Below are 57671 nucleotides of genomic sequence, written 5' to 3'. Positions count from 1 at the left end.
CGGAATTACACGTCTGAATGTATATGCAGGACTTGCAGGATTTTATTTACTGAGAGATCCTAAAAATCCAATAGAACCTCTTCTTCCTAGTGGTCCGTATGAAATTCCTATCGTGATTCAAGATCGTTCATTTAATGAAGATGGTTCATTGTTGTTCCCAACAAATGGTGTGAACCCAGATATTCATCCATATTGGATTCCTGAGTTTGTTGGCGATGTTATTATGGTAAATGGAGTAGTATGGCCAAATTTAAATGTAGAACGTAGACAATACAGGTTCAGGTTGCTTAATGGATCTAATGCACGTTTTTATAACTTGAAACTATCAAATGATCAGTCTTTCATACAGATTGGTTCTGATGGAGGTTTCTTACCATTCCCTGTGACGTTAACTGAACTTTTAATTGGACCGGGAGAGCGTGCTGATATAGTGATTGATTTCTCAATAGTAGACCCTGGAACGACTATTATTCTTCGTAACGATGCAAATATTCCTTTCCCAGATGGAGATCCAGTAGATCCAGACACGGTTGGACAAATCATGCAGTTTACAGTACTCGATACAAATGTAATTCCACCAAATAACCTTCCTGCAGAACTGAATGATATACCTGTATTTATACCAGACAAACACAGGGTATTAACCCTAATTGAAGTAATGGGACCTGGAGGGCCAATTGAAGTGTTGCTGGATGGACAGAAGTGGGGAGCTCCTATCTCTGAATTACCTATGGTAGGATCAACAGAAGAATGGGAGATTGTTAACCTTACAGAAGATTCACATCCTATTCATTTGCACTTAGTACAGTTCCTTCTTGATAATCGTCAAAATTTAGATGCTGAAAGATATGAGGAAGACTGGATTCTGCTGAATGGAGAACCACCTCTTAGTCATCCAACGATACCATTACCTCTAGAACCATATCTACAAGGTAATCCAATTGACCCAAATTTGAATGAACGTGGGTGGAAGGATACTGTAATAATGAATCCAGGTCAAGTTACTCGAATAAAAGTACGTTTTGCACCTCAGAATGTGAATCCTAAAAAAGTAAAACCTGGTGTAAATCTATATCCATTTGATCCTACCTTTGGTCCTGGTTATGTATGGCATTGCCATATTCTAGATCATGAAGACAATGAAATGATGAGACCTTTCAAGGTTATAGGGTTACCTATTATGTTACCAAACCCTCAAACTTGTTGTCAGGTTGTTGTTGAAGGAGGAACGCAGTTAGTTCCACCTGCATTAAAGAATGCTCCTATTGTTCATAAAAATAAAGTATTTGCAGATATTGAAGTGGTATGTCCTGAAAAAGTTGTTATCAACGGTTTTATTAGAAGGACAATAACTTATACTGCTGTTATGGATAACGGAGATAAAGAACCAAATACAATAATTGATGATATTCCGTTTCAGTGTATAATTGACCGAGAAGACGCAAATAAAGGAGATTCTTTCGTTATTACAGGCAAGTCCTTGTTATGTGAGGTTTTCGCTCGTGCGCAAAGTTTTGGAACAAATTGTGTTACAAATGAGGAAGTAGCTTATAAGTTTGTAACAAAAGATATTATCAAAATATGTATAAGAAAAAAATGTTAGCAAGTACTTCATTCTATGATTGAGTGAATCTAAGTATTTAACTCACCTAACAGCAATACTAGTTGAAAGGTGAGTTTTTTCTTATTCAAAATGGTAAAGACTAGATTCTTATTTAATTTTTTTAAAACTTATAAACTTACCATTGTTTTTTACGGGGACAAGTTTATTGTCTATTATGTTTTCTCTACGACATACTTATTTGCTTCAGTTACTTTTACCAATTGATTCATGGTAAACCTTTTTATCTCATTTAACGCATATAATATTTCTTTTTATTTTGTCTGACCATTAGGTGAAATTTTCCTACTATAACCATATAATTTTCTTAAATAATTTTTTGTAATTGTTTATCCATCACCTTGTCCCTTCGTCTTTAATAGATTGTGGCTATATATCTAAAATTATATAGCCACAAATATTGTGATTTGTATTTAATTAACCCTGATTATACATATAACTCCCCATAATATGCTATAAATTTCTGAATTAGAAGATTTCATTGAATTCGAAGGCATACCCAGTTGGTATGTCGAAAATTTAATGGATATCATCTAAACATAAGCAGAGAACTAAAATTTGTGATTTTATGTGAATCGCTTACTCATCGTAGAATGAGCTTTATTAAAAAAAGTATTTAATTTATTATGAATAATCTGGCTAAATGTCATGTGATAAGTCGTATTTCTAAAAATCTTTAATATTTTCTTCATTATCTTCTTTTTTCTTTGATATTAGTTTTTTCATTATTTTAATCTTAATTGGTACTATAACAACCACAGCAATACCGATAATTAACCAACCCCACCAAGGCAAATCTTTCACCTCCTATCTAAATTTTAATTTCTTTTTCATCATATGGGTCAAAATAAGTAACACAAGGACACTGTAAATAAAGGCAATACCACAAGAAGTGGCAAAGCTAATATTTAGCGGTTCACTACTAAATATATTCATATAGGATTGAAATCCCCAATAATGTGGGAATATATAAAATACCCAATGAAGATTTTGTGGTACAAAGAGAGATCCAAATGCAACTCCGATAAAAGTAAATAATAAAACTTTAATTACTGCAATTGAGGATATTAGATTATCAGCTAGTAAGCCAATTAAATATCCTAAGATAACTCCTATTCCTGTTGTAGCAAGCGATGCAATAATGATCTGTCCATAATTTACATTAGTCCCCATTAGAATAAAAACGGAAAGAACTGATAGGACAATACTAGTTATAGAACATATAATTGTATGTGATACAACAAAGTCAAACATCTTGATTGGAGATACGGCTAAGGCTCTGATAGATTTACTTTCTTTTTCTTCAACAATACTTAACCCTATCATAAAACCACCAATTAAGATTGAAGTTAATAGTAACAAACTTGCTGTAATTTCCTTATTTTTCGAACTGGTTTTTTGTAGGCTTATATGTTCAAATTGAGCCTTAGGTTTTTCAGAAAGAATCATATTCATAAGCGAACTAGCAATCTCTTTAGCTTCTCCAGCTTCATTTCCTTCAAGAATAACTACATATTGATTATCTTTTTTAGTTATTCCACATATATCATCCGGTTTTTCAATTCTTTTTTGAAGATCATTATAGTTATCGAACTGTTCTACATTTCCAAAGTTTCTTAGTTCATTAATAAAATTTGTATCTATACTTGAATCTACTGCTACACTTAATTTCATACTTTCCATACTAGGGAGAAACATTCTCATTACAAAAGCAAGTAGTATTGGAAATAAAATAGCATAGATTACCATGTTGTTTCTAAAAAGACTAGTCTTTTCCTTACTAATTAAATTAAATATCCTTTTTATCATACTACTTTCCCTCCTTCATGAGCTTTTTGTGAGTAGTTAGGTAGCTTATCACAAGAAATACTGCGCATTCAGCCAACAATATTAAGTTTAAGGATGTTACAAAATCACTTTTCCCTGAAGGAAAAAGAACTTCTCTAAGTCCAAAAAGCACTGGATATGCAGGAAGCCAAGTAATAAATGATGGAGCAAAGGATGGGCTTAGGTAGGAAGTCAAAGGAAAACCTGCTACTGCGATAATAAATACTCCTACAAATAAGAATTCTTGTAGGTTTTTAAAGAAAACACTTACTGATAAACCTACTAATGTCATTAAGAAACTAGACAAAATGACAATTAAGAATATGGACAAATAGTTAACGCTAAAACCCATTGTAAAAAGTATTACTAACCCTGAATATATTACCGCTAATATAACATTCACTACAGCCTTAGAAAGAACATATTCTAACGTTCCTCCAGGACTTACACGATATGCTTTTACACTACCTTCTTCTTTTTCTTGAAATACCATAACTGAAATCAGGAAAAATCCTAGCATAACTGCTTCCGTTACTATAATAACAGGAATCATATTTTTATTGAATGGTATAGGTTCAGTTTTTGAACGTAGGTAATCAACTCTAAAATTGTTTGTTTCTACAGAATTCCTTATTTTATCCAAAGTAGATTCTATGGTTGAATCTAATACATTTAGAATTTCTGGAGATTCTGAGCCTTGATGTATAATAATAAATTGTGCATTATCTAAAGCTCCTTCCATAATGATACCAATTGAGTTGTTGTTTTTTTCTACTTCTTTTTCTAATTCCTCGCGACTCTGGAAAATTCGAGTCTCATCTATACCTTGCTTAATTAAATAATTCTCAAGAACTTTACCCTCTGAATTATCAAAAAATACTTCATTAGGAGTTAATTTAACATTTTTAGGTATTACAAAGTTTATGAGAATAATCATTAATGTAGCTAAAAATAAGATTACAAAATGAAAGTAGTTGCGAATGGTCACTTTTATATCTTGTTTTAGCAAATTGATAAATCTACTAAACATTATTCAAGCCCCCTACCAGTTAATTTAATGAAAATCTGTTCAAGAGTAGCTTCCTGAGAATGTATTGTTTGGATATTTTGACTTTCCACTAAGTCATGGAATGTCTTTTTATCGTTTTCGTTTTCTAGGAAAAGAATTTCATTAAATACTTTGCTATCCTTCACATATTCTAATTTAACTGATTTCTGACCGTACTGAAGCTTAAGGTTTCTAGGTGAATCCAGTGAAACGATTTTTCCATCGTTAATAAATGCTACTCTGTCACATAATTCATCTGCAACAAACATATTATGAGTAGTCAGAAATATAGTACAACCGTCTTTTTTCTTTTTAATGATTAAATCTTTTATTTTACTGGCTGTACTTGGATCAAGCCCAGATAATGGTTCGTCAAGAAATAGTATTTCTGGATTGTTTACGAGAGATCTTGCAAAGACTAATCTCTGTTTCATGCCTTTAGAATAAGCAGATGATTTCTTGTTTGAAGCATGCTTAAGACCAACCATATCTAGTAATTTCATAGGGTCTTGTGTTGGCACTTGAAATAAACCAGCAAAATATTTTAAATTTTCATATCCCGTTAATTTAGTATATAGATTAGGATGTTCGAAGGATACGCCTATCTTGTTAAAGAATTTCGATTTAATATTTTTAACAGATTGATTGTCATACAAAATTTCACCTTTTTGTAGTTCTAAAAGACCTGTCATTATGTTTTGAACAGTACTTTTACCAGCTCCACTAGGTCCTAAGAAACCAAAAATCTCTCCCTTTTCAATTTCGAATGAAACATTCTTAACTGAATAATCGCCTTTACCTACATAATCATGATATAATTTTTTTACTTCGATCATATCGATCCCCCTCTTACAATTAACACATATTTAAGAAAATATTATAGATATTATCATAATATGTGTATATATTTTTTATTAATTTATTGAGTTAACCTAAGTTGATTTTAAACCACTTCTTAATAACTCTATAAATTGATAAACATATTTACCCCATTCATCATCAGACTTAAAGCGCTCTTTATTTATTAAAAAGGTACCAAAATTTTTTAATAAACCATGTACCATAAAACTAGCTAGATCTATACTAAGATCATTTCTAACTTCTTTATTTTCTAGAGCTTTTATAAGTAATTGTTTATTATATTTATGACCTAATTCGTTTATTTTTTCATTAATTTCAATATTAATATCCTCAAGTATTTCATTATGGATAGTTTGATAAATTTGATATAGGTCAGGGTAGTCTGTATAATAATTAAAACTAGTTAATAGCATCTTTTCCATTAGCTCAAAGTAAGAAAGACTTTGATTTTCTTTTATTAATGTAGACATATAATCAATCTTAATTTGAATTGCTAAATCAATTATATATAGATAGAGCTCATTTTTGCTTTCAAAGTATTGATACATACTACCTTTTGCAACTGATGAATTATTAGCTATAGATTGTATTGAACTTTTTTTATAGCCCTTAGCTGCAAATTCTTTAATTGCAATACCTATGATTCTTTCCCTTTTTTCCTTATCTAAGTTAAAAAAAGTATTCTTAGGCATCCTTTTAGTTCCTTTCATAAATTATTGAAAAATAGATTAAAATTGAATTTAGTAACATTTAGTATTTGTGCTTAATAGATTTAAGACTCATGAGTCATGTGACTAATAGGTCATACGACTTGTTAGTCACATACTAACATATTCTATTATAGCTGTCAATAGATTATGCTAAAAAATATGACTCAATAGTCATAAAAAAATCAAAGTGAGGTATACTATAAAAAAAGATTAATTTAGATAGATGAATTGATTGAATATATATACTTGGGTGAATAAATCTTATCTATTGACAGTAGGTGTTATAAGTACTATAATTACGACTATATAGTCATATTAGGAGTGATTGAATTGCCAAAAGATACTTTTTTTAATTTGAATGAAGATAAAAGAAAAAGAATTATAGATAATGCTTTGGAAGAATTTGCAAAGTACGACTATAAAACTGCATCAGTAAGTAGGATTGTTGAAAAGGCTGGTATATCAAAAGGTAGTATGTATCAATACTTCGAAAATAAGAAAGACCTTTATTTATATTTGCTTGACCTAGTTTCCGAAGAAAAGTTGAACCATATTAGTAAGTCAATTGACCCAGAGGAAAAAGATTTTTTTGAAATGTATAAGCAGCTCAATCTTATTGGTACTCAATTTGATTTAAGTCATATTAAATATAGTAGATTATTATATAATGCTATTCATGAAACGAATAATGATGAGCTTGGCGATATTCCTTCACAAATTATGAAAAAATCAGATGACTTCGTTAAAAATTTTATTTATCAAGCACAATTAGACGGTCAGATAAGAAAGGATGTTGATCTTGAATTACTTGCTTTTCTTGTAAGTCGAATAACTATTGAGATGGCTGATTATATAAGTCATAAGTTTGATTTTTCTTATAGTAAAATAGTTTTAGAAGGAACGGGCAGTCTTCCAATTGACGAAGAGGATATTAAAAAAGTACTTGATGATTTAATAAAGTTTTATAAAACGGGATTAAAGGCTTAAAAAAACAAGGGAATGACCCATGTTTCTTCACATAATTCTATATTGTTATAATAAAGATAGAGATATTAATTTATAAGAAAAAATTCATCAAACCTTCAGGATAACAACCCCTTATAGGGATAGAGTAAACCACCCGTTTTACGGGTGGCGATGATTTTTATTTATAAAACAGTAATTATATTTTGGCTTTTTAATTTTTCTAAATATGCATACAACTGAATATTGAACAAAGCGATATTTCTTTGGGCAGTAGATGTTTGCTGTTTGTGTGTAGCCATATAAACAACTCTTGGTGGTGCAGGATTTTCAAGTTCAACAATCCTGTATCCATATTGCTTCTGATGTGATACTGCTATTGCTTTAGGTAATAATGCCCAGCAATTTCCTCCATCCAAAAAATATTTAAGAAATGACACACTTGTTGTTGTTAATAATGCTGTTGTATTTTGATCGAAATATTTTCCATGCCACATTTTAAATTCAGGTCCCCAGCCACGATATAATTCATTATTTTTACCTATTTTTAGTTCCAGTTCAGAGTCTAATTCATTTGTATGAATTTTAGATTTGGTAATATTGCTATATTTAGATAATACAACAACCATTTCGTCAGTTACTATCGGCTTTACATCTAAATCTTTACTTTTTATCTCATATAATGCAAAGCCTATATCTGCTTTTCTTCTTTCAACAATTGAATATATCATATCAGCAGGGTAACATTGTAAATCTAATTTGAAATTTGGATTATCAAAAATAATATTTTTATATAATGGTGCTAGTCCATCTCCGATCATACTGTCAATAGTAGCAATAGTTACATAAGGATTAAAAGATTTATTATTTAACTTTTCACAGTCATTAAAACTTGCAATAAGGTTATTTGCAATAGGCAAAAATTCTTCACCTTTTGGCGTTAATATAATTTCTCTTTTCCCTTTTTGTCTAAATATTAATTCTACTCCTAATTCTTTTTCAAGCATTTTAAGTCTTGTACCTATAGTCGAAGGCGATAGGTACAGAACACTAGCCGCACGCTGAATATTGCTTTCGTTTACAACGGCTGTAAATATTTCTATGTCTAACTTATCCATAATATTCTCCTAAATAATATATCAATATTAAACTTATTAAAATTATAATTGTTGATTACAAATCTATTATATATAATATACTGTTAAATATCAAGAAAACCCATTTAATATTTTCGTTATTAAATCACAGTGATTTTAACAGGTAATATATCGCTTTTATTTTCGTGTGAAAATGGTATTATATTTGTATACAGATTATGTGCGATTAAAAATTTGTTATTTTATCACCACCTTTCAATAAGCATTGTCTAAAGGGAAAACCTTTCTAAGGGCTACCCGATAGGATTCAACATCTGAGTCATCAGAGTATGATACCTAAGTAAATGATAAAAAATGTATACATTAAGAGATAAGATAAATAAGTGATAGTATTGGCTTTGATAAGTGTATTAAGTAGATAGGTCAATGCAAGTACAAATATGTTGTTCAAATGACAATATTTATAAAGATTTTTTATCATTTACTAATATAAAAAATACAATGTGTTTGACACAAATATAAAAAATATTGTGTATAAACATATTATAGGAGGAGTAAACAAATGAAAAAATATTCAAGTGAGGATATTGCTGAATTATTCAAAGATATTCCAAAAGTTGAAAAAGCATTTTACCCAACACCATTCCACAAATTAGAAAATATTTCAAAAAAATATGGTGTAAATGTATTCATTAAACGTGAAGATATGTCAGGTCCAAGTTCATTTGGTGGCAACAAAGTACGTAAAATAGAATATATTGTCGGTGAAGCAGTAAAAGAAAACGTAGATGCAATAATTACAATGGGTGGTTATCAGTCTAACGCATCTGTTCAGCTTTCACAGTATTGTAATCTATTTGGAATTCATTCTATAGCAGTATTAGGTGACAATCACAATGAAGGTATTCCTAAAGAAAGAAAAGGTAACTTACTTTTGAATTCATTACTTGGTACTGAAATACACCTTATAGTAAGAAAAGAAGCACCTGATGATCCAAACTTAAATCCATTGTGGGAAGAGGTAAAAAATAAAATCAAAAAAATTATGGCAGATTATGAAGCTAAAGGTAAAAAAATAATGTACGTTCCTGTTGGATGTACACATCCTTCAGGTTGGGTTTCATATATTCGTTGTTTCGATGAAATTTATGAACAAATTCAGCCATACGCAAACGATGTTGATTATATTTTCCATGCGAACGGATCAGCTGGTTCACTTCCTGGTTTTATAGTTGGTAAAGCATTAAAAGGTTCTGACTGTAAAATATGTTCTATAAACAACCGCAGATACGGACCTGGAGAACAAGTAAGTGAACAGGATATATTTGACCGCGTTAAATATTTATATGAAAAATTCAATCTTGAATGTCCTACAGACGATGAAATCTGGGCTGAAATAAATATAGACCAGAATTATCTTGGTGAGAAATATGGAGCCCCAACTGATGAAGGCGCTGATGCAATGAGAGAAGCAGCTGAAATGGAAGGATTGTTCCTTGATCCGGTTTACACAGGCAAATCTTTCTCTGGCTTATTAAGCTACATCAAAACAGGAAAAATACCTAAAGGTAGCAATGTAGCATATGTGCATACCGGCGGTACTGGCGGATTATTTAATGGATATCATGTATTCAATCAAAAAACAATTGATTTTATAACAAGAGAACATAAATAAAATTTTAGAAAAATAAAAGGAAAAGGAGAATAATATGAAAGAAAAAATTAATTTCTGGGCGTTAACACCTATTTTGTTATTCTTAGCCTTAACATTTGGCTTTGGGCTTTATTGTGGAAGTTCAAAAATAGTTGATGCAATTGTATTCTTTATGATAGCAACATTTGTCGCAATATTTATGAACACAGACAGACCGGTAATGGACAAAGTTTCAACTTTTGCTAAAGGTGCAGCAAATGAAAACACAGTTATTATGATTTTGATTTTCTTGCTTGCAGGAGGTTTTGCAGGTGTTGCTCGTGCAGGTGGCGCAGTAGATAGTGTTGTAAACTTCTTCCTGTCATTTGTACCTGACTTTATGCTTGTACCTGGATTATTCTTTGTTTCAGCCCTTGTTGCTTTGGCATTAGGTACATCAGTTGGTACAGTTACTGCTATGGCTCCTATTGCAGTTGGCCTTGCAGAAGCTACCGGAATTCCTGTAGCATTAGTTGTTGGTGCAGCTCTTGGTGGTGCAGCATTTGGCGACAATATGTCAGTTATTTCAGATACAACAATAGCAGCTACAAGACTTTGTGGCGTTGAAATGAGAGATAAATTCCGTGTCAATTTCTTTATTGTATTGCCGGCTGCAATATTAACAATGATAATATTTGGTTTTATGACATCTGGACAAGATTATACATTTATTGCAGGTGAATATCAGTTAATACGTATTTTGCCATTTGCAGTTGTACTTATTACTGCACTTGCAGGAGTGAATGTATTCTATGTATTATTAATTGGTATTGGTCTTGCAAGCGGCATTGGTGTAGCTCAAGGCACATTTGTAAGTGAATATGGCCAGATTGTAGGATGCTTGCAGGTATTCCAAAAAGGTATGCTTGGCATGGCTAAAATTTCTATGATTGTTTTGATAGTTGGTGGTATCATCGAAATTATGAAATACAATGGTGGTATTGCATGGATTGTTCAGGCTCTTGACAAACGTGCTCATGGACCAAAAACAGGTGTACTTGCTAATATTGCTTTGACAGTTTTAGTTACAATATTTGTAGCAAATTCAACAGTTGCTATTTCTGCAGTAGCACCAATTGAAATGGAAACAACAAAAAAATACGGTATTGATCCTAGAAAAACAGCAGCTTATGTTGACTTGTTTGCTACATCAACAATGGCTAACGTACCTTGGGGAGGTATGATGCTTGCAGCTGCTTCTACAGCATCAGCTTGTATGACTACAGGTGAATTGACAGCAGTAGAAATTCTTAAATATTCTACATATTCACAGTTAGCTATGATATCAGGTGTTATTATGCTTTTCCTTGGAATACCAAGACTTAAAAATAGAAATGCTAAAAAAGCTTAAAAGAGTTTAGTTATAAATTTTAATAGGCTTAAGCATATAACTTTGAGTGAGCTTAGGCCTAAAATTTACTTCTAGGAGAAGGTATTTATACTTAAAATTCACCTACTGAAGTAAGTTACTAATTTAAGATGCCCCTTATAAAAAGGGCGACTTAAGTTTAAAAAAAATTAGAAGTTAAGGAGTTAAAATGATTACAGCTATTATTATCGCAAATTTTGTTATTGGTATAAGCATAGGAGTTTCAGGTATAGCAGGATTTTTATTACCTATGTTTTATGTAGGTGTACTTACATTACCTGTTGCTGACAGTATGACATTAAGTTTTGCTGCATTTGCCGTATCAGGCATTATAGGAACATTATCATATCACAGAAGCGGTGACATTGATTTTAAATTTATTATGAAATTGATGATAGGAAGTATAATCGGTTCACTTATCGGTGTATGGGCAAATGGTATGGTGGACGTTCGTACCGCTAAAATCGTACTATATATAATGGTATTATGTTCAAGTATATCATTGTTGTTTTCACGCAAAGACGGCGATGAAAATTCAAAATTATATAAACTACGTAATAATAATATTTTTGTTGTTTTAGTAGGCACTTTGATAGCGGCAATATCATCATTCAGCGGTGCCGGAGGACCTATATTATCAGTACCATTGTTATCGTTATTAGGATTTAATATACGTCAAGCAGTAGGTATGAGCTTGTTTAATTCAATATTTATTGCAATACCTGCATTTATTGGCTATTACACTAAAGCAAGTTTATCACAAATATTATTGTTTATGATTTTATGCGCAATTTCACACGGTATAGGTACTTTAATTGGTGCACGTATTTCAAGTAAAATAAATCAACGCATATTAAAACTAGGAATTGCATTTTTCTCCATAATAGTTTCTGTTTATATGCTATGGACAGTTATTTAAAGTAAGGAGAATTTTATGAATTTTCAAATTCAGATTATGTCATGTTTGTTCATATTTACATTTTGTGGGTATACAATACAAACAGTTACAGGCTTTGGAGCTGTGATTTTTGCATTACCACTTTGCATGTTGTTTGTGAATAGGCTAGATGTTTTACCAGTATTTTTAATGATGTCGATATACCAATCTTTAAGTGTCGCATATAAAGATAAAGAATTTATAGATAAAATCGATTTTGCAAAAATGTTTGCATTAGCGATTAGCGGTATGATTGTTGGAATGATGTTAGGAAATATCATTCCAGAACGCCAATTAAATATTTCACTTGGTATATTTATTATTTTAAATTCACTATACAGCCTTTATTTACTTTATACAAATAGACAAAATAAAAAAGTTTTAAAACCTTATCACTATATATATCCAATATTAAGTGGTATGATGCAATCAGCTTATGGAATGGGCGGACCGCTTATTTCTATGTATATGGATAAAGTAACAAACAATAAGAATACATATCGTGGTATGTTATCGCTTTATTGGGGTTTGCTTAATCCATTTATTATAATAGGGTATTTTATACGTGGACAAATAACCATAGATCATTTTTATATGTTTTTATTACTTTTTCCTGCAGTTTTATTAGGACTTTTTATAGGAAATAAAGCTCTTACAAAAATATCAATAATAAGATTTCAAATATTTGTATATATACTGCTTATATGTATAGGCATTACATTATTTATCTAAATATTTATAGAAATTTCTTATAAATATATTAGAAACCATTAAGTTTACAATACAAAAGGCACAGTGTTAACTGTGCCTTTTGTATTAAGAATTATAGTGCAAAAACAAAATGTAGAAAAATACTACGTTCATTTACATATTTCATTTAATTAAAATTAGAGACACTTTAAATGAATTAATTTTTTTGATAGTAATAGAACACAAGATTGAAAACAATAATAAAATAACTGAAAACCTGAGTTATTCAATAGAAGATTTAACTGATAATATAGTATTTAAAGGTTGATCAAAGATTTAAGTTATTTACAGCACTTTCCTTAATTACTTCATATATGAGCATGTTGTAGTTTTTTTAGTTGATATAATAAATATTATTTTGCTATAATGATATTATGCAGGAATTTTATAGTAAATATGCAATTTTTGTTGTCAAAGAATGATATTACTGAGCAAAGGAGTTTTCAATGAAAGCAGAATCAAAATACCAAAACAAATATGATAGTTGTAATTTGACATATGCCTTAAATGTTGTTGGTGGAAAATGGCGGCTCCCTATTCTTTGGGCTCTTTATAAACATGACATTCTAAGATACAACGAATTGAAAAGAGCAATTGAAGGCATCACTAATATGATGTTGACACAGTCTTTAAAAGAATTGGAAAACCACGGCATTGTACATCGCAAGCAATATATGGAGATACCTCCTAGAGTCGAATATTCACTAACAGAAGATGGTAAAGATTTAATCCCAGCTTTGATTGCATTGGCTAAATGGGGAAAACAGATAAAGGAAAAAAATAAGCGCGATTAATCATATATTTATTCGGATTAATGAAAACCTCCTATGAAAATTCCCAGTTTTCAAAGGGGGTTTGTAAATAAATAAGACCTACAAAGGAACATTAAGGTAGCAATTAAAGTAAATAAAAATCATATTCAGTCATGATTCTCATTCAAATTTTTGTTGATTAAAGCGAAAATAACTGATGAATCATAAAGAAATATTATTACATATTCCTCAAAACAGTAATAAAACCGTCTAATATTTTATGAGATTCTTTAAATCCCTTATGCTTGTAGAAGCTAAGTGCATTATCATTACCGTTTGAAACGAAAATAAATAGATCTTTTACATCTAATTGATTTAACCACTTCATGCCTTCATTAAATAATCGTGTACCAATACCAGAGCCTCTATAACCGTCTTTTATAAAAAATTGAGATAAACAACCGACCTGATCTTCAACGGAATTTATATCGAAGAAAGTTGCAAAATCATTATCATAGACTTCTTTAGCTGATAAATTACAGTAAACATAACCAACAACTTCGTCATCATCTTTAGCTATCATAATGAAATTTTTATCCGCCTTTTCTAATGAAGGAAGAAGTCGTGTTTCGAATGACATCGAATCAAACCTTTCAGGTGTAATCTTAGCTTTACTTTTCTGATATACCATCAATTCATTGCATAGTGATTTTACTAAATATGCATCTCTTTCTCTTATAATTTCATATTTCATCATACTACCTCCTTGATATATTGAAATTATTTTAATTTAATTGTAGTACATAGACTAAATTTAACAAGTATGCAGTATTTTATTACTAAGGCAGAAAAAACTGAGTGCAATAGAAATTATGGAAGAAAAGTATAAAATCAATATGAAAGCTGTTAAAACAACATTTGCAAGTTTAGCTGTTTCTGTAATATGTGTATCTTGAATCATTAAGAATTCTAGGGAAGCTAGATCCATTATTTTTTTCTAATATTTCTTTAATTCTATTTTGAACTTTTTAAATGTACTTGTTTTTGGAGCTGTTATAATAAATATTATTTGATGTGAAGATAAAAGAAGTATAAAATAAATTTGTTAGTAATTTATTTTAGTGTATATTAACTAGATTAATCATCTACATATTTTAACAACCAACTAATATACAAGAGGGTGAACTAAGTGGAGTTTAAATTAATAGATATTCAAGAAGCTGTTATTAAATATGCAAACATTATATCTCAAATACTGCAGGTAGAAGTTGAAATAGCAGATAAAAACCTTATAAGAATTGCTGGGACAGGCATATTTAAAAATAGAGTAAACAAAGATATGTGTAATGAAGGTTGTGTTTACAAATTTGCGTTAGAATCGGGTGAAACTCAAATAATTCATAAACCTCGTTATCATGAGCTATGTTTGACATGTCTAAATAGAAATACCTGTGAGGAAAAATTTGAAGTGTGTACTCCGATAAAATTAAAAGGGGTGCCAATAGGAGTTATAGGGCTAATTTGTATAAATGAAGCTCAGAAGAAACATTTATTGTCTAATTTTGATGTACATATGGAATTTTTACAGCAGATTTCAGAATTTATCAGTATTGCTGCATATGAAAAGTGGGAGAAAGTACGAGAACAAAATTATTTGAAATCATTAAATTTTGTTATCGATAAGATAGAAAATGGAGTAATTATTTTAAATAAAGATAAATATATAACTCATATTAATGAAAAGGGTATTAAACAATTAAAGTTATCAGATGATTATAGTAGAAATATAGTAAATATAACGCTTATTGGTGATAGCTTCTTGGAATTTAAAAAATATCAAGTAACAATAAATAAGAGAAGCTATAATTTAATAGGAGAACTTTATAAATTAAAGCTATCAGATGAACAATTCGATGAAATGTTAATTTTTGGTGATGAAAAAAAGATTAAAGATAATATATCGAAATATACAAATATAAATCAAGTTATTACATGTGAAGATATTTTAAGTAATTCAAATAAAATGAGTATTCTAAAAAATAATATAAAGAAAATAAGCTTATCTAATTCAACAGTTTTAATAACTGGAGAAAGTGGTACTGGCAAAGAATTATTTGCAAGAGCTATTCATAATGAAAGTATAAGAAAAACTAAACCTTTTATTGCAGTAAATTGTGGAGCTATTCCAGATGCTTTACTTGAAAGTGAACTTTTTGGTTATGTAAAAGGAGCTTTTACAGGAGCTAATCCAATAGGTAAAATAGGTAAATTTGAGCTTGCTGACAAAGGAACGATTTTTTTGGATGAAATAGGAGACATGCCGATTTATCTTCAAACAAAACTACTAAGAGTATTGCAAGAAAAGAAGATAACAAAAATTGGATCGAACAAAGTTATAGATGTTGATATAAGAGTTATAGCTGCAACTAACAAAGAACTTATTAAAGCTATTGAAGAAAATAAATTTAGGGAAGATTTATACTACAGATTAAATATAATTCCTTTTGAAGTTCCCCCACTAAGAGAAAGAATAACTGATATTAGAATATTAACAAATTATTTTATCAAGAAATATTCAAATTTATTTGGCAAGAAATATTCAAATATAGAAGTAAAAAAAGAAGTATGGGATGTTTTTTTTATGTATTCATGGCCTGGGAATGTACGTGAATTAGAGAATACAATTGAATTTATGATTAATATGGTAGATAACAGTGGGATACTTGATTTGTCAACAATACCAAAGAGTATTATTCAAAATAAAAGAGAAATAAAGAAAAAAAGTGTGGATTTATGCAAATTACATGAACTAGAAAAAAATGCTATCAAAAGAGCTTTAGAAATCTATGGCTCAACAACTGAAGGAAAAAAAGCAGCAGCAAAAAAGCTTGGTATAGGAATCGCTACTTTATATAGAAAGATGAAACATTATAATTTATCAAAATGATAAATAAATAAGACATAAATATTGTAAAAACAAGATACTTAAATATAATTGTGGAGAAGTTATCAAAGTGATAAAAATTATCATTTTAATAACTTTTTTTATTAAGATCAATAGATATGTTTTTAAAGAAGCTTAAAAATAACGCATTTTTAATTAATAAAACAAGATGGCATGTGATTTGCAATATGGATATATGAAAGCTGTATACAGTAAAAAATTAATTTTAGTTTTAAGAGATTTAACAAAAGAATAGAGAAATTATTAATAAAGCTACAAAAACAAGCTTGGATATGTAAAAGCAATAATTATAGAAGCTGATAATAAAATATAGAGTAGGAAAAGGTTTTATTAGATAGCTTAGTTATGGGGTTATTAGAAATAAAAAAATTGTAATTATAAAAATGTTACTTTATCATTATAAAATTTAAAATCAAATTTATTGCTAAATATTAAAAGGAGGAAAAAGTATGAATGAGTGTTTTAAGTTAGTACATTATGATAGAAAAAAAGATAATTTGTTTCCTGTTGATAATTTTGGTTATAAAAATGCTCAAAAGGTGCAAAAATTTCACGCAAGTTTTCCAGAGTATTCAGAAACTCCATTGGTAAAATTAGATAACTTGGCACAAAATTTAGGAATTAAAAAAATCTTTGTTAAAGATGAGAGTTATCGCTTTGGACTAAATGCTTTTAAAGTATTAGGGGGTTCTTATTCTATAGGGAATTATATTGCTAAAGCTTTAGGATTAGATATAAGTGAACTACCATATGAGCGTTTGATTTCTCATGAAATTCGAGATAAATTTGGAGAAAAAACATTTGTTACAGCTACAGATGGTAACCATGGAAGAGGAGTTGCTTGGACTGCTAATCGACTAAAACAAAAGTCAGTAGTGTATATGCCAAAAGGATCTGCTGAGGAAAGACTTAAAAATATTCAAGCACTTGGTTCAGATGCTAGTATAACTGACCTAAATTATGATGATGCAGTACGCCTTGCTAATTCTGGAGCTGAAAAAAATGGGTGGATAATGGTCCAAGATACAGCATGGGAAGGATATGAGGATATTCCATCTTGGATTATGCAAGGATATACTACTATGGCTTATGAAGCAGCACAACAATTAAAAGCATATGAAATCGAGAAGCCTACACATATTTTTCTACAAGCAGGAGTAGGAGCTCTGTCAGGAGGAGTTACTGGCTTTTTTGCAGACTTATATGGCGACGAAGAAAGACCTATAATAACTATCGTAGAACCAAATAAAGCAGATTGCATTTATAGAACAGCAAAGGCTGATGATGGCAAATTACATTTTGTAACAGGTGATATGGATACTATTATGGCAGGTCTAGCATGTGGAGAACCATGTACTATTGGGTGGAAAGTTTTACATGACCATGCTGATAATTTCGTTTCTTGTCCTGATTATGTTGCAGCAAAAGGAATGCGAGTTTTAGGTAATCCTATAAATAATGATGCAAGAGTAATATCAGGTGAGAGTGGTGCTGCAACACTAGGTTTTGTAAGTGAAGTAATGCAAAATAAGAGTTTAGACTGGTTAAGAGAAGAATTACAATTAGATGAAAATTCAACAGTTTTATGTTTTTCTACTGAAGGTGATACAGATAAAGAAAATTATCGACGAATAGTATGGGATGGCTTACATGAAAGTTATTAAATAAGAATAATCCTAAAGAAACTTGGTGTAAAACAAAACCAAAAACGAACTGAAGAGGAGGAATTGTAGTATGTTTGAAATGATTGTTAATGCTACGGATTTTTTATGGGGAACTCCCTTGATGATTTTAATGGTCGGTACAGGATTACTTTTAAGTGTTCGAACAGGTTTTTTTCAGATTAGAGGGTTTGGTACTGTATGTAAAAAGACTTTTGGTGAATTGTTTAATAAAAGCAAATCAAAAACTACTAATGAAGGTAACTTAAGTTCATTTCAAGCTTTAACAACTGTTTTAGCAGGAACAGTTGGAAGTGGAAACATTGCGGGAGTAGCCGCAGCTATTGCTATTGGCGGACCAGGTGCAGTTTTTTGGATGTGGATTATAGCTTTAGTTGGTATGATGACAAAAATGGCTGAAGTAACTTTAGCAGTAAAATATCGTAAAAAAGGTGAAAATGGAGAATTTTATGGTGGACCAATGCATTATATGCGTAAAGGCATGGGAAAAGCTGGTGGTATTTTAGGAGGTATTTATGTAGTTGCTTTATTGGTTGAAGTTATAACTGATGCTTGCTTTGTTCAGACAAATACATTAGCAACATCAGCACAAGATGTATTTGGTATTCCTTTAATTGTAAGTGGAATTGTTTTGGTTGGTTTAAGTATTTTAATAATTATGACAGGTGGTATTAGAAAAATAGGTAACGTTTGTGAAAAGCTGATTCCGCCTATGGTTATAGTTTTTATTGTTGGAGCACTAGTTGTCATTATTTCTAATATTGGGAATGTTCCAGCCGCTTTTGCAATGATATTTAAATATGCTTTTTCACCAGCTCCAGCAGTAGGAGGGTTTGCAGGGTCAACTATTTCTTTGGCAGTAGGACGTGGCGCTTCTCGTGGAATATTCTCAAGTGAAACAGGTATGGGAACTGCTACAACTGTACATGCAACAGCTCAAACAGATCATCCAATTCATCAAGGTATGTATGGTGTTATAGAAGTATTTATTGATACAATTATTGTATGTACATTAACAGCATTATCAATAATCGCAAGTGGAGTTTGGTGTAATGGTCATACAGGTGTAGTACTTACATTTGATGCTTTTAGAAGTGTTTGGGGACAATTTGGAATAATTATTCTTTGTGTTTCTGTTATATTATTTACGTATTCATCCTATTTAGGTTTCTTTATTGAATTCCGTACATGCATAGAATATATTTTTGGAGAAAAAAGTGTAAAATATCTACAGTGGTTTTTCTTTATTCCACCAATTCTAGCGGTAACTATGGAAGTTGAAGCGATATGGTCTTTAGCTGATATTGCTGTAGGATTTATTGTTATACCTAATTTGATTGCTTTGATAGCTATGAATGGCAAATTTGTAGAACTTTTTAAAGAATATACACGAAAAAAGAAAGCTACTTCGTAATTAAATAATAGAGGGTTACTCTAAATCATTTCCTTGCATAGAAGGATAATTAAAAGAAGATGACTATCAGTCATCTTCTTTTTTACACTAATTATTTTTAAATATCTAACCAAATCCTACTTAACCAATCCAGCCTCTTTAATTCTTTCTTTAAATCTATTACCAATACTATCTGTATTTTTAACTTTGTTAAATAAAATCCCATTATCAACAATGGCAAGATTTGCTTTTGAATCAGCAGTTGCAAAGCCATTGTTATATAGTACTCGTGATTCACCAACTGGCCAGAAACCTGTATTACCTTGTTTAGTAATATCAAAATACTCTGGTACATTTCTAGTAATCTTAGTTAGTATATCATTTGGAGTATCATACTCTAGATTTTCACTAAAAGCAGGCGCTACCGGCAAAACGCCCTTATAGGGCATGAACAAACCCCCAGCTAAGCTGGTGGTCATGATTAAGCCGTTATCTACTAAGTGATTGAAGAAGTAAATCTTTTAGTGCATTAATTTTTGCTTTATGACTATAAAGTGATTTTGAATAACACTTATAAAGACTTGAATATTCAAATTAAACAACACACCTACTAAAGTAGGTGGATTTAGGTATAAATGTCTAAGACTGAAAGTCTTGTTTAGGCTTAAGCACAATAAATTTACTATTCTTCAACCTTAAAATCACTTTTAGTAACTGGTATTTATTGGTTTTCTATATAATTTTTCACTATTCCTTCTGTTACATTACCTACTGCCCGCAAAAAATATCCTCTTGCCCACAAATGTTGTCCCCAATACCTTTTTCTTAACTCTGGGTACTGTTCTTGTAATAATCTAGACGATCTTCCTTTCAAGTACTGTACTGTTTTACTTGGTGATAAATTTGGTGGACATGATACTAACATATGAACATGGTCTTTTCCTACACTACCTTTTATCATCTTGATATTTCTTGCTTCACATCCTTGTATTATTAAGTCTCTTAGTCTTATTGAAATTGGTTTTACTAATACTTTATATCTGTATTTTGTAACCCATATTATATGGTACTTAATATTATATATCGCATGACTATTTTTATTATATTCCATACTAATCACCTCTTGATTAGTATGTCTCAAATTATTAAGGCTTAAAGCGTATACCGTCTAAAGACGGTGGATTTAGACCACGCACTTAGAAATTAAATAAATTTTTGAAAAATATCAATGAAAGATTTAAGATCTTTGACCATGAGAATTTGTTTTACAATCTTGCTATCAGAGAAGATTTTAGTAATAAGATCGTAGATTATGTGAAAATGGTAAGAATCTTTATCACTAATAACAATCATGACAATGACTTTTATATACTCATCGTTCCAAAGCATTGGTCGGTCATTGATGATGATTTGTAAAGCGCTTTTTTTTGCATCAAGTTTACAAGAGTGAGGAAGTGCTAATATGTTAAAAAAAGAGGTACTTGACATTTTTTCGCGTTTTAAGACATCAAACACATAGTTTTCATCAACATATTTATTGTTTTCAAGCTTTTTACATAAGTAATGAATAGCATCTTTTGTATTTTTAAAATAATGATTAATTTCAAAAAAATCTTTTGTCAAATATTTGTCTAGATATCGTTTTAGTTCATGGAGATACATTGTACGTTTTAGTGAAAGAATTTTGTTGTTTAGAATACTGAAATCATTTGCGGTCAAAAAAGGAGAAATAGTAACTGCATTCGGTAAATTTTCGATTGGAAGAACAGAAATAATCAGTTTATCCAAATATAAGTCATCCGCTAATTTTTCGATATCCAATGTATCATAAATCTCTGTAATTTCCAAATGAGCACTTGTGTGTACTCTTAGTTCTTTAACGATTGTATTCGTAATGTCAAAGTAGGATGGACATACCAGAACACCAGAGACACGAGATTTAATAGTGGATCTTTCTTTGAGATAGAAACCAAGATGAAATGCCACAAAATCGATTTCATCTTGATGAATAGTATCCTGTGGATTCTCTTGAACTCTATCAATAATGTGGGTTGCAACTTCATATAAAAAGGGGCATTTGTTTCTTATATCGAAAAAAATAGGCGTTGCTGGAAATAGTCTAAAAGATGATCGTATCTGAATTCTTTGGAAATGGTGTGTGAGTTTTAACAAGAATTCATCATAAGTAAAACTACAGTCAAAGTGATGTTCTGCTAATTTCAAGGCAGCTTGAAATTTGGTGTATGTTTTTTGAAATGTAAGTGTTATCATCAGTGGAGAATCGTCAGAGTAATCCGTTGTACTAATGATGGCTATGCAAAGAAAATAGACTTCCCCCTTAGTAAAATGAAAATTAAAGCGTTCTCCTAAATCGTTTGCTATATCGATTGCTGCTTGGTAATCCGGGAATAGTTGTATATTTTCAAAGTAGCAGGCATCATCTTTCATAATGTTACCGTGTTGTATACGGAAAATCTGAATGATAAGCATCATTAATAAATCATAGAACAAAAAACCATTTATGTTCAACCCATTTAAGTCAATATGCTTTTTAACAATTGTAAGAATAGTAGTTACATCAAATTCTTGAAAGGTATGTTTTAAAAAGTTGAAGTTTGAAAGCTTAGCTTCTTCAGTTTGTTTTATACAATAGGCACTGAGTTTCCTTTTATTAATTTCATCGCCTTCAAACTTTAGATTATCCTTTTGACGACGGATCTTAACCTCATAATTTTTTATATAAGAAGAAATGTCAAGTAAATCGACTTCTAAAGTGCGCTCGCTTATAGAAAGTACATCGGTTAATTCATTGATGGAAACGCCATTTTGGTTCAGTAACTTTCGGATGATATAGTAATGGCGTTCATTTGGTGTTTCAGGCAAGGCTACTTCTGTTTTATAGAATTTACCAATAGAAGTAGCCTTAGGATTAATGCGATAACCATTTTTGGATGATAAAATCAGCGGTTGGTTATTGTGCGATTTGTTTATATCTTTTATATAGTTACGAATTGTTCTACTACTAATATGAATATAAGAAGCCAATTCATCCGCGGAGATCCAGCCGTTTACATTTGAAAGATGATTTATTAAAAGTTGATGATTTTTTTTCATAAAAAACCTCCTATTTACAATGGTACATTAGAAAATTCATTGACTACAACACTATTATAACAATATTAAAATAAAAAGTACACGATTAAAGTAGGTGTTTTTCCTGTTATAGGAAAAAAATTGAATTTATCCAAACTTGGACGTTGTATACAATAAAGATGTTCACTCAACAACGTATGGAGGTTTATGATGAATAATAAGAAAATGATTTTATCGAGTATGTTCAGGTTCCACATATCTGCCGAATATAGCAGAGATGCTAATTGAGAGAAAAGAAACAATTAAGGTAGCAGAATGACATTTGATGGATATCGAAGAGTACAGACTGAATTCAACAGGTAAATTTGTACAGAAGATGTTTGAATGGAAACAAAAGCAATCTTAACAATAGATTTGAAAGAAGCCGTCAAGATTGTAACTTCGTCATCTGTACAATCTGTCCGGGAAAATCCGATGCAAGAATATTGGATGAGACCCAGTTTCTCGTATAATGTGTATCTTATAATAATGAAGTTATATCGACAAACCTTCAAGAGGTCAATGTATTTTTGAGGGTTTTTTATCATTAAATGATCGAATTGTAAGGTAAAAAGTAGACCTAAATACAATGAAAAAGCACCTACGCAGACAAAAGATTACGATATCGAATCCACGCTTTAGCCAAACCATTTTTCTCAAGTTATTTAAATTGAACTATCAAAAGATATTTGATTGAGTGAATTATCTCAAGAAGTATAAAATATACAATAGGCAAAAAAGCATATATATTTCCTAGTAATAGGAAAATAGTATGCATTTTAAATGGTTATACAATATAATATAATGCCAATATCAACAAATTTACGCATAAAATAAATATGGTTAGGAGAATTGTGATGAATGACAAGAAGATGATTTTAGCGAACATAGGTTCAGGTTCTACATATCTGCCGGATATAGCAGAGATGCTAATTGAGAGGAAAGAAACCATGAAGGTAGCAGAATGGCGATTGATGGATATCGAAGAGTACAGGCTGAATTCAACAGGTAAATTTGTACAGAAGATGTTTGAAGATGCCGGAATGGAAACAAAAGTAATCTTAACAACAGATTTGAAAGAAGCCGTCACAGATTGTAACTTCGTCATCTGTACAATCCGTCCGGGAAAATCCGATGCAAGAATAATGGATGAGACAATCCCATTTAAATACAATTTAATTGGTCAGGAGACAACCGCACCCGGCGGGATGATCATGGGTTTTAAAACAATTCCGGCAATACTGGAAATTGCAAAGGCAATTGAGGAATATGCGGCGAAGGATTGTTACTTAGTCAACCTGGCTAACCCATCGGGTATGCTTGCGGAAGCTTTGGAACGCCATACAAATATTAAATACGCAGGTCTTTGCAATGGTCCAACCGTTATTCGTACCGCAATGAAGGAGATTTACGGAGCTGGGAATCCGGATGATGTTTTCGTAGAAGTCATCGGATTGAACCATTTGATCTGGTGTAAAGTCTTCTATAAAGGTGAGGACGTAACCAACGACGCATTCTTAAAATTGAATGATTGGGCAGCAGTAAACGTACCGCCGCTTAGAACAGAGTTTGTAGAACCGGATTTGCAGAAGTTCATAGGATGGATTCCTATGGGACCATACTTAAAATTCTACTATGATTATAAGGGATCCTTGGAAGATTTAAGAGATTCGAGCATTTACTGGCCGGCAGTTTTGGAAAAAGTCACCAAGAATGTAGGACCGGTTCTTGAAGGGTTAAAAATTCCGGGACATGCTACAAGAGCAGAAATTGTTCAAGAAGTAGAGAAGAGGACATTTGAACTTTATGACAAGCTTGATCCAAGAGGATATGCCTTAGCTACAAATACCCGTGGAGGAAAAGGATATGGCGAGGCAGGGATTACATTAATCAATGCTATCTGGAACAATACAAATGAAGTATTCAGCCCGGACGTAGCAAGTATGGGAACTATTCAAGGATTAGATTCGGTATGCGTATGCACGACAACCGCTTTAGTAAATGCTTCCGGTATTCATCCAATCGCATTCCCTAAATTACCGGGACATATGATGAGCAAGATTCTTGCGGCAAAAGAATACGAAAAACTTGCGGTAGAAGCTGCAATTACAGGAGATTATCACACCGCATTGGAAGCACTGATTGCCAATCCGTTGATCAGCTCTTATTATGATGCAAAAGGTGCTCTAAATGAACTTTTGGTTGCTGAGAAAGAGTTCCTTCCACAGTTTGCAGATGCAATTGCTGAAATAGAAAAAAAGCAGTTTAGTAGATAAAAAGAAGGATTAGTGTGAAATATATCTTGGGGAATCTGGGCATGACGAATAAGCCATCGTAATTCATTCAAAAATTACAATCGCTAGAATATAGAGATGTGTTGAATCTTTTTAAGTGGGTGGGCTACTTACCAAACTTTTTGAAATGATATACCCTTGAGCTTGGAGAAGAATAATAGCTTTTGATATATATTATTCTTTCTTTTCTTCAGAAATTACTTTAGGCATAGCAGAATAATTAATATCTGTAGGATTGAAGGACTCATTTTTAATAAGATATGGTAGATACAAGTAAGGATTTTTCTTGCAATTGCAATGATTGCTTTTTTATGACCTCAACAACCCCATCTTCTTATTATTAAGAGATTTACGTAATAAAGATTTACAATGTTCAGGAGAGAAAGAATCAGAAGAACCTGATTCACTACACTGAATCAAGTATTGAATTATTTCAGAAGAAGACTTACCAAAGGTATCAGAAACTACATTAGAAATAACGATATTAGAGACAGTAAGGAAGTTCTTAACACGATTCTTTTCACTTGAGCGATTGGAGACTAGCTTTGTTCTATATCGGCAAATATCCCTTAAGTTTCTTATATCAACAGGTGGAATAAAGCGTCTATGAACAAGACCATGTTTGTGGAGGTCAGCAAGCCAAAGAGAATCCTTTTTATCGGATTTCTTACCGTTAATAGCTTTAACATACTTTGGATTTGCAAGCGTAAAATTACAAGAATCTGCAAGGATGTTAAAGATAGGAATCTAATATTTACCAGTAAATTACATACAGACATGTTTACAATTATGATCCAGTAACCAAGATTTGAGTTTAAAGAAGTTACTATTAAAAGTAGTAAGGTAGCAGTTTCACAAGTAGTTACATTATTCATGTCGGTAGAAGCAATCGTAGCCACCACAAAACGCTTGTGGATATCAATGCCACAGCAAATAGGAAAAACAATTTTTAACATAAAAAAAGTCTCTTTATAAAAAATAGAAGACATATAGTCATTGACTGAATATCCAGCTGTAAAAATGGTAATTGTTTTACAAAAATTAGCGTGCGTGCTCGATGAAACATTTATTTGTGCTTGAAAAAGATATTCGACACATGTTAAAATGCGGATTTTTATCAAAAGGGATAATATTCTACTTCTTCGGCCGTGTTCTGTAGTATAACTATATATCTTCATAAGGAGAATAGCTAGAAAAGATAGAATTAAACACTAAAATTATATTTCATAACAATTTGTGCCTTGAGGACAGCGAAAGGAGTGTAGGTTAAGATGAGTAAGCATTTTGAAATTGCAGAAAATGTAGTAAAGTTGCTTGGTGGAAAAGAAAATATATCAAATGTTTATCACTGTATGACAAGATTGCGTTTTAATGTAAGAAATGCAGAAGTTGCGGATTTGGAAACGATTAAGAAAATTAGTGGGGTACTGGGCGTATCTAATGCGAACGGAGAATTGCAGGTTATTATTGGACCGGCAGTTGAGAACGTTTATAATGAAATCGTACGTTTATTAGATATTCAAAAAACAGAAGAGATTCAAGAGAATCTAGATTCAGGATTAAAAAAGAAATTTACATTCAAAGGTTGGGTTAATAGTGTATTAAATGCTTTGTCGGCAAGCCTAGCACCATTAGTCCCATTATTCGTCGTTGTGGGGGTATTCAACACTGTTGCGGTACTAATTGGTCCACAATTCCTCAAAATAGTCACGGAAGATTCGGATATTTATAAAAACTTCTATTTTGTCGGTCAAGCTATTCTATACTTCCTCCCGATACTAATTGCGTATACTGCGTCGAAGAGATTCGGAAGTAACACTTTAATTACAATGGCTTTTGCGACAATCATGCTATATCCTAATTTAATTGAAATCACTAAAGTCGGTAATCCGTTCACTGTATTAGGTATACCGATGACATTGATTGATTATAGTACATCCGTTATTCCGATCATCATGATTGCATGGGCACAGTCTTATATTGAGAAATTTATAAGTAAGTTTACGCCGGATATTGTCAAAGTTATCGTCGTTCCATGTTTAACGATTCTAGTTATGTTACCGGTTGGACTGAGCCTACTAGGACCAGTCGGTAATTATATCGGTGTGTTATTAGGACAAATCATTGTTAAATTATATGATGTTGCAGGCCCGTTAGCTACTATGATTGCCGGAGCTGTATTTATTATCATTGGAGCATTTGGCATCAGTCGTCCAATCTTTTTCATTTGTTTATCAACTATGCTGACCAATGGCGTAGAGTATGCTTTTATGCCAATCGCCATGGCAGTAGGTAACTGGATTGCTATGGGCGCGGATTTAGGCTATATCATTAAAGCCAAGACAAAAGAGCAGAGACAACTGGGTATTTCATGTTTAGTTGCGCTTTTTCTCGGTGGCGTATCAGAACCTTCCTTGTACGGGATTTTCCTTGTTCGTCGTAAACTGTTGATTTCAACTGCGATAGCGGGTGCTATTTCAGGCCTTTATTTAGGGATTATGCACGTTGGCTATTATGTGTTTGGCCCTAGCAACTTCTTAAATGTTTTAGGGTTTGTCGGAGGAGATAAATCGAATTTCATTCAAGGCGTTATTACATGTGGCATTGCGTTCGTAGCGGCATTTGTGTTTACGGTTTTACTGGAAAAGGGTGAAGAACAAGGTGCTAATTAGTGAAGGATAACACTTGTTGACAATGATAGTGGTGTGAAAAAAAGATAGGTTTGATTAAGCTGAATAAAAATATTTAGAGAAGAAATGGAGTTGAAAAATAACGAGCGGATATGAAAGAATTTACTTACACAATTAGAGATGAAATGGGAATCCATGCAAGACCGGCTGGATTATTGGTTAAAAAGACTTAAGCTTTCGCGTGTTCAGTAACCATTGCAAAGGATAATCAAGAAGTAAATGTAAAAAGCATCTTAGGTATTATTAGCCTTTGCGTAAAATGTGGTCAGCAGATTGCTATAAAGACTGATGGATCTCAAGAAGAAGCTATAGAGGCACTTAGGCAATTTTTAGAGCAAATTCTCTAAAATGTTTATATAATTTAATTCAAAGTACAGTTGGTTTTCCGTCAAGAAATCAGACATATCCCGGTTGATTTGTCTATTTTCTTGATGGAAGACCAAATTGATATATAAACTATGATAGTTTTTATAGTCAATATATATAACGAACAAAAATTAATTAGAAAGAAAGGGAAAGATATATGGGATTGTTTGATAAAATATTAAAAAACAATATTCGGGATGAAAAAAAAGATGAATGTGTAATTTATTCACCTGCTGATGGAGAATTAATCGCTTTATCAGATATTGGAGACGAGATTTTTTCGGCTGGTATGCTTGGAAAAGGTTGTGGTTTGCGTCCTTCGGAAGGGTGTGTGTATGCGCCATTTACCGGTAAAGTGGTTCAGATTGCAAAGACAAAACATGCGATTGGACTTATCAGTGATGATGGCGTAGAGACATTAATCCATGTTGGTATTGATACGGTTTCAATGAATGGAAAAGGTTTCGAACTAAAAGTACAGGTAAACGATCAAGTAAAGCGTGGTCAGTTACTTATGACATTTTCTGTTTCGAAAATTAAAGAAGCCGGTTATGACGATGTTATTGTTATTGCTGTGACCAATACAGGAGACTATGAAGATATTAAATTTTTTGGTGCCGGTAAAATTGAAAAAAGTACAAAGATTTTGATGGCGAAAAAGTAAGTGAAAAGGTATTAGGCTAATTAATAAATGTTTTTTTAGGACAATTACAAAGATATATTTAGTTAGGCATGGAGAAAAGTTGTTTAATGCAGAAAACCAAGTGCAGGGGTGGTGCGATTCTCTACTTACGCAAAAAGGGATATTACAGGCGAAAATGCTTCAGGATAAGCTGAAGAAAATATTTTTTGTACGAGCATATAGTTCATCCAGTGAAAGAGTAATAGATACGGCAAACTATATTATAGAAGGTAGAGACATCCCATTATGTGTTACAAAGAACCTAAAAGAACAAAATTATGGTCTTTGGAGGGAAAGGAAAATACGGTACTGAGAAGTGGAAAGAATCTTGATGAAAAAAAAGAAATAAACGTGATTATCGATGCGATGATGAAGAGATATGAAATGTATGGTGGTGAAAATTACGATTCAGTCATAAATGCGCGATAAGACAAGGGGACAGGTACATTGTCTAAAGGGTAGTTCATTTTGACCAAAAAGGAAGAAATGATATAACTAAAAAGTAGGAGATGAAAGAGGATGATTTATTTGTTTCTATAACATGCTATATTATCTACAATAAGGATAGCAATATTAAGTTAGAAGAAAAAATTTTCAACTTTAACCTTAGGCATAGTTATTAACACAAGCTGTCCATTCAGTGTATTGATATGTACCATTACCTTGTTTTTCTCCTGTTGAATAAGTCATTAAATAATCACTTTTTTCTTTTAATTTATAACAAGGTGCAAGATGTCCCTTACCTCTATAGGTGGCGGGTATAGATTATATTTAACAGGTGGTGTGCAATCTTTCGCCTTGTTGAAACGGTGTGTTACAATTACTACGTAATTGCTTTGTTGTTATAAACTAATAATACTATCATAGGGATATGTTGTAAAATGATTAATAGAAGGATAATTAAAAGAAGATGACTATCAGTCATCTTCTTTTTTACACTAATTATTTTTAAATATCTAACCAAATCCTACTTAACCAATCCAGCTTCTTTAATTCTTTCTTTAAATCTATTACCAATACTATCTGTATTTTTAACTTTGTTAAATAAAATCCCATTATCAACAATGGCAAGATTTGCTTTTGAATCAGCAGTTGCAAAGCCATTGTTATATAGTACTCGTGATTCACCAACTGGCCAGAAACCTTTATTACCTTGTTTAGTAATATCAAAATACTCTGGTACATTTCTAGTAATCTTAGTTAGTATATCATTTGGAGTATTGTATTCTAGATTTTCACTTAAAGCATTAGCTAATTTCATAATGATTTGCCAATTTTCTATATTGACTAATGGTTTAATTGCTTGCTTTATAGGTTGTATTCTTCTTTCACTATTAGTAAAAGTACCATTTGACTCAGCAAAGCCAGCAGCTGGTAAAACAACATTTGCAAATTTAGCTGTTTCTGTAACATGCGTATCTTGAACCATTAGAAATTCTAAGGAAGATAGATCTAGCCTGTCACTTATATCTTCGCCAAATACAAGTAAACCTTTAATTGTTTTAGTATTTACACCTTTTATAACCTTATTAGCATCCATTGTTATACCAATATCAGCTAATCCTTGGCTGTTATTATTGGCTTTAAGCTGAATTATACCGCTTCTTGCTTTTCCAATATGACCAGCTATTACAGCTATATTTGCTATAAGTTTAGCTGCATCAGCAGTAATTTCATTTTGCTCAAATACAATCATTGCTTTCTTCGAATTTACATATATTTCAGCTATTTTTTTAGCTTCTTCACTAACTTTAATACTATCTAATGATTTAATAAATTCATCTAAATGATTAACATTAGGTACTTTATTGTCTTTTATATCAAGTATGGCTTTTGCTATTTCCTTTAAGAAACTGATATCAGTAGCATTTACGGCTATACTGCTATAGTCATTGAGCTTAGTATGTTTTTTATTTATAGTTATCAGTTTAGCACCTGCCTTAACTGCTTGTTTAATCTTAAGTCCTACTATAGTGTTATTATTAAATATATCATCCTCGATTGCTATGATAGTATCGGTACTTAACAATTCTTCAAAAGTATTAGTTGAAGCATCATATCCTAATACATCTACAATACCTTCACTTATTCTATTGAATGAAGCAATTTTATCAGTGTTTAATACACCAGATAATTCTTTAGCTATAAAAATCTCTTCATTTGTGTATCTATCTGATAAGGATACAGCTAGGGATTCACTACCATATAATAATGATAAACTTTTAGCTCTTTTAGCTACATAAAGAGCAGCTTCCTCAATTGTTACCTCTTTTAGCTCTCCATCTTTCCTAATCATAGGACTTGTAATTCTTTTAGTATCATTAAAAGCATTATAACCAAATCTACCCTTAATACATAATAATCCATCATCAACTTCGCTATCTTTATTTGGTTTTGAGCGTAATAATAAGTCACCTTTAGCTTCGACTTTTACATTACATCCAACACTGCAGCCTGAACAAATCGTATTTGTAATTGCAGGTTTAAGTGGTACAGATTTTTCAATAGGTAATCTTTCTCCTAATGCACCTGTTGGACAAACAGAAATACATTGTCCACATGCAATACAGTCTGAATTTTTTAGACTAGTATCAAGACCAGATTTAACAATAGTATCGAAGCCTCTATCAATTAAATCTAATGCACCAACTCCCATAACCTCTTCGCATACTCTGACGCATAAACCGCAAAGTATGCATTTATCAACATTTCTCTGTATGAATGGATGATTATCATCTGCTTTACGACTATGATTTTCTCCTTTAAACCTACTTGGCTCTACTTCATACTCATTTGCTAGCTTTATAAGTTCACATTCAAAATAATCATGGCATCCACATTCTAAACATCTCATAGCTTCTTCTTTTGCAGCTTCTTCACTGTATCCGATTATAACCTGTTCAAAATTATGTTTTCTAATTTCTGGTTTTAAATGAGGCATTTTGGTTCTAGGTTTCTTTTCTATATTCTTAAACTCATCCTTTGATATATTTTCTCTTTCGACAAAGAATGGCTTTTTATAGGTTAGTTTTTCGCCATTAAGATATCTACAAATCATTGTAGATGCATTTTTGGCATCTCCTATAGATTGAATTGCGATGCCCGCACCATTATTAGTTGCATCACCACCTGCAAATACACCTTCTAAACTTGTTTGGTAGGTACCTAAGTCAGATACAATATTTCCTTTGTTAGTCTTTTCTAATTCTTCAAAACCTGCTGAATTTATTCTTTGTCCTATTGAACATATAACAGAATCAACTTCAATTATTTCTTCTTCACCTTCAATAGGTATAGGTCTTCTTCTGCCACTAGCATCAGCTGGACCTTGCTGCATCTTTTGAAGTCTTATTTTATCTACTTTACCATCTTTGCCTATTATCTCTAAAGGACTTACGAGATATTTAAATATAACTCCCTCTTCTCTAGCTTCGACTATTTCAGAATAATCAGCTGGCATTTCTTCTTCAGTTCTTCTATATAATAGATAGACTTCTTTTGCTCCTAACCTAATAGCAGTTCTACATGCATCCATAGCTGTGTTACCACCACCGACTACAGCTATTCTATCACCTGTTCTAATAGGTTCATTTATTGCAAATTTTCTTAGAAAGTTAATGCCGCCTATAACATTTTCTAGATCATCACCTGGACAGTTTAGGCTAGCACTTTCCCATGCCCCTATTGATACATATACAGCATCAAAACTATCTCTTAGATAGCTAAACTTAATATCTCTACCTACTCTAATATTTTTATACATCTTAACGCCCATTTTTTCTATTATGCTAATCTCTTTATTTAATACTTCTTTTGGTAATCTATATTGCGGTATTCCATATCTTAACATACCGCCCATTTCAGGCATAGCTTCATACATAACAACTTTATGACCTTCTTTTGCTAAGAAATATGCGCAAGACAAACCACCAGGACCTCCACCTATAACTGCAACACTCTTACCTGATTTAGGTTTTAACTTTGGTATAAAGCACTGAGCATCTTTTAAATCAATATCAGCTACAAAGCTTTTAAGCCAAGCTATTGATATTGGTTCTTCAACAAGTTGTCTTCTACATGCATTCTCACATGGATGTGGACATACTCTACCTATACTAGCTGGTAGTGGTAATTGTTCTTTTATTAATTTTAAAGCTTCTTTATATTCACCGTTAGCGATAAGTCCTACATAACCTTGGCAGTCTGTACCAGCTGGACATGCTAAAACGCATGGTGGTCTACAATCGCCTTCATGATCTGATAATAATAATTCTAGTGCAGATTTTCTTGATTCTCTAACACGATTTGTGTTAGTTTTAACTACCATACCATCACTAGCTACAGTTGAACAAGCTCTTAAAAGCTTTGGAGTACCTTCAACTTCTACTACACATAGTCCACAAGAACCATAGGCTTGTACTCTTTTATCATAACAAAGAGTAGGAATTTCTATATTGTTTTCTCTAGCTATCTCTAATATTGTTTGTCCTTTATAGCCTTTTACTTCTATACCATTTATATTTAAACTTATCTGTGACATATCTACACCTCTTTCCCAACTATAAGGCACATTCATAAAATAAACATTACTTCAATTTGACTTATTTATTTTTTTCATATGCCTAATTCACTTTAATAGCGTCAAAATTACAATTTTCGGCGCATAATCCACATTTAATGCACTTAGTAGTATCAATCTTATGAGCTTGTTTAACTACTCCAGTAATTGCTCCAACTGGACAGTTTTTAGCACATAATGTACAACCTTTACACTTATCTTCATCTATACTATAGATCAGTAAATTTTGACACTGCTTAGCAGGACATTTCTTATTGTATATATGATCTTCATATTCTTCTCTAAAATATCTAATTGTACTTAATACAGGATTAGGTGCTGTTTGTCCTAAACCACATAAAGCTCCTTCTTTTATTTTAGCTCCTAATTCTTCTAAAAGCTCAATATCACCATCTTTTCCTTCACCATTACATATTCTTGTAAGGATTTCTAACATTCTTTTAGTACCTATTCTACAGTATGTACATTTACCACATGACTCTTTTCTAGTAAAATCTAAGAAAAATCTAGCCATATCAACCATACAAGTGGTTTCATCCATAACAACCATTCCACCAGAACCCATGATAGCTCCAGTAGCATTTATTGAATCATAATCTACTGGTGTATCTAGTAAATGAGCAGGAATACAACCTCCTGAAGGACCTCCCATTTGTACTGCTTTAAATTTTTTGCCATCTTTTATTCCGCCGCCAATATCAAATATTATTTCTCTAAGTGTCATTCCCATTGGAACTTCTACTAATCCGCCTTTATTAATCTTACCAGTTAGAGCAAATACTTTTGTACCTTTACTTTTTTCAGTACCAAGCTCTGAAAAGGCTTTAGCACCATTTAAAACTATCCATGGTACATTTGCCAATGTTTCAACATTATTGATATTTGTTGGTTTTCCCCAATAACCTTTTTGTGCTGGGAAAGGAGGTTTAAGTCTAGGCATACCTCTTTCGCCTTCCAATGAAGCGATAAGTGCAGTTTCTTCACCACATACAAATGCTCCAGCTCCAGCCTTAATCCTAAGATCAAAATCAAAGCCTTCTCTACCAAAGATATTTTTACCTAAATAACCCTTTGCTCTTGCTTGTTTTAAAGCAATCTCAAGTCGTATTATTGCTAGAGGATATTCTGCTCTAACATATACAACCCCTGTGTTAGCACCAATAGCACAAGCACCTATTATCATACCTTCTATTAAACTATGAGGGTCTCCTTCAAGTACACTTCTATCCATAAAAGCACCTGGGTCACCTTCATCAGCATTACATACCATATATTTTTCATTACCTTGAGACTGTTTTGCAGCATTCCATTTAAACCAAGTTGGAAAACCAGCGCCACCTCTACCACGTAAACCAGCTTCTTTGATAATAGAAATAATATCATTTTGTTTTAAACTATTAACACAAAGCTTAGCCGCTTTATATCCATCTTTAGCTATGTATTCTTCAATATTTTCTGGATTAATAATCCCACAATTTCTTAAAGTTATCCTTTTTTGTTTATTTAAGATTTCTAAATCTTTTTCTTTAATTATGTAATCTTTACATTGTTCATTAGATTGATGCAGTCTGATAATATTACTTATAATATCTTCAGTTACATTGACATAAGTTGTTTTTTGGTTATTATTGTCTATTACATCAACAATAGGCTCTAAGTGACACATACCAATACATCCTGTAATTGCTATTTCTATATCTAAATCATTTTCTTTTATTATATCTACACATTTCTTATACACTTTATTTGCACCAGCGGCTATACCACAACTACCTTGTCCAATAATAATTTTCATGACTACACCTCCTTAATTTCTCTAATTTTTATTTCTCTTATAATTTTTTTAGCTTTATCAGGAGTTAATTTACCAAAGGTTTCTCCATCAACCATCATTACGGGTGATAAACTACAACATCCTAAACATGCAACATTTTCTAATGTAAACATATTATCGTCAGTAGTTTGTCCATCTTTTATGCCAAGTTCTTCATATATTGCTTTTTCTATAGCTTTTGAACCATTAACATGGCAAGCTGTTCCTTGACATAACATAATTACATGTTTTCCAACAGGATTAAGTCTAAACTGCGTATAGAATGAAGCTACTCCAAGTATCTTAGCTTTTTTTATACCGGTTTTTTCTGATATATACCCAAGTATTTCTATAGGCAAATAATTATATTTACTTTGTACTTCTTGAAGTATACTGATTAAACTGCCATCAATATTCTTATATTTATCAAGAATTGGATTGATTATTTCGGCATCAGCATTGTTAATTTTACTATTACAACAACATTTCATATCTACACTCCTTTACTCTATATTAAACCCAGATTATTCATAGAAAATTAAATATTCTACTGTATCCTTCTGATTATAACAAGGCACAAGATGTCCCCCACCTCTATAGGTAGCGGGTACCAATTATATTTAACAGGCGATGTGTATATCTCCCGCCTCGTTGAAACGGTGTGTTGCAATTACTACGTAATTGCTTCCGTTGTTATAAGATGTCCATTAAATTTTCGACATACCAACTCAGTATGCCTTCTAATTCACTGGAATCTTCTAATTCAAAATTATACAGCACATTATTCAAAGTTATATGAATAATCAGGGTTAAACATAAAAAATGAATGACATGGATTTCATCATTCATAAATACTAAATCGGTGTCGTTTAATATTTTATTATCTATTAAATTAATAAAAAACAATTGTTAATTAATCAATAAATTTACTGATTGTAAAAAAATATGAAATAATAAACTTTTTTATTATCGTATCATGAATATAAAAATAATACAATAAATGAAGGAACAATAAGTAATAAATTTAATATATTTTAGCAATATTTTGTGGTGAATAGAATAAAAGAAGGAATAAGGAGATGATTTGGAGTAAACCTCAAATGGAGTGTAGTTTGTGGACTGTTAGATAATGTTTTGAGTATAATAAGTAGAGAAGCATAAGTAGCTTTGGCATATATGTTAAATTCTTACGTTATGAATTTGTTAAATTAGCGATATAATTGAAAATAATATTTAAAAGAGGTTGAAAAAAACATATCATATAAATTAAGGAGATAATAATATGAAATTATTAAATAAAAATAATAAAAATAAAAGAGCAATGCTTATTAGTTAAGAAGCTAAAAGCATGACTCGATTTTAACGATATATATTTTAAAACAAACTGTTGAGTTAGTTTTTAACATTTAAAGAAAAAATACAACGATTTTGGAAAATTTCCTTGTGCCTAATATTGCATAATGTTATATTATAAACGAGAATACGAAAGATGGTGATTATATGAGTGAAAATCGATTACTTTTAATACTAAGTTCAATTAAAAAAAAGGAACTAACAGAAGAAGAATTTCTTAGAGAAGCAGAATCTAATGGATTGGTTGCAGGCATAGTTGATATTTTATTAGGCACAGTGATTTATTTTAGTTTATTAGGATTATTGAAAACTTTACTATTTGGAGAGTTATTTTATACTGGACCATTAATAGATTCTAGCGATTATTATTGTAAATATTATATGAGTAAAATTAAAGGAATAGAGGTAACATCAGAGATAGTCGAAAAAGTTTCTTTTGACATAACGATTATTCCCTTAGGCGTGGTAATTATTATAGGACTTATGATTTTTTATTATTGTGCATTATCTAGAAAGCTAAAAATCCTAACTCTAGGAGAAATCCTTGTAGGAGGGAAATTAAATGCTCATAAATATAAAGTATGGGAAAATAATCATCTTGTAAATAGAGGTGGTTTATATACAGTAGCTATTTTAAATCTATTAATTTTGACCTATGCTTTTAGAGGCGCTTTAGAGGGAAATAATGTTTACTCTATAACAAATTTAGGTATTAAGTATTTAATTCTTTTGCTTTGTGTATTTGGATTATATGCTTTAGGAAAAGGAAGCTTAATTGTTGGTGAGCTTTTACTTATTGCTAGCAATATAATTGCATATATTCAAAGCTCTAAATTAGGTGCTATAATAGTTGAAATTCACCGAGGTAGATTCTTTTATCCTGAAAATAGATTATCGAAAATGTTTTTTTATATGCTATTTATTATAGCAATTGTATTTATTATAACCTTTACAAATAAGCTAATAGTTAAGAGAAGGTTAAAAATATCTGAAGATAGACAAGATTTAGTCTAGTGAATACTGACAAATAAGAATACAAGAGTAAGTTGATTTATTTTGCCTTGGTATGTTGGATAGGAGATGAAACTGGCTTTTAGATTACAAAGTCAGCTTTTTTAATGGTTGATTAAGCTAAATTGTGTTTTATTCAAAGAATATTTTCATTATATAAAGAAGTGAAAAAACATATTAAAACAAAAACAAAAAAATGATGAATTAAAAGCAAATTAATATAGAAAGCATTATATAATTGATGAGACAATTGTGTTACAAAGAGTGCAATTAATAAAATTTTTTATAGGGAAACAAGGGGACAGCGGACTATGTAAAAAAATAGTCTGTTTTTTTGACTTACAACACTAAATTTGACAAATATTTAATGTAAATACACAAAATGACTTACATATTTTAAGCGTGAAAAAAATAATTTTGTTGGCTTATAAAAAATGAAAGTGAAGTTATATTTTTATAAAATTCTACATTATTATAAGGAGATAGAGATATTAAAATTAGAACGTAGAACTTTCACATATAGCTTTAATCATAGTTATTAAGCTAAGATTCAAGGGAATTGTTCCCTATTATATTATATTTTTTTATAGAAGCATTAAAGAAATGCTGCAAAATTATGATTAATAATATGAATACATAAAAAATAAATAGAAATATGAAAAATATTCTATATATTAGAGGAAAAAACAAATAAATGTAGAATAACAATTAATAAACATACTACTCTTAAAATAGAATTTATGTAAAATAAAAGGAGGCGAAAATGCTGATAAATTATTTTATAGAGGGATTTGGATAATGAAAATTGAATTAATAGAAAGTTTAAATTAAAAAGTTATAAGAAAAAAGTTAATTTATTAAAAAATCGATATTGTATTTTTTTTATTTAATTCTAAAATTTGTTATATTAGCCCTTTAGATTTTAAAAAATTCTCTATATAAAATATTTATCAATATAATTATTTGGGTGGTATATGAATAAAACTCAAGGGGGAAACAAAATGAATAAAAAATTTAAACGTAATATCAGTTTATTTTTAGTAGCTATGATGATGATGTTATGCGTTGCACCTATAACATCGTATGCTGATGAAACTAAGGGGTCAGCTAATGGAATTTATTTAAAAGGAATGAATGAAAAAATACCAAACGGGCTTTTGAAAAAAGGTTATTCACAAAATGAAATAGGTCCATATATGGTTAATTTTAATGGACCAATAAAAAATGAAATGAAATCTGGAGTTGAAAGTTTGGGAGCAGAATTGGTTGAATATATTCCTGATTTTGCATTTTTAACTACAATGACTCCAGAAGTAGCTGAGAAAGTAAAAGAGCTTTCATTTGTAGAAGAAGTAATGGTTTATCAACCAGCTTTCAAAATACATCCATCTCTTAAAGATGATTCTGGTAATGTAAAGGATAATGGAGAAGTTGCATTAACAATACTTACATTTGATGATGAATCTGTTTTAGATGAAGAGATAGCTAAATCTAACGGTAAGAAGTTAGGACATGCTAAAAATAAAGTAAAAGTAAAAATGGAGAGCAAACATATAGAAAAATTTGCGAACCTAAATAATGTTAAATATATTGAACCAGTTGTAGAATATGTTTTATTTAATGATGAAGCTAGAGTAATTATGAATGTAGATGAAGTATGGAATCTAGGCTATGATGGTTCTGGACAAGTAGTTTGTGTTTGTGATACTGGTATTGATAAAGGTATAAATGATAGCAGTATGCATTCAGATTTCCAAGGTAAAATAGATGCTATACATGCATTAGGTAGAAGTACAGCTGATGACCCTCATGGTCATGGTACTCACGTTGCAGGATCTGTTTTAGGTAATGGAACAAGATCTAATGGACAATTAAAAGGTGTAGCTCCTGATGCACATCTTGTATTTCAATCAGTATTAGACTCTAATGGTGGTCTTGGTGGACTTCCAAATGATTTAAACGATTTATTTGCTCAAGCATGGAATGATGGTGCTCGTATCCATACAAATTCTTGGGGAGCTGCTTCTAATGGTGATTATAATATAGATGCACAGAACGTTGATGAATATGTTTGGAACAACGATATGACTATTCTTTTTGCTGCTGGCAATGAAGGTTATGATAAAAATACTGGTAACATTCTTTACAATTCTATAGGTACACCAGGTAGTGCTAAAAACTGTATTACAGTAGGTGCTACTGAAAACAATCGTCCTAATATGTATGATACTTATATGGGTAATCTTGGTGACAATATAAATGAAGTTGTTGCATTTTCAAGTCGTGGAAATTGTGAAGATGGTAGAATTAAACCTGACATAGTAGCACCTGGTTCATGGATTCTTTCTACAAAATCTTCTGTAGCACCTGTAGATAATTACTGGGATGCTTATAATGATTATTATGCATACATGGGTGGTACTTCTATGGCTACTCCATTGACTGCTGGTGCAGTAGCAGTAGCACGTGAATATATGCAACAAGAATGGAACCATACTCCAAGCCCAGCAATGATGAAAGCAGCAATTATCAATGGTGGTACTGATATGTCTTATGGATATCCAAGTCGTGATCAAGGATGGGGACGTTTAAGCCTAGCCGACTCTTTAGTCTCTAAAGAATATAGATATGAAGATGAAACATACAGCTTAAACACTGGTGAAAATCAAAGCTTTACTTATTCTGTAGAATCTAGTAATACTCCATTAAAAATTTCTTTAGTATGGACTGACTTCCCAGGTTCTACATCTGCATCTAAAGCTCTTGTTAACGATATAGACCTTAAAGTTACATCTCCTTCAGGTACTATATATTATGGTAATGATTTTACAGCTCCATATAATAGTGGATATGACCGTTTAAATAACGTAGAGAATGTTTATATTGATACTCCTGAAACTGGTAACTACACTGTTGAAATAAATGGATATAATATACCACAAGGGTCACAACCATTTGCACTTTTCTCTTCAGGAGATTTTGGTACACCAAGCGATGATACAATTGCTCCAACTTGTGATTTAACTAGTCCAGCAAATGGTGAAACTGTAAATGAAACAGTTATTTTAAGTGCAGATGCAAGCGATAATGAAGGTATAAGCAGAGTTGAATTTTATGTAGATGATAACAAAGTTGGAACAGATGTATCAAGCCCATATAGCATTAATTGGGATTCTACTACAGTAAGCAATGGTAGCCATACTATTTTGGCAAAAGCTTTTGATATAGCAGGCAATATTGATACAAGCACTATTACTGTAAATGTGGAAAATGAAATTGTTGTTTCTTATGTTACAGATACTTTTAGTGAACGTTTAAGAAAAAGTACATCTATAGATTACAATATTGATGTAACTGCAGCTGGAACTATTGACTTGAATTTAACTGGTTCTGGTTTTACAATGAGCTTGTATAACCCAAGTGGTAATGAAGTAGCTAGTGGAACATCATCAGTTTCTTACAATGCTACTGATGTTGGAAGCTATAGAATTAGAGTAACTAATACTAATACTAAAAGAGCTACATTTACTTTAACAGCAACTTATCCAGTAATTCAATAATTTATTATAGATAAGAAGCTATTAACAAAGGTTTGTACAACATATGATTTAATTCAATAGATTTATATGAGTTTAATGATGACGGCACTGAATTTTCAGTGTCGTTATTTTTTACAAATAAGCAATGGCTTTGACTTGATATTTTTGTTTTTATTGCAATAAGATTAACTTTTTTTAAATATCTGAACTGTTGGAGATTGCTGAAAAAGTCTAAATTAAAAAATTCAGTGTAGAAAAATGCGATATTGAAGACTTGAAATTTATAAAAGCACTATTATTTCAACGGTTTCAAACCGTCTCTGAGCATTGCTACTAATATTAAATGGTTAAATAGTAAAAAAATAAAGTATAATTTAATTTCTTAAATAATATTTATTTTTCCCTATTGACAATATCAAAATAACTTACTATAATTAAATTGTAATTAATAAATTCAATAATACTTAATTTATAGTGTTATCACAATTAAGATATATTTATACATAGAAAGGTATGATTAAGGTGAATAAAAAAATATATAGCAAAATTGAAGAGAGTCTTCAAAAAGGAGAGGAAATTTGCTGGATTAATGATAAAAAAATTGATTTTTCTGCTTATGATTCACCATTTGAAACTAGTGACATAGATAATGCAGAAAATCGTTTACATAGATTTTTATCATATATTCAAGCAGAGTTTCCAGAAGTAAAAGATGGTATAATAGAATCCCCTTTACAAGAAATTTCACAAATGAAAAATGCAATGAATGAAAAATATAATTTGATTATTAAAGGGCGTTTAATGATTAAGAGAGATGATTTGCTTCCTATTGCAGGTTCTGTTAAGGCAAGGGGAGGAATATATGAAATTCTTAAATATGCTGAAAAATTAGCAATAGAAAATAATTTGATTACACCAGAAGATGATTATATTCGTTTTAGAGAGCCTAAGTTTAAAGAATTATTTAGTAAATATACCGTTCAAGTTGGTTCAACCGGAAATCTTGGACTAAGTATAGGTATAATGAGTGCAGCGATGGGATTCAATGCAGTTGTTCATATGTCAGATGATGCAAAAGAGTGGAAAAAGAAAAGGCTTAGAGATAATGGTGTGAAAGTTATTGAGCATACTTGTAACTATGAAAAAGCTGTTGATAGTGGTCGTAAGGAATCGGCAAATGATAAATATAGTTATTTTGTTGATGATGAAAGATCTAAAGATTTATTTTTGGGATACAGTGTTGCTGGAAGAAGATTAAAAAAACAATTATGTGACATGAAGATACAAGTTAATGAAAAATCACCATTGTTTGTTTATATACCTTGTGGAATAGGAGGAGCTCCAGGAGGTATAACATATGGCTTGAAAACTGAATTTGGAGATAATGTTCATTGTTTTTTTGTAGAGCCAACTAATGCTCCTTGTATGTTATTAGGAATGGTGTCAGGTTTGCATGATAAGATATGTGTACAGGATATAGGAATATCAGGTAAAACAGAGGCAGATGGATTAGCAGTAGGGAGACCTTCTATGTTTATAGGGAAAATTATGGATAATATTTTAAGTGGATTGTTTACGGTTAAAGATAATAAATTGGTTGAATATTTAAAACTGCTTTATAATACAGAAAATATATATTTAGAACCTTCAGCTACTGCAGCTTTTAAATGTATAGAAGATATAATGTCAAATATAGCATGTCTTGATTATTTAAATAAACATAAAAATATTGATGTAAACAATATAACTCATATAGTTTGGGCTACTGGAGGGAAATTTGTTCCTGAAGAAATAAAAAAACAACATTTAAATAATATGAATTAAAACTTATTGGGGAGGTATATGTATGGAAAGTGTTGATATAGGAAGTAAAATTCAAGAGTTTAGAATGAGTAAAAATTTAACTATTAAAGATTTGGCTCAAAAGTCTGGTATAACATCATCCATGTTAAGTCAAATAGAAAAAAAGCAAACCAATCCATCAATTAATACGTTAAAACAAATATCTATAGCATTGGAAGTCCCCTTATTTTTCTTTTTTATGGGAGATGAAGAAAAAGAACATAAAATAGTACATCCAAATAACCGAAAAAGAATTGGATTTCCGGATCAAAATGAATTTAAATATGAGCTTTTAACTCCAGATACAAATGGAACCATAGAATTTTGTTTAATGACTATTCCACCAAATAATATTCATCCTAATGATATAAGCCATATAGGTGAAGAAGTAGCATATATAATGTATGGAGAAGTAAGTTTGTATTTAGATTCTGTAGAATACATAATGTGCAAAGGTGACAGCATTAGGATTAAAGCAAATGTAAAGCATAAGTGGATAAATTCATCGAATGATAAGGCTATTGTTATATTCGCTATAACACCGCCTACATTTTAATAAAAAATATTATAAATGAGCAAACTGATATAAGTGAAAAATTAAATTACATTTAGATAGTTTATAAATGCCATAACGCTGTGTTACTTTAAATCGATAAATCTATCTAAATAAAGCAAATGTATTTATTTATATCATATATCGTAGTTTGCATATTTATAGTAAGCATTAAATCTATAATAATATAAAAAAAGAAAGGATGATTAACATGTCTGGTAAAAATTATAGTGCATACCCTTTTTCTGGGATACCTTCATTTTTAAGAGCACCTATTGCAACTAAAGAAAATAAATTGGCTGAAAGTGATTATACTATTGGTATTATAGGTGTTCCGTTTGACGAGGGATGTCCTTTTGTACCTGGCTCAAGATTTTGTGCAAGAGCAATGAGAGAGCAATCATTAAGATTTAGTGAAAGAGGATATTATGATCATCAAGATAAAAAAACTTATCTAGGAGATGAATTGGCTAGGAAAAAAATGGTTGATTTTGGAGATGTAAATATTATCCCTACCGATGTTGAAGGAAGTTTTGAAAGAATAACTGAAGCAGCAAAAAAAGTTATTGATAAAGATGCATTGCTTATAGCCATGGGAGGAGATCATGCAATAACTTATCCTGTTGTAAGGGCGTTCAAAGGAAAACCTATTCATGTTTTACATTTAGATTCCCATACTGATTTTTTACCGATACAACCAAATTTTAAAAATACCAATACTCACCCTTTTACGCATATTAGTAAAATGGAGCATGTAAAAAGTTTAACGCAAGTAGGATATAGAAGTATTAGGGACTTCACTGGATTAGATTCAGCTGCTCAAGGAAACAGAGTAATAGGAATGGAAGAATTTAGAGAGTTGGGACCAAAAGGTATTGCTAATATTTTACCTGAAGGTGAACCATGTTATGTTTCAATTGATATTGATGTTTTAGATTCTTCACTTGTTCCTGGTTGTGTTTCTGCAGAACCAAATGGAATGATGTATGCAGAGTTAAGAGATATATTGGCAGAGGTGGCAAAGCACAACCAAATTGTTGGTTTTGATATGGTAGAAGTTTCACCAGACCTAGATGTTGGAACAAATATAACATCTTACTTAGCAACACAAATTGTTGTAGAATTTTTAGGTAAGATATGTGATCAACCTTATTGGAAGAAGAGATATGATGAATAGCTAAAAATATAATATTAAAGGGTTATGTTTAATTTAATCAAGTATATTTTTCTAGTTTAAGTTTAAATTTGAATTAAGTAAATAGAATATATAAAAATTCTTTTTTAACTCCATAGGGCTTTGATTTTATCAATACAGCAAAAATTCTGAAAAGGGCATGCATGAGAATACATAGCATAGTATTTAGAAGATACCCTATTGGTAGTAGAGATTTCCTCCTTTTGTAGATTGTACTTTGGTATAATTCTAAAATATGTGAGGAAATCTCATGATATATAATTGAGTAAATAATAAATAAGCTTATGGGGTAGTGAAAGGCATGAAATTCATCTAATCTTTATGTTGTATATAATTTAGGAGGCGCATATTTATGAAGACAGAGAAAACCATAACTGAAAATTATATAGATCTACACAATAAAAAACACTATTCGGAAGCTGAATTAAACGATATGAATTTTATTGATAGTATTAAAGTTGATAACAATCAGAGAAAAAAGGGTTTGATTAAAGCATTAATTTTCACAACAATAGCATTGTTCATATTTTTCATACCATTATCTATTAATGGTGAATCTACTATATTATTCGGATATATTTACGGAACATTGAAAAAAATGATTGGAATAGCGGGGCTTTGGATATGTGCATTTTTCATAGCTGGAAATGCAATAATTAGTTTTTATGGTAAGTATAAGGCATCAAAAGACAGTAAGTTATATGACCTTTACAGTGGAGATTCCAAGGCGCATCCTTTTATATATTTGGCAGGTGCAGTATTCATGGTATTATTTACTATCGATCGAAGTTTTTCATGGTTTAGCGGTCCTGAATTTATTGTTTCACCTGACATTGGAGGAGTAGTTATAAATGGCGTAGTTTTGGCAACATTATGGGTTCTTCCGTTGAGCGCAATTTTTATGCCGTTTTTACTTAACTATGGAGGAATCGATTTTATAGGAACACTGATGGAACCATTGATGCGTCCAATATTCAGAGTTCCTGGGAAAAGTTCTGTAGATGCTATATCTTCATTTGTTTCATCATCATCAGTTGCAGTTCTAATAACTAATAATTTATATAAAAACAATGTTTACACAAAAAGAGAAGCAATTGTAATTACAACGTGTTTTAGTGCCGTAAGTGTTGGATTTGCGTCAGTGGTAATTTCAACGGCAGGTATGGGACATGATTTTTCAAAAATTTATTTTCTATCACTATTTTTATCTTTTGTGATTTCTATTATAATGTGTAGAATACCACCATTAAAAAACAGAGAAGATGTTTATTACAATGGTAAAGTTCAAACAGAAGAAGATAGAAAAACTCTCGATACAACTTCTGAAAGCCTAGTAAATAAAGCTGTATCAAGAGCTGCAAAAAAAGCATTGCTTTCTGAGAATATTACAAAACATATAAAAACTAATATTAAAGAAGCTATGTCAGTTATGCCAAAAGTATTATCATTTACTGTTGCTGCAGGTATAATAGGTCTTATTATTGCTGAGTATACACCGGTATTTGAATGGATAGGAATGATTTTTTTACCTCTTTTAAAGATTTGCGGTGTACCATCACCTGAAATTATTGCTCCTGCATTAACAGTTGGAATTGCAGAAATGTTTCTCCCTGTACTGATGATAAAAAGTCATATAACTGTAATGACAGAAGCTGCAAGATTCTTTATTGTAGTTGTATCTATGGTACAGATTATATTTTTCTCAGAAACTGCATCATTGATTTTAGCAACTAAAATGCCTGTTAAAGCACGTGAATTAGTAATAATCTTCTTTGAAAGAACACTTATTGCAATTCCACTAGTTGCACTTGTAATGCATATATTATATTAAAGTAAAATACTCTTAGTTGAGAATAGTGTATAAACCTTTTCTTAACTAAGAGTATTATTTTTATGTACTATTTTACCAGCTAATAGATTCAAAAGATTTTTATTGATCAACATGAAGACATTATTAAATACTAATCCTAGAAAATAAAAAGAGATGCTAAATGCTTTTTATTGAGAGGAAAAATGTTTTAGAATTACAGATCTCCTTATTAATAAAAAAGTTTATTATGATACTATGCTTATCTAAATTTAAAGAACAAAAAATTCACTTTCCATACTAAGAAGCAAATCAAGTTAGTATTATAGAATTAGCCAAGCTAAAAGAGGTATTTTGTAACAGGCTATATTAATGGTGATAAAAGAAAAATTAATGCAGGAGACTATGCTAATAAAAAATAGAACTATAGGCCTAGTAAGATTTATATTCAAAAATTTTGGAGTTAAATGAAAAATTATAGGAAAGAAAAATAAAGTACTAATTAAATTAGGGAAAAACTAAGATTAATAATAGGAAGGTAGGTAAAGGGTTAAATGATAGATGTTCCTTCTGCAATAGTAAATAACACAATATTAGTACATTTAAGATACGAAAGTAAACATTTAGTACAAATGTAATGTGTTATAAGACTAGAAAGTTAAACAGTTAAAAATAATGATTATCAAGTAGAGTATACCCTATTTTATATAAGGTGAAAATATAGGGAGACAAATTGTCTTATTTTGCAAAATATGATATAATTTATTGAAAATAACATCATATTTTTAATGAGGAGAGGGTATCTTTGAGAGAATTACAAATGATATACAGAAGAAATAAATTATGCATAAAATTATTATTTGCATGTCAAGTTTTAACTTTACTTCTTTGTGTTTTAACACATAAACCTATTACTACAACATTAATAATATTAGGTTCATGCATAGTTATAGTATTACCAGCATCTATATTTACTTACAAAAAAATTTTCACAAAAGTTACTATGTACATCGTTACATTTGGAATTATTATTATTTCATTCATGATGATGACTAGTACTCCAGACATCACGGCTTATTTAATGATATATTTTGGTTTATTCTTAGTTGCATTGTATCAAGAAATAAAACCTTTAATTTTAACTGGGTTGGCAGGAGTTTTATTTACTAATTACTTTTATTTTTATGAACATGATGCTATGTTTCCAACTTGTGAAATTAGTGGCTTATGTACGTTGAATTTATTTCTGATTTTAGGAACTATATTATTAATTTTTCAGTGTAGATTTAGCGAAAAGTTAAGAAATGAAGTTGAAGAGAAGCAGGAAGAAACTTTAAAATCTAAAGAAAAGATAGAAAGTATTTTCAATAAGATAAAATCATCAGTTAATACTTTAAATGACGTTAATAATAGTTTGAAGAACGATGTTAATGTTACTGGTGAAATATCTAATGATATAACAAATATTTTTAATCAAATAACTGCTTCAATTGAAGAAGAAGCTGGATGTGTTGAAGAAATCTCATCATCTATTATGTGTACTGAAGATGAGATGAAAAATGCCTTAGATGCTACTAAAAATATGAGTGAATCTTCTATTAATACTGTTGACATTGTTAATAATGGTTGTGAGCTTGTAAACAAATTAGACAGTGGCATGGAAAATGTGAATTATACAATTAATGATACTGTAGAATTAGTAAATGAATTGAACGATCAAATGCAGCAAATAGAAGATATTTTAAGTACAATTAATAACATAGCACAGCAAACAAATCTCTTAGCTTTGAATGCTTCTATTGAGGCAGCAAGAGCTGGTGAACATGGTAAAGGTTTTACTGTTGTAGCTGACGAAGTTAAAAATCTTGCGGAGGATTCAAAAAATTCAACTGAAAAAATTTCATCTATTTTGGTTCAAATTAGAGAAAGAACAGGTGAAGTAGCTAAACAGATAGTGTCTGTTCAAAAATCTGTAAAAGATAGTAAAGCTTCAACAGAAGTTGTTAACGGGGTATTTAAACAAGTTTCAGATAATACTAATGTTGTAGTAGAAAAAGCAGATGATGTTTATAATATGATTAAGGATATTGAAAATTCATACAATGTAGTAGTAAGAGAAATTTCAGGTATATCTGACACTACTGTTCAGAATGCGGCTTCTGTTCAAGAAACATTATCAAAAGTAGAAGATCAAGATAATAAAATGAATGACATCGTTAATCAATTTGACGAATTGGACAACCTAATTGCTGAATTAAGAAAATTAACAAAACACTAAAAACCGAATGTAAGAGTGAATTTGTACAAATTGCTAACAAACCCAGAGGGTTTTTCAAATTTACGATTATAAAAAATGTGAAAGTAGGAATATACAGCGTAATGTTTAGGCTTTTAAATAAAATGTTTTATATTACAGTCAGAATGGAGCTTTAAGTCAAGAAAAAGTTTTATAAACATAAAGCCTCCAGTAGAGTTATCAAGTAAACGTAAACCTTTTGATTACATATGTTTATGTAAATAGAAAATCGTACATATTATTCAATAAATTTTGCACAACTTGATGAAATGAAGTATCTTTATATAAAGGCAATAAGCATATACACAGTATGTACAAAAGAATGTTTGAGGCACAGAAGAAATGGTATAGACAAATACATTTTAATGAATTTTGTTGTAACGAACTATTGGTTTCCAATAGTTCGTTTTTTGTAGAGTTTATAGACAATTGAAAATGCTATTTTTGTAGTTGTTAATATTTAGTAATAGGAATTTTATTATTTTAAAGTACTAATTTCATAAATTATATTGACATTCATTGAGAATGCTGATAATATTAAAAACAGCTCTAAAAAAACAAATGTATTTCTACGGCATACACCAAAGGAGAGATTTTATGAAAAAACTACCTATAATAGTTAAATTATCAATGGGAATAATATTCGGAATAATATTAGGTTTAATATGCAAAGCTACTCAGAATTATATAGTTGGAAGACTGTTCATTACTTTCACGGATTTATTTGCTAACTTCTTAACTTTTATAATTCCATGTATAATCTTAGCTTTTGTAGCACCTGGAATTGCAGATCTAGGGAGCAAGTCGGGAAAATTATTGTTTATCACAGCAGGGATAGCATATGTTTCAACAATAATTTCAGGAATATTAGCTTACTTTGTAGGAATATCAATATTACCTAAAATAATTAAAGCAGGTAATATAGCTGCAGAATCTGACATGAATTTAAAGCCGTTTTTTTCAATAGAAATACCTCCAGCTATGGGGGTTATGACAGCATTAATTTTAGCCTTTATGTTGGGTTTAGGCATGGCGCATATAAAAGGAAAAACTTTATTGGGTGTTTTAGCAGATTTTCAAAATATAGTTGAGCTGGTAGTCAAAAACGTACTTATACCTTTTGTACCGTTGTATATTGTGGGAATATTCACAAAGCTTACAATATCAGGAAAAATATTTAATACGTTAAAAACTTTTTCATCTGTATTTATCATTTTAATTGCTTTACAGATAATATATCTGTTGATTCAGTACACTATAGTATGGTTTGTTAGTGGGAAAAATCCATTTAAATCTCTAAAAAATATGCTGCCAGCATACATGATGGCTTTAGGAACACAGTCTTCAGCGGCAACAATACCAATGACGCTTCAAAGTACTAGAAATAATGGGGTTTCAGAAGATGTATCTGGATTTGTAGTACCTCTTTGTGCAACAATTCATCTTGCAGGTGATACTATAACTTTAGTTATAACATCTATGGGAGTAATGTTAATGAATGGAGTAAATCCAACAATAGGAGCTATTTTACCATTTATATTTATGCTAGGCATTACAATGATAGCAGCTCCAGGAATACCTGCCGGAGGAGTTATGGCAGCGTTAGGGTTACTACAAGATATGCTTTTGTTTACAAAAGCTCAGCAAGGAATTATGATTGCATTACATGCAGCTCAAGATAGTTTTGGAACAGCAACTAATGTTACTGGTGATGGAGCTATAGCCATTATAGTAGATACTATAGCTAAAAGAAGAAAAGGAAAAATCGAAAATTAATGTCAATAATGATATTACTATTGAAATAATTAAAGTTAGTTAGCTCTCATTTAAGTGAGGGCAAATTTTTTGTCCAATAAATATAGGCATAATACCAGTTATAAGAGTAAGTGGAAATGAAGATATTGATATAGATGCGACAGGTTTAAAGAAGGAAGTAATTCAGTAGGAGATAAAATAATAGACAAAATTCAAAGAGTTGCAAATGGTGATTTAACTACTATAGAAGGTTATTGGTGAATCTATCATGACACGATATCAAAAATATCAAAGGTTTAAAAGCTTTTAAATATTAAATGTAGAAGATAATAGATTATATTGAGAAACTAGTTTAAAAGTACTCCTTATAAACAATGATTGAAAATGAGATGTTGTTTATAAGGAGTACTTTGATAGGTCAAAATTTTAGCTCATTAAAAAATACAAAATATTCATAGAAAAGCAGAAAATATTTCTAGTATAGTGCTAGTATTAGAAATGTTTATATTAAAAAAAGGGTTAATTTTTCTATAAAATAATATACCTATGTTATGACTAAACAACCTAGAACGATTTTTTAAATAGAACATACTTTAATAGTATAATAAAAAATAAATTAATTAGGATTTTGAGGTGAGTTTTACCTATGACTGGAGGATATAAAGGAAGCGTTCCTATTTGGATTCGTAAACCAGAATTATTTAAACATGTTCCAACTGTTAAAGTAACGAAAAAAGGTGTACCAGAAAAACCACTGCCTTTTGAACATTTGGAAGAACGGATGACAGGTGCTGAAAGAGAGCAAGAAGCCCAAGCAGAAAACATAACAGAACTAACAGATGATGTAGGAGGACTATCGGGTGATGTAGAATTACTAACAGGTGATGTAGAATTACTAACAGAAGATGTAGATTCACTGTCACATGAAGTAGAAAGAGTTTCCATACCTAGTGGAGTTATTGTTATGTGGAGTGGTAGTACAGTTCCAGAAGATTGGCTGTTATGTGATGGAACTAATGGAACTTTGGATTTAAGAGACCATTTTATATATGGGGCTCAAAACCTTGAGGATATTGGTCCAGTTGAAGATCGGATATCATTACATCCAGAAGGCAGTGACTTATGCTATAAATTAGCATATATCATGAAAGAGTAATTGGAATTTGTTGAAAATAAATAAATATAGGTTATAAAAAAAGCTTCTTTTTGACTAAAATGAAAAGATTAATGTCAGAAAGGAGTTTTTTTATACAAAGGAACGTCAACTGAATAAAAACAAGTAAAATTGATAATAAACAATGGTGTGTACATTAGAAAATAGACAATATATGATATGATTAAGATAATAAAAATAAAATTCGTATAATATAAAAAAATAGAAATCAATAAATGTTCTATGGAAAAAGATTTACCAAACGAGGACAAGTAATAGTAGAATATTTTTTGAATAATAAAGAAAGCATTAGGCTTTACGAACTTTCTAATCAATGAAAGTCTTAAAGCCTAATTATAAATAATTAATGATGGATTTAAAAATTGTTAACTTTATAGACTTATTTCATTTTAAAGAAGTCAATAGAAAACCTGATGAATTAGACAATGTTAAGTTTAGTTGACAAATTTCAAACGGTAATTGGTAGCATTCAACCGTAAAAATCTATAAACTATAACCGAGGTGAGGAAGATGGAATTTAGCAAAAAGTTATTAGAATTACGAAAAGCTAAGGGCTTATCTCAAGATGAGTTAGGTAACCAATTAAATGTATCTAGACAAACTATTTCAAAATGGGAATTAGGAGAAACAACTCCAGAAATGGGAAAATTAATTTTATTGAGTGATTATTTTGAAATTTCTCTCGATAAGCTTGTAAAGGGGAACGAAAGTAAGAGTGATACAAAGGAAGATACCACTAATTTTAATACCCCTAAAAAACGTATTAATAATACACTTCTTATTGTTCTATTAATAATAGGATTTGTATTTTTGATTGATTTTGTAATGATGATAATATATTTTGTTAAAAATGGGTTTCCATCTTAAAAACAATGTACCTCACTATTTGATAATACAATTAGGAGGATATAGTTTATGATAAAAATATTAAAAATGATTAATCCGTTTAAAGAGTATACTGGGAAGACTCCAGAGAGTTTGTATATTGTTAATAAGGTTTTAGGATTCATTCTTATATATGGTATATCAGCATTGATTGGTGAAGCGATAGTATTAATGGGTTTTTCTATTTCAGGTTATAATATTTTGAACGGGGAAATGCCTGACATGGATACTATGCTACTGGTGAAATACTATGGTTTCATTATTTACATAGTAAGCACAATACTATATTGCAAGTTGGTTGAAAAAAGATCAGTTAATACTATGGGGTTTTCTAAAAATAACGCAATATTTTCTTATATAAAAGGGCTGGTTGTGGCTGTTATTGTATTGATAATAGCTATTGTAGCAGCAATGATTACTGGCTCAATATCATACATAGGTGTTAGTAAAAATATCGATATAGTTTTGTATATTGCCTATTTCGGTGGATTTTTTATTCAGGGAATGGCAGAGGAAGTAATGTGCAGAGGTTTCTTGATGACCTCACTTTTAAAAAGAACATCAGTTGTAACATCAGTCTTAGTTAGTTCGCTGGTATTTGCTTATCCTCACTTTTCAACATTGTTTGAAAGTGGAGTAATAATCGGAGTCATTGGCATAATAAACCTTATGTTATTTTCTGTGTTTTTGTCTTTGTATATGATTAAAGACGGTAACATATGGGTATCATGTGCAATCCATAGTATATGGAATTTTCTTTTGGCAGTCATATGTGGAATAAATGTTAGTGGCAGCAATCAAGCATCTTCAATTTTAGCTTTTTCTGTGAATGAAAACTTAATTATTCTTAATGGTGGTAAATATGGTTTGGAAGCAAGTGTTCTATTGACGATTATTTTGGTTTTGTGTATCATTTTGATTTTTACCAGAAAGAAAAAGAAATTAAGCATAGAAAAACCAATAGAAGAGTAACTTAAGATGACAAAGTGTGATGTAATCTAATGTCTTATAGAAAGGATTAAATAAAATATATTTAAGCTGATAAATGTAGGTGGAATAAGCTTAATAGAACTGTTCGTGTTGCAGCAGCAGATGAGGATTATGTCGGTACAAATATTTAAAATAAAAATCTATTAGCATTATGAGTTCAATGCCCTTTGATACAGTTTAATCATATTATTATTTGGATGTATTCCTAATTCTCTATATAAAGTCATTTGATAAGTTTTATATGTATTAATAGCTGCAATATTATTATTAAATTGAATATGTAAATTCATAAGTAGCTCGTAAGCTGTTTCTGATAAATTATCTGTTTCAATCAGTCTTTCCAAGTATACTTTTGACATGTCATAGTTTTTAAGCTTAATATAGTAATTTGCAGTTTTTAATAGTGCTTGAAGATATACTTTCTCAAGACCCTTTTGCGTATTAGTAATCCAAAGGTTGTCAAAGGAGTTTATAAACTTTTTATTATAGAGCTTTATTGCATGTTCTATGTTATTTATATTTTGACTGTTAATTTCTCTGGTAAATTGAAATACATCACAGTCAATTTTTTCTTTGCTAATAGAGTAGCGTTTATTCTTATACTGTAAACTATTAGAGATTCCTATTTTTTTTAGTAGAGATCTTATTTCATAAGAATATGTATATAGAAGATTTGAACTTTTTTTAGGATCTTTTTCTGGCCATAAAGCTTCCAGTATCTCTTCTTTTAGTGTTCCTTCTTTGGTATTTAGCAATAAATAGGCTAACAGTTCGTGTGCCTTCGTTGTTTTTAACTGGTATTCTTTTAAATAATTATTATTAGAATCGAGAATAGCCATATTGCCAAAAAGTTTCACATAGATTAATGGCTTTACTTTTGATTTACAACTAATATGTATATCTTTAATATTTTCTATATTTTCTTTTGTTTGAGGAGATCTTTTTAAAACTTTATTGATAAATTCAACAAAAATTCCCTGATCTTTAGCAAATTGAACAAGTGGATTTAAATTTGGATTATAGGAAACAAAACCTTCAATATAATTGTTTTTTTCTGCTAATTCTAGGCATTTGATTGTAGATTCAAGGGCTAAATCTCTTTTGTCAAGAATTAAATAAATATTAGCTTTCATCATGTGACAAAGACTAATTAAAGTTTGAGCGTTTATTTTTTTGCCAATAATTAAAGATTGATTAACTGTGTTCAAAGCTTGTTTAATTTCTCCTTTTGCAAGAGATATATAACTTCCAAAAACATTACAAACAGCCTTATTGAATTCAGAATTTTTTTTAGAATTTTCTATAGCTTTTTCTATTAAATAAATACCTTTTTGTTTTTCATTATAGTCAATTAATATTTTTCCATATAAAGCTTCATGCCATGTCCATTGAAAATCATTGATATCTAATAAAGTAAATAACTCACTAGCTTTATCAAAATAGGTCAGAGCTTTGTTTTTTTTACCATAATCATGATATATTAAGGCCAGCTGATGATATGCTCTGGGCAAATCATTTAATAGTCCGAGTCTTTCTTTAATAGAAATTTCTTTTATAATCAGCTCATGAGCTTTATCAGTTTCGCCCCAATCCCTATATATTCTAGCCATAGTTGATCGCTGTGAATAATATTCTTTTTCAAATTCACTTATACTATCTTCCAAATTTTCATATTTACTATAAGCTTGCTTATAGTAATCTATAGCTTTATAGTATTCTCCAGATGCATAATAAGTTGCTCCAAGATGTTCTAAAAACAAGGCTGTAAAATATTGAGTATCTTCCTTATTCGATCTATCAATTATTTTTTTTAAAGTATAAATGGCTTCACGAAGATTTCCAATCCAAAGCAATATATTTATTTTTTCTAAAATTATTTTATACCAATGATTAATACTCTCTTTTTCCAAAATTGGAATAATCATATTTATTATATTTAAGCTATCTTCATATTTCCCCATTTTTCTATAAGAATTTGCTTTATAGAATAATGCTTTAACATAAACCTTATTGTTATTATCCTTGTTCATTAATATCGCTTTGTCTAGTAGTACAATGGACTTTTGCCATTTTGTTAGGTGATTGTATATCATTCCTTTTAAAAGTAACAATAGAGCGTTATTTGTACATAAGTGATTAGGTAATAGTTTCAGCCATTTTTCAACTGTTTTTATACTTCCTTTTTCCAGAAGCTGAATTCCAGTGTTTTGTATTTCTATTACAGCTACTTCATACTCTTGAGCTAAGATATATAAATCAATAGCTTGTACAATATCTCCATAGGACAAATAGAAATCTGCAGTTCTTTTATAATATGGTTTTTTATCGGGTAATTGTGTTTGAAGAAATTTTCTAAATAATTGATGATATCTATAATGCCCATCAGCTGTATCTATTTCAATTATAAACAGGTTCTTGCGTTTTAAAGTTCCTAATATTACATCAGAGTTTTGAATATGGAGTAAAGCATTACATATTGAGACAGATAATTCATTTAGCATAGAAGTAGCGAGTAAAAATGATTTTAACTCCTGAGATAGCTGTGAATATATTTCTTCCATAAAATAATGATATAGTTCATCATAATTTTTTGTGTTAATAAGTGCTTGTGGTTTTATTAAATTGTCATTTGTTGCTAATGACAATTTAATTAGTGATATACCAACTGCCCAGCCATCTGATTCGTCCTTGATTTTTTGAAATACATCATCCTCAAAATTGAATTTTTCAGAAAAATAGGCTCTGATTTCACTCAAGTTAAACTTGAGGTTGTTAGCCTTTATTATATTGACCATTCCATGATTTTTATATCTGATAATATTCAAAGGTACCTGATAACGACTAGAGAGAATAACGTATAGCTTCTCCGGTAAATACATTATTAACTCCTGTAAAAATTGGTGTATCACAGGGTTGTTGATGACATGATAATCTTCCAAAACTATAATAAGAGGTTGATGAACATATGACTCCAGTTCTTTAATTAGTAAAATCACATAAAGTCTTAGTTCATTAATCTGTTGTTCTGATTTGTTTAAATGTTCTAGTAATTTAGAAGAATAAGAACAGTGTTGAGATATGCTAGTAACTAGATAACGAAGAAAAGTTATTATATCATTATCATATTCATCAAGTTGATACCATATGGTTTGTTGATTAGTCCAACGAATAAATTGTGAAATTAGTACAGTTTTACCACTACCTGATGGAGCGGAAATAATTGATATTTTAGATCCGTTATTATATTTAAATAAATCATATAATCTTTCACGTTCAATTACGTCACTATTTATTACAGGAGGTGTAATTTTAGATGATATGCAATAATTTTCCGTCATAGTCAACATTCCCTTTTTCCAAATCTTTTATATATTATATCAAGATTCAACAATAATTGCCAATGGAAAATAGCAATTATAGGTTATTTTTAGATTGATTTTAGATTTTTTTTAGATTCTAAAGATATAATGAAATGTGGTCTTATAAAATTAGTTAATATTATAAATATGTAGAATAAATTAATAAGAGAGGTCTTGAATTATGAAAAAAAATCATATAATCAGAATACTTGCTATATCAATTTCAATTATATATTTTAGTAATTGTTTAGGTTTAAACTTTATAAATAGTGTTTACGCGAATAATGATGTAATAAGTGAACGTATAGTCAGTGAAGAAGAAGGAATAGCTAGTGAAGATGGAATAGCTAGTGAAGAAGAAGGAGTAGCTAGTGAAGAAGAAGGAGTAGCTAGTGAAGAAGAGGGAGTAGCTAGTGAAGAAGAAAGAATAGCTAGTGAAGAAGAAGGAATAGCTAGTGAAGAAGAAAGAATAGCTAGTGAAGAAGAAAGAATAGCTAGTGAAGAAGAAGGGATAGCTAGTGAAGAAGAAAGAATAGCTAGTGAAGAAGAAGGGATAGCTAGTGAAGAAGAAAGAATAGCTAGTGAAGAAGAAGGGATAGCTAGTGAAGAAGAAGGAGTAGCTAGTGAAGAAGAGGGAATAGCTAGTGAAGAAGAAAGAATAGCTAGTGAAGAAGAAGGAATAGCTCTG

Annotated in this window: 41 protein-coding genes and 2 pseudogenes (1 of these 43 running past the window's edge); 28 read left to right on the top strand and 15 right to left on the bottom strand. The window is 30.5% G+C overall.

Features of this window, described 5'->3' with window-relative positions; all coding sequences use genetic code 11:
- Nucleotides 1–1168 (top strand): annotated as a pseudogene (locus AYC61_RS05140) (multicopper oxidase family protein) (its annotated part extends 605 nt beyond the left edge of the window); the annotation flags it as partial.
- Between the two features lie 1119 nt (nucleotides 1169–2287).
- Here the strand turns inward: AYC61_RS05140 and AYC61_RS21975 are convergent.
- The 5 genes from AYC61_RS21975 to AYC61_RS05120 all read right to left on the bottom strand — a co-directional run bounded on the left by AYC61_RS21975 (nucleotide 2288) and on the right by AYC61_RS05120 (nucleotide 6067).
- Nucleotides 2288–2416: a hypothetical protein gene (locus AYC61_RS21975; RefSeq protein WP_275935216.1), complete on the bottom strand. Its 129-nt coding sequence runs from the start codon at nucleotides 2414–2416 to the stop codon at nucleotides 2288–2290.
- Nucleotides 2417–2428: 12 nt separating this feature from the next.
- On the bottom strand, nucleotides 2429–3430 hold the full coding sequence (locus tag AYC61_RS05135) for an ABC transporter permease (protein ID WP_066497803.1): 1002 nt from the start codon (nucleotides 3428–3430) through the stop codon (nucleotides 2429–2431).
- A gap of 1 nt (nucleotide 3431) precedes the next feature.
- Nucleotides 3432–4478 carry an ABC transporter permease gene (locus tag AYC61_RS05130; RefSeq protein ID WP_066497801.1) on the bottom strand — a complete coding sequence of 349 codons (1047 nt, stop codon included), beginning with the start codon at nucleotides 4476–4478 and terminating at the stop codon, nucleotides 3432–3434.
- Nucleotides 4478–5332 carry an ABC transporter ATP-binding protein gene (locus AYC61_RS05125; RefSeq protein WP_066497800.1) on the bottom strand — a complete coding sequence of 285 codons (855 nt, stop codon included), beginning with the start codon at nucleotides 5330–5332 and terminating at the stop codon, nucleotides 4478–4480. The genes AYC61_RS05130 and AYC61_RS05125 overlap by 1 nt, the downstream gene beginning before the upstream one ends.
- A 96-nt stretch (nucleotides 5333–5428) precedes the next feature.
- A complete protein-coding gene (locus tag AYC61_RS05120; RefSeq protein WP_082759791.1) occupies nucleotides 5429–6067 on the bottom strand; it encodes a TetR/AcrR family transcriptional regulator in 639 nt (212 codons plus the stop codon).
- Between the two features lie 330 nt (nucleotides 6068–6397).
- On the opposite strand from AYC61_RS05120, the gene AYC61_RS05115 reads away from it, so the two are divergent.
- Nucleotides 6398–7054: a TetR/AcrR family transcriptional regulator gene (locus AYC61_RS05115; RefSeq protein WP_066497798.1), complete on the top strand. Its 657-nt coding sequence runs from the start codon at nucleotides 6398–6400 to the stop codon at nucleotides 7052–7054.
- Between the two features lie 161 nt (nucleotides 7055–7215).
- Here AYC61_RS05115 and AYC61_RS05110 read toward each other — a convergent pair whose 3' ends face one another.
- On the bottom strand, nucleotides 7216–8148 hold the full coding sequence (locus AYC61_RS05110) for a LysR family transcriptional regulator (RefSeq protein ID WP_066497793.1): 933 nt from the start codon (nucleotides 8146–8148) through the stop codon (nucleotides 7216–7218).
- A gap of 541 nt (nucleotides 8149–8689) precedes the next feature.
- Between AYC61_RS05110 and AYC61_RS05105 the strand changes: the two genes are divergently transcribed.
- The 5 genes from AYC61_RS05105 (at nucleotide 8690) to AYC61_RS05085 (ending at nucleotide 13670) form a co-directional block, all read left to right on the top strand.
- The gene (locus tag AYC61_RS05105) at nucleotides 8690–9802 is read left to right on the top strand and encodes a 1-aminocyclopropane-1-carboxylate deaminase/D-cysteine desulfhydrase (RefSeq protein ID WP_066497790.1); all 1113 of its coding nucleotides are present in this window, start codon (nucleotides 8690–8692) and stop codon (nucleotides 9800–9802) included.
- A gap of 34 nt (nucleotides 9803–9836) precedes the next feature.
- Nucleotides 9837–11171, top strand: coding sequence for a Na+/H+ antiporter NhaC family protein (locus AYC61_RS05100; RefSeq protein ID WP_066497788.1), 1335 nt, complete (start codon nucleotides 9837–9839; stop codon nucleotides 11169–11171).
- A gap of 187 nt (nucleotides 11172–11358) precedes the next feature.
- Entirely contained in the window at nucleotides 11359–12108 is a 750-nt protein-coding gene (locus AYC61_RS05095) for a sulfite exporter TauE/SafE family protein (protein ID WP_066497787.1), read from the top strand.
- 15 nt (nucleotides 12109–12123) lie between these two features.
- Nucleotides 12124–12858, top strand: coding sequence for a sulfite exporter TauE/SafE family protein (locus AYC61_RS05090; RefSeq protein WP_066497785.1), 735 nt, complete (start codon nucleotides 12124–12126; stop codon nucleotides 12856–12858).
- A 464-nt stretch (nucleotides 12859–13322) separates the two neighbouring features.
- Complete coding sequence (locus AYC61_RS05085; RefSeq protein ID WP_066497782.1) at nucleotides 13323–13670, top strand: winged helix-turn-helix transcriptional regulator; 348 nt, start codon at nucleotides 13323–13325, stop codon at nucleotides 13668–13670.
- A gap of 196 nt (nucleotides 13671–13866) precedes the next feature.
- Here the strand turns inward: AYC61_RS05085 and AYC61_RS05080 are convergent, their stop codons facing one another.
- Nucleotides 13867–14382: a GNAT family N-acetyltransferase gene (locus tag AYC61_RS05080; RefSeq protein WP_202906806.1), complete on the bottom strand. Its 516-nt coding sequence runs from the start codon at nucleotides 14380–14382 to the stop codon at nucleotides 13867–13869.
- 435 nt (nucleotides 14383–14817) lie between these two features.
- On the opposite strand from AYC61_RS05080, the gene AYC61_RS05075 reads away from it, so the two are divergent.
- From AYC61_RS05075 to AYC61_RS05065, 3 genes are all read left to right on the top strand, one after another.
- Nucleotides 14818–16575, top strand: a complete 1758-nt coding sequence (locus AYC61_RS05075) for a sigma 54-interacting transcriptional regulator (protein ID WP_066497780.1) — start codon at nucleotides 14818–14820, stop codon at nucleotides 16573–16575.
- Nucleotides 16576–17042: 467 nt separating this feature from the next.
- On the top strand, nucleotides 17043–18257 hold the full coding sequence (gene dpaL, locus AYC61_RS05070; RefSeq protein WP_066497779.1) for a diaminopropionate ammonia-lyase: 1215 nt from the start codon (nucleotides 17043–17045) through the stop codon (nucleotides 18255–18257).
- 70 nt (nucleotides 18258–18327) lie between these two features.
- Nucleotides 18328–19689, top strand: coding sequence for an alanine/glycine:cation symporter family protein (locus AYC61_RS05065; protein ID WP_066497776.1), 1362 nt, complete (start codon nucleotides 18328–18330; stop codon nucleotides 19687–19689).
- A 116-nt stretch (nucleotides 19690–19805) separates the two neighbouring features.
- On the opposite strand, the gene AYC61_RS05060 is transcribed toward AYC61_RS05065, so the two are convergent.
- The 3 genes from AYC61_RS05060 to AYC61_RS05050 form a co-directional block, all read right to left on the bottom strand.
- Entirely contained in the window at nucleotides 19806–20117 is a 312-nt protein-coding gene (locus tag AYC61_RS05060; RefSeq protein WP_066497773.1) for a hypothetical protein, read from the bottom strand.
- Nucleotides 20118–20389: 272 nt separating this feature from the next.
- A complete protein-coding gene (gene tnpA / locus AYC61_RS05055; RefSeq protein WP_066497771.1) occupies nucleotides 20390–20779 on the bottom strand; it encodes an IS200/IS605 family transposase in 390 nt (129 codons plus the stop codon).
- Between the two features lie 92 nt (nucleotides 20780–20871).
- On the bottom strand, nucleotides 20872–22782 hold the full coding sequence (locus AYC61_RS05050) for a BglG family transcription antiterminator (protein WP_066497770.1): 1911 nt from the start codon (nucleotides 22780–22782) through the stop codon (nucleotides 20872–20874).
- Between the two features lie 875 nt (nucleotides 22783–23657).
- On the opposite strand from AYC61_RS05050, the gene AYC61_RS05045 reads away from it, so the two are divergent.
- Nucleotides 23658–25076 (top strand): family 4 glycosyl hydrolase, encoded by a 1419-nt coding sequence (locus AYC61_RS05045; RefSeq protein ID WP_066497767.1) that lies wholly within the window; start codon nucleotides 23658–23660, stop codon nucleotides 25074–25076.
- Between the two features lie 327 nt (nucleotides 25077–25403).
- Here the strand turns inward: AYC61_RS05045 and AYC61_RS20590 are convergent, their stop codons facing one another.
- On the bottom strand, nucleotides 25404–25772 hold the full coding sequence (locus tag AYC61_RS20590) for an IS110 family transposase (RefSeq protein WP_242866749.1): 369 nt from the start codon (nucleotides 25770–25772) through the stop codon (nucleotides 25404–25406).
- 593 nt (nucleotides 25773–26365) lie between these two features.
- Here AYC61_RS20590 and AYC61_RS05040 point away from each other — a divergent pair.
- From AYC61_RS05040 to AYC61_RS21060, 5 genes and pseudogenes are all read left to right on the top strand, one after another.
- On the top strand, nucleotides 26366–27766 hold the full coding sequence (locus AYC61_RS05040) for a PTS transporter subunit EIIC (RefSeq protein WP_066497766.1): 1401 nt from the start codon (nucleotides 26366–26368) through the stop codon (nucleotides 27764–27766).
- A gap of 110 nt (nucleotides 27767–27876) precedes the next feature.
- Nucleotides 27877–28131, top strand: a pseudogene (locus AYC61_RS20585) (HPr family phosphocarrier protein).
- Between the two features lie 176 nt (nucleotides 28132–28307).
- Nucleotides 28308–28814, top strand: coding sequence for a PTS sugar transporter subunit IIA (locus AYC61_RS05035; protein WP_066497762.1), 507 nt, complete (start codon nucleotides 28308–28310; stop codon nucleotides 28812–28814).
- 100 nt (nucleotides 28815–28914) lie between these two features.
- Nucleotides 28915–29145: a histidine phosphatase family protein gene (locus AYC61_RS22260; RefSeq protein ID WP_420806806.1), complete on the top strand. Its 231-nt coding sequence runs from the start codon at nucleotides 28915–28917 to the stop codon at nucleotides 29143–29145.
- Nucleotides 29079–29261, top strand: a complete 183-nt coding sequence (locus AYC61_RS21060; RefSeq protein ID WP_156456358.1) for a hypothetical protein — start codon at nucleotides 29079–29081, stop codon at nucleotides 29259–29261. Before AYC61_RS22260 ends, AYC61_RS21060 begins: the two co-directional genes overlap by 67 nt.
- A gap of 538 nt (nucleotides 29262–29799) precedes the next feature.
- Here the strand turns inward: AYC61_RS21060 and AYC61_RS05025 are convergent.
- From AYC61_RS05025 to nuoE, 3 genes are all read right to left on the bottom strand, one after another.
- Entirely contained in the window at nucleotides 29800–33372 is a 3573-nt protein-coding gene (locus tag AYC61_RS05025; protein WP_066497756.1) for a molybdopterin-dependent oxidoreductase, read from the bottom strand.
- A gap of 82 nt (nucleotides 33373–33454) precedes the next feature.
- Nucleotides 33455–35206, bottom strand: a complete 1752-nt coding sequence (locus AYC61_RS05020) for an NADH-quinone oxidoreductase subunit NuoF (protein ID WP_066497749.1) — start codon at nucleotides 35204–35206, stop codon at nucleotides 33455–33457.
- Nucleotides 35207–35208: 2 nt separating this feature from the next.
- The gene (nuoE, locus tag AYC61_RS05015; protein WP_066497744.1) at nucleotides 35209–35715 is read right to left on the bottom strand and encodes an NADH-quinone oxidoreductase subunit NuoE; all 507 of its coding nucleotides are present in this window, start codon (nucleotides 35713–35715) and stop codon (nucleotides 35209–35211) included.
- Between the two features lie 1009 nt (nucleotides 35716–36724).
- Between nuoE and AYC61_RS05010 the strand changes: the two genes are divergently transcribed.
- The 11 genes from AYC61_RS05010 (at nucleotide 36725) to AYC61_RS04960 (ending at nucleotide 53606) form a co-directional block, all read left to right on the top strand.
- On the top strand, nucleotides 36725–37591 hold the full coding sequence (locus AYC61_RS05010) for a hypothetical protein (protein WP_066497741.1): 867 nt from the start codon (nucleotides 36725–36727) through the stop codon (nucleotides 37589–37591).
- 998 nt (nucleotides 37592–38589) lie between these two features.
- Nucleotides 38590–41148 carry a S8 family serine peptidase gene (locus tag AYC61_RS05005; RefSeq protein ID WP_066497738.1) on the top strand — a complete coding sequence of 853 codons (2559 nt, stop codon included), beginning with the start codon at nucleotides 38590–38592 and terminating at the stop codon, nucleotides 41146–41148.
- A gap of 501 nt (nucleotides 41149–41649) precedes the next feature.
- Nucleotides 41650–42951 carry a D-serine ammonia-lyase gene (locus tag AYC61_RS05000; RefSeq protein WP_420806805.1) on the top strand — a complete coding sequence of 434 codons (1302 nt, stop codon included), beginning with the start codon at nucleotides 41650–41652 and terminating at the stop codon, nucleotides 42949–42951.
- A 22-nt stretch (nucleotides 42952–42973) separates the two neighbouring features.
- A complete protein-coding gene (locus AYC61_RS04995; RefSeq protein ID WP_066497736.1) occupies nucleotides 42974–43525 on the top strand; it encodes a helix-turn-helix domain-containing protein in 552 nt (183 codons plus the stop codon).
- Nucleotides 43526–43733: 208 nt separating this feature from the next.
- Nucleotides 43734–44699, top strand: a complete 966-nt coding sequence (locus tag AYC61_RS04990) for an arginase family protein (protein ID WP_066497735.1) — start codon at nucleotides 43734–43736, stop codon at nucleotides 44697–44699.
- A 370-nt stretch (nucleotides 44700–45069) separates the two neighbouring features.
- Entirely contained in the window at nucleotides 45070–46548 is a 1479-nt protein-coding gene (locus AYC61_RS04985) for a YjiH family protein (protein WP_202906805.1), read from the top strand.
- A 781-nt stretch (nucleotides 46549–47329) separates the two neighbouring features.
- The gene (locus AYC61_RS04980) at nucleotides 47330–48802 is read left to right on the top strand and encodes a methyl-accepting chemotaxis protein (RefSeq protein ID WP_066497733.1); all 1473 of its coding nucleotides are present in this window, start codon (nucleotides 47330–47332) and stop codon (nucleotides 48800–48802) included.
- A gap of 615 nt (nucleotides 48803–49417) precedes the next feature.
- On the top strand, nucleotides 49418–50596 hold the full coding sequence (locus AYC61_RS04975) for a dicarboxylate/amino acid:cation symporter (RefSeq protein WP_066497731.1): 1179 nt from the start codon (nucleotides 49418–49420) through the stop codon (nucleotides 50594–50596).
- Between the two features lie 625 nt (nucleotides 50597–51221).
- Entirely contained in the window at nucleotides 51222–51731 is a 510-nt protein-coding gene (locus tag AYC61_RS04970; RefSeq protein WP_066497729.1) for a tail fiber protein, read from the top strand.
- A 528-nt stretch (nucleotides 51732–52259) separates the two neighbouring features.
- Nucleotides 52260–52616 carry a helix-turn-helix domain-containing protein gene (locus tag AYC61_RS04965; protein WP_066497727.1) on the top strand — a complete coding sequence of 119 codons (357 nt, stop codon included), beginning with the start codon at nucleotides 52260–52262 and terminating at the stop codon, nucleotides 52614–52616.
- Between the two features lie 48 nt (nucleotides 52617–52664).
- Complete coding sequence (locus tag AYC61_RS04960; RefSeq protein ID WP_066497724.1) at nucleotides 52665–53606, top strand: CPBP family intramembrane glutamic endopeptidase; 942 nt, start codon at nucleotides 52665–52667, stop codon at nucleotides 53604–53606.
- Nucleotides 53607–53773: 167 nt separating this feature from the next.
- Here the strand turns inward: AYC61_RS04960 and AYC61_RS04955 are convergent, their stop codons facing one another.
- Nucleotides 53774–56962: a winged helix-turn-helix domain-containing protein gene (locus AYC61_RS04955; RefSeq protein WP_066497723.1), complete on the bottom strand. Its 3189-nt coding sequence runs from the start codon at nucleotides 56960–56962 to the stop codon at nucleotides 53774–53776.
- 202 nt (nucleotides 56963–57164) lie between these two features.
- Between AYC61_RS04955 and AYC61_RS21055 the strand changes: the two genes are divergently transcribed.
- The coding region (locus AYC61_RS21055) for a hypothetical protein (protein ID WP_202906804.1) at nucleotides 57165–57671 on the top strand (507 nt) is incomplete at its 3' end.

Source organism: Abyssisolibacter fermentans (assembly GCF_001559865.1).
In the GTDB taxonomy this organism is placed as follows: Bacteria; Bacillota; Clostridia; order Tissierellales; family MCWD3; genus Abyssisolibacter; species Abyssisolibacter fermentans.
Note: the sequence above shows the minus strand (reverse complement) of the source record. Positions and strands in the feature narration are given on the sequence as shown.

Bases quoted from the DNA above. Each gene is read 5' to 3' on its own strand.
- AYC61_RS05135 (WP_066497803.1), bottom strand. From the start codon at position 3,430: ATGATAAAAAGGATATTTAATTTAATTAGTAAGGAAAAGACTAGTCTT.
- AYC61_RS05130 (WP_066497801.1), bottom strand. From the start codon at position 4,478: ATGTTTAGTAGATTTATCAATTTGCTAAAACAAGATATAAAAGTGACC.
- AYC61_RS05125 (WP_066497800.1), bottom strand. From the start codon at position 5,332: ATGATCGAAGTAAAAAAATTATATCATGATTATGTAGGTAAAGGCGAT.
- AYC61_RS05120 (WP_082759791.1), bottom strand. From the start codon at position 6,067: ATGAAAGGAACTAAAAGGATGCCTAAGAATACTTTTTTTAACTTAGAT.
- AYC61_RS05110 (WP_066497793.1), bottom strand. From the start codon at position 8,148: ATGGATAAGTTAGACATAGAAATATTTACAGCCGTTGTAAACGAAAGC.
- AYC61_RS05105 (WP_066497790.1), top strand. From the start codon at position 8,690: ATGAAAAAATATTCAAGTGAGGATATTGCTGAATTATTCAAAGATATT.
- AYC61_RS05100 (WP_066497788.1), top strand. From the start codon at position 9,837: ATGAAAGAAAAAATTAATTTCTGGGCGTTAACACCTATTTTGTTATTC.
- AYC61_RS05095 (WP_066497787.1), top strand. From the start codon at position 11,359: ATGATTACAGCTATTATTATCGCAAATTTTGTTATTGGTATAAGCATA.
- AYC61_RS05090 (WP_066497785.1), top strand. From the start codon at position 12,124: ATGAATTTTCAAATTCAGATTATGTCATGTTTGTTCATATTTACATTT.
- AYC61_RS05085 (WP_066497782.1), top strand. From the start codon at position 13,323: ATGAAAGCAGAATCAAAATACCAAAACAAATATGATAGTTGTAATTTG.
- AYC61_RS05080 (WP_202906806.1), bottom strand. From the start codon at position 14,382: ATGAAATATGAAATTATAAGAGAAAGAGATGCATATTTAGTAAAATCA.
- dpaL (WP_066497779.1), top strand. From the start codon at position 17,043: ATGAATGAGTGTTTTAAGTTAGTACATTATGATAGAAAAAAAGATAAT.
- AYC61_RS05065 (WP_066497776.1), top strand. From the start codon at position 18,328: ATGTTTGAAATGATTGTTAATGCTACGGATTTTTTATGGGGAACTCCC.
- AYC61_RS05060 (WP_066497773.1), bottom strand. From the start codon at position 20,117: ATGCCCTATAAGGGCGTTTTGCCGGTAGCGCCTGCTTTTAGTGAAAAT.
- tnpA (WP_066497771.1), bottom strand. From the start codon at position 20,779: ATGGAATATAATAAAAATAGTCATGCGATATATAATATTAAGTACCAT.
- AYC61_RS05050 (WP_066497770.1), bottom strand. From the start codon at position 22,782: ATGAAAAAAAATCATCAACTTTTAATAAATCATCTTTCAAATGTAAAC.
- AYC61_RS05045 (WP_066497767.1), top strand. From the start codon at position 23,658: ATGAATGACAAGAAGATGATTTTAGCGAACATAGGTTCAGGTTCTACA.
- AYC61_RS05040 (WP_066497766.1), top strand. From the start codon at position 26,366: ATGAGTAAGCATTTTGAAATTGCAGAAAATGTAGTAAAGTTGCTTGGT.
- AYC61_RS05035 (WP_066497762.1), top strand. From the start codon at position 28,308: ATGGGATTGTTTGATAAAATATTAAAAAACAATATTCGGGATGAAAAA.
- AYC61_RS21060 (WP_156456358.1), top strand. From the start codon at position 29,079: ATGTGTTACAAAGAACCTAAAAGAACAAAATTATGGTCTTTGGAGGGA.
- AYC61_RS05025 (WP_066497756.1), bottom strand. From the start codon at position 33,372: ATGTCACAGATAAGTTTAAATATAAATGGTATAGAAGTAAAAGGCTAT.
- AYC61_RS05020 (WP_066497749.1), bottom strand. From the start codon at position 35,206: ATGAAAATTATTATTGGACAAGGTAGTTGTGGTATAGCCGCTGGTGCA.
- nuoE (WP_066497744.1), bottom strand. From the start codon at position 35,715: ATGAAATGTTGTTGTAATAGTAAAATTAACAATGCTGATGCCGAAATA.
- AYC61_RS05010 (WP_066497741.1), top strand. From the start codon at position 36,725: ATGAGTGAAAATCGATTACTTTTAATACTAAGTTCAATTAAAAAAAAG.
- AYC61_RS05005 (WP_066497738.1), top strand. From the start codon at position 38,590: ATGAATAAAAAATTTAAACGTAATATCAGTTTATTTTTAGTAGCTATG.
- AYC61_RS04995 (WP_066497736.1), top strand. From the start codon at position 42,974: ATGGAAAGTGTTGATATAGGAAGTAAAATTCAAGAGTTTAGAATGAGT.
- AYC61_RS04990 (WP_066497735.1), top strand. From the start codon at position 43,734: ATGTCTGGTAAAAATTATAGTGCATACCCTTTTTCTGGGATACCTTCA.
- AYC61_RS04985 (WP_202906805.1), top strand. From the start codon at position 45,070: ATGAAGACAGAGAAAACCATAACTGAAAATTATATAGATCTACACAAT.
- AYC61_RS04975 (WP_066497731.1), top strand. From the start codon at position 49,418: ATGAAAAAACTACCTATAATAGTTAAATTATCAATGGGAATAATATTC.
- AYC61_RS04970 (WP_066497729.1), top strand. From the start codon at position 51,222: ATGACTGGAGGATATAAAGGAAGCGTTCCTATTTGGATTCGTAAACCA.
- AYC61_RS04965 (WP_066497727.1), top strand. From the start codon at position 52,260: ATGGAATTTAGCAAAAAGTTATTAGAATTACGAAAAGCTAAGGGCTTA.
- AYC61_RS04960 (WP_066497724.1), top strand. From the start codon at position 52,665: ATGATAAAAATATTAAAAATGATTAATCCGTTTAAAGAGTATACTGGG.
- AYC61_RS04955 (WP_066497723.1), bottom strand. From the start codon at position 56,962: ATGACGGAAAATTATTGCATATCATCTAAAATTACACCTCCTGTAATA.